Here is a 56,249-nt window from a genome sequence, read left to right as displayed (position 1 = left end):
GCACGATGATCTGCCGGTAGTCACGCACCTCGAACAGCTTCTCCGCGCCCCGGTGCATGTATCCGACGATCGGCTCGGCGGCGACCACCCGTTCCCCGTCGAGGACCAGCCTCAGCCGCAGCACCCCGTGCGTGGAGGGGTGCTGCGGGCCGATGTTGAGCACCATGTCGGTGCCGAGTTGCTCCCCGCCGGTGCCGGCCACCAGCCCGGCGCCGGTGCCGACGGTCAGCTCGCGCAGGTCGCCCGTGGTCATGCCCGACATCGTGTCACGAACTCAGCCGAGGTCCACGCCGACCGGTTGGCGTAACCACAGGTGCCCGCCGAGCCCGGCCGGGTCGGTCAGCTCGGCCACCGTCGAGGCGGCGGCGAGCGCGCGCAGGTAGCCCGCCGGGTCGGTGCCGGCCAGGCTGATCGGTGGTCGCCGGCCGTCGGCCCCGAGCGCCCGCAGCGCCTCCCGCTGCGACACCAGGGAGTACGCACACCGGGCGACCCGGGCACCGGCGGCGGCGACCGAGTCGATGGCGACGTGCGCGGTGACGTCACACGACCCGTCCGGCACCGGCGGCACCTGCCGGCCGGCCCGGTACCCGGTCAGCGTCCCGTCGACGGGCCGTGCCCCGCCCAGGTGCCCGTAGTCCACCGCCAGCGCCAGCCCCCGCGCGACCCGCCCGACGGCCTCGGCCCAGGCTTCGTCCCGGCCCCGGCCGATCTCGGCCCGTCCCGGCCAGGTGCCGGTCGGCCCGCCGGTGCCGGTTCCCGCCGCCTCGGGCGGGGCATCGTCGGCCGGCTCACCTGCCCGGCGTGGCCACCAGCGGTCGAGCCATCCGGCGTCGGCGGCGTCGACCGGATCACCGACCGACTCCGCACCGGTGGCCGGGTCGACCAACAGGTACCGCCACCCGTTCCCGGTGTGCACGGCGACGTCGAGCGGTACGTTGTCCAGCCACTCGGTGGCGATCAGCAGCCCGACGATCCCGTCGGGGATCTCGTCCACCCAGCCGATCGACCCGGGCAGGTCGTCCGGCCGGGCCGCCCGCTCGACGGCGGTGAGCCGTACCCGGGTGGCGAGCGGAACCGGGCCGGCGGGTGTCCCTTCGACGGGAGGCGACCCGGCGGCCACCCCGGCGGCGGGGACGGGGTCCAGGGCGGGCTGGAGGGCGCGCAGCAGCTCACCCCGGCCCGCCCCCACGTCGACCACGGAGAGCACCGGCGGATGGCCGAGCGCCGCGTCGACCTGGTGGAGCAGCCGGAGCAGGGCGGCGGTGAAGACCGGCGAGGCGTGCACGCTGGTCCGGAAGTGGGCGGCCGGTCCCGCCCCGGTGACGAAGAAGCCGTCCGGCCCGTAGAGGGCGAGGTCCATCGCGTCCCGCCAGCGCATCGAGTTCATCCCGCGTTCAGGGTGCGTCACCGTGCCGACCCTACGGTCAGCCGGTATGAGACGACTGTTCATCCCCGCCCTGGCCGTCGTGCCGCTGCTGGCGGCCGGGTCGGTGGCGTCCGCCGCCCCGGCCGGCGACGCGCCCCGGCCGGTCCGGGCGCTGGCCGAGACCCCGTCCCTGTTCGACGACTCCGCCGGCGGCGACGCGGACGCCGACGACCCGGCGATCTGGGTGCACCCGACCGACCGGGCGGGCAGCCTGGTCGTCGCCACCGCCAAGAACGGCGGCCTGCGGGTGTACGACCTGCGGGCCCGGGAGCGGCAGGCGATCCCCACCCCGCCCGCACCCGGACCGGACGACGAGGCGGGCCGGTTCAACAACGTGGACCTGGTGGCCGGGTTCAAGCTGGCCGGCCGCCCCGCCGATCTGGCGGTGGTCACCGACCGGGGTCGGGACCAGCTCCGCTTCTACCGGATCGACCCGGTGTCGCGGCGGCTCGTCGACGTCACCGCGCCGGACGTGCCGTTCGCGTTCAGTGGGGACCAGACCGAGGTCAACGAGCAGCGCACCGCGTACGGGCTGGGCACGTTCACCGACGCCGACGGCGGCACGTACGCGGTGGTGAGCCGGCGCAGCACCCCCGAGGTGGGGGTGTTCCGGCTGGTGGAGCGGGCCGGGAGGGTCAGCTACCGGCCGGTGGACCGGCTGGTGCTGCCGTCGACGTTCACCCTGCCGGACGGCTCCACCTGGTCGCCGTGCACGGATCCGGGGGACGGCCCGCAGGTCGAGGGGACGGTGGTCGACCCGGCGACCGGCACGGTGTACCTGGCGCAGGAGAAGGTCGGCCTGTGGCGTACCCGGCTGGCCGGTGGCCGGTTCGTGGCCGCGCCCCGGCCGGTGGAGCGGGTCCGCGAGTACGGCGTCCCGGCGGTCTTCGACCCGGCGGAGGACGACTGTGTCACCGACCACGCCGCCGACCCGGGCTTCGGCGGCCGGATCGCCCAGGACGTGGAGGGGCTGACCATCTTCCGCACCGGCCGGTACGCGGGCACCCTGGTCGTCTCCAGCCAGGGCGACGACACCTTCTACACGTACGACCGGCGCACCAACCGGCCGACCGGCCGGTTCGCGGTGGTCGACGGGCGGGTCGACGGCTCGCAGGAGTGCGACGGGGCGGCGGTGACCTCGACTCCGCTGCCGGGCTTCCCCGGTGGCCTGCTGGTGGTGCACGACGGCCGGAACACCCCGGAGACGCCCGGCGGGGACGGCGAGGCGCGTCCGGACACCGACTTCAAGTTCGTCGACGCCGGGTTCCTGCGCGACCGGCGGTGACCTGCCGCACCGGGCCGCCCGCAACGGGGGGTGGCCCGGTGCCGGCCGGTGAAGGTTTTCACACATCCTTGTTCGTGTTCCGTAACCTCGGCGCATACTTGCGGTCGACCGGTACCCCCTTTTCGAGGACTGGATCGTTGCCATGAGCGCACCGCCGCGCCCGCGTCCGGCCGCCCCGCGTGGGGCCGCCGCACCGCAGGGCCCCGCCGTTTCCGGCGTCCCGCTGGCCTTCCCCGGTAGCCTCACCGTCGGTGTCGTCGGCGCCGGCCGGGTCGGTGCCGTGCTCGGTGCGGCGCTGGTCGCGGCCGGGCACCGGGTGGTCGCCGCGTCCGGGGTCTCCGACGCCACGAAGGCCCGGATCGCGCTGCTGCTGCCGGACGCCGGCAACCGCTCGGCCATCTCGGTCGCCCGGGCCGCCACCGACCTGCTACTGCTCGCGGTCCCGGACGACCACCTCGCCGGGGTGGTCGCCGGGCTGGCCGAGACCGGCGCGTTGCGCCCAGGTCAGGTGGTCGCGCACACCTCCGGCGCGCACGGGCTGGCCGTGCTGGCCCCGGCCGCCGCCATGGGCGCCCGGCCGTTGGCCCTGCACCCGGCGATGACCTTCACCGGTACGCCGGACGACCTGGGCCGGCTCGCCGGCATCTCGTACGGGGTGACCGCCCCGGCGGAGCTGCGCCCGTTGGCCGCCCGACTCGTCGCCGACCTGGGCGGGGTGCCGGAGTGGGTGGGCGAGGCCGACCGGGTGCTCTACCACGCGGCGTTGGCGCACGGCGCGAACCACCTGGTGACCCTGGTCAACGAGGCGGCGGACCGGCTGCGCGACGCCGGGGTGGCGAGTCCGGAGAAGGTGCTCGCCCCGCTGCTGCGGGCGGCGCTGGACAACGCCCTGCGGCTCGGCGACGACGCGCTGACCGGCCCGGTGTCCCGGGGCGACGCGGGCACCGTACGGCGGCACCTGGCCCGGCTGGCGGAGACCGCGCCGGAATCGGTCGCCCCCTACCTGGCGTTGGCCCGACGGAGTGCGGACCGGGCGATCGCGGCGGGCCGGCTGCGGCCGGTGGACGCGGAGTCGCTGCTGGACGTGTTGGCGGGCATCCACCGGCAGGTGGCGGCGTGAGCGTGCGGAGCGAGTCGATCGTGCGAGCCCGGTGGGCGCGAACCGAGGTGGAGCGATGACCGAGTTGGTGCACACGCGGGCGGAGCTGGCGAAGGCCCGGGACGGGCTCACCGGCACGGTCGGCGTGGTGATGACCATGGGTGCGCTGCACACCGGCCACGAGACGCTGATCCGGGCGGCCCGGGAGCGGGCCGAGCACGTCATCGTGACGATCTTCGTGAACCCGTTGCAGTTCGGCCCGAACGAGGACTTCGACCGCTACCCGCGCACCCTCGACACCGACCTGGAGGTGTGCCGCCGGGCCGGTGCGGCCGTGGTGTTCGCCCCCTCGGTGGCCGACATGTACCCGGACGGGCAGCCGACGGTGCGGGTCAACCCCGGGCAGCTCGGCGAGGAGTTGGAGGGGCAGAGCCGGCCCGGCTTCTTCCACGGGGTGCTGACCGTGGTGCTGAAGCTGCTCCAGCTCACCCGGCCGGATCTCACCTTCTTCGGTGAGAAGGACTACCAGCAGCTCACCCTGGTCCGCCGGATGGCCCGGGACCTGGACGTGCCGGTCGAGGTGGTCGGCGTGCCGACGGTGCGCGAGCCGGACGGTCTGGCCCTGTCCAGCCGCAACCGTTACCTGTCGGCGGACGAGCGGCGGGTCGCGCTGAGCCTGTCGGCGGCGCTGCGGGCCGGCGTCGACGCCGCCGGGCGCGGGGACGACGCCGGCGACGTGCTGGCCGCCGCGCACCGAGTGTTCGGCGAGGTGCCCGGGGCGCGGTTGGACTACCTGGCGCTCACCGACCCGGACCTGGAGCCGGGGCCGGTCGCGGGTCCGGCCCGGCTGCTGGTCGCGGCCTGGGTGGGCGGCACCCGGCTGATCGACAACGTGGCGCTCCGACTCGCCCCCCTGTCCTGACCACCCACCACCTGTGGAGAGGCATCCGATGTTCCGGACCATGCTCAAGTCGAAGATCCACCGGGCCACGGTGACCCAGGCCGACCTGCACTACGTCGGCTCGGTCACCGTGGACCAGGATCTGCTCGACGCCGCCGACCTGCTCCCCGGCGAGCAGGTGGCGATCGTGGACGTGACCAACGGGGCCCGGCTGGAGACGTACGTGATCCCGGGCGAGCGGGGCAGCGGCGTGATCGGGATCAACGGCGCGGCGGCGCACCTGGTGCACCCCGGCGATCTGGTCATCCTGATTTCGTACGGTCAGATGGACGACGCCGAGGCCCGGACGTACCGGCCCCGGGTGGTCCACGTGGACGCCGGCAACAGGGTTGTTGAGCTGGGCGTCGACCCCGCCGCGGTGGCCCCCGGCACGGCCGGTGACCCGGTCCCGAGCCCGCTCGCGGTGGTCGGCTGACCGGAATTCCGGTCTGTCACCGGAAGGTCATTTTTGGTTACCCTGGACTGACCGTCGGATTGACGGTCGGCTGGGGGAGGCCGCGATGCGCCGTGCGATGACGATCCTGGTCGCCGCGTTGGCTGCGGGGGCCGTCCTGGCCGGCTGCGGTACGACGGGCGGCCTCGACGGGGACCTCACCGACGAGTGGGCCGCCCTGCCGGCGGCCGGGCCGTTCACACCCGGCGCGGGGGTGTGCCAGGTGGGTGACTTCACCGACACCGTGTCCCTGGCGGCGTACGAGCCGGTGGACTGCGCGGTGCCGCACCGGGTGGAGACGGCGCACGTGGGCGTCTTCCCGGGCGAGCGGGCCGGCGTGCCCGGCGTCGGCTCGCCGGAGCTGCGCGGCGCGTTCGCCGAGTGCGACACCAGGGCCACCGGGTACGTGGGCGACGACTGGCGGGCCGGCCGGCTGCGGCTGGCCGTGGCGGTGCCCACCGGCCCCGGCTGGGCGGCCGGTGCCCGCTGGTACCGCTGCGACCTCAGCGAGCTGAACACGGTCGAGGCGGCGGCCACCGTGGTCACCCGGACGGGCAGCCTGCGCGATGCGCTGAAGGGCCCGTCGCCGTTGCGGTTGGGCTGCCAGCGGGCGAAGACGGGCCGGGGGGCCGGGGTGCAGGTGCTGCTGCCGGTGGAGTGCGGCACCGCCCACGAGGCGGAGTTCGTGGGTGTGTGGAAGGCGCCGGACCGGCCGTACCCGACGAAGGACGTCGACTGGCTGTCGCTGTACGCCGGCTGCCGTACGCTCCTCGGCCGTTACGTCGGGGTGCCGGACGACGCCGACCTGCGGTTCCGCAGCGGTGTGGTGGTCCGCCCGCCCGGTCCGGGCCGCTGGCGGGTCGGTGACCGGGGGGTTCGCTGCTACCTGTGGCTCAGCGACCGGACGGTGACCGCCTCGCTGAAGGGGGCCGGCCCGGCCGCCCTGCCGGTGCGGACGCGGTAGCGGACGAGGTAGCCGATACCACTCGTCGCGCCCCCGCCGCCCGGGGTGAGGGTCGTTCGGGTTGACTGTGGGCATGGAACTTCCGCCGACCGTCGACCTGCCGGCCCTGCCCAGACTGCTGGCCGCTCCCGCGCCCGGTTGGGTGGAGACCACCGACGTGATCGTGGTCGGTTCCGGGGTCGCCGGGCTCACCGCCGCGCTGCACCTGCGCGAGGCCGGCCTGCACGTCACCGTGGTCACCAAGGTCAACATCGACGAGGGCTCGACCCGCTGGGCACAGGGCGGCATCGCCGCCGTGCTCGACCCGGCGGACACCCCGGCCGCGCACGCCCACGACACCGAGGTCGCCGGCGTCGGCCTCTGCGACCCGGCGGCCGTGCGGGTGCTGGTGGAGGAGGGCCCGACCCGGCTGCGGGAGTTGATGCGGATCGGCGCGGAGTTCGACCGCAACCCGGACGGCTCGCTGATGCTCACCCGGGAGGGCGGCCACCGGGCCGACCGGATCGTGCACGCCGGTGGGGACGCCACCGGCGCGGAGGTGCAGCGGGCGCTGCACGCGGCGGTCCGCCGCGACCCGTGGATCCGGCTGGTCGAGCACGCCCTGGTGCTGGACCTGTTGCGCGCTCCCGGCGACGGCCCGGACTCGCCCGGTCCGGCCTGCGGCATCACCCTGCACGTGCTCGGCGAGGGCAGCGAGGACGGCGTCGGCGCGATCCTGGCCCGGGCGGTGGTGCTGGCCACCGGCGGGATGGGGCAGGTCTTCTCGGCCACCACCAACCCGGCGGTCTCCACCGGCGACGGGGTGGCGCTGGCGATGCGGGCCGGTGCGGCGGTCACCGACGTCGAGTTCGTGCAGTTCCACCCGACCGCGCTGATCGTGCCGGAGCACGTCCGGGTGCCCGGAGCCGGCCTGGCCCAGCAGCCGCTGGTCTCGGAGGCGCTGCGCGGCGAGGGCGCCCACCTGGTCGACGCGGACGGCAAGCGGTTCATGGTCGGCCAGCACGAGCTGGCCGAGCTGGCCCCCCGGGACGTGGTCGCCAAGGGCATCCACCGGGTGCTGCTGGCCACCGGCGCCGACCACGTGTACCTCGACGCCCGGCACCTCGGCGGGGACTTCCTGGCCGGGCGCTTCCCGACCATCGTGGCGTCCTGCCTGGCCATCGGGGTGGACCCGGCGACCGACCTGATCCCGGTCGCCCCGGCCGCCCACTACGCCTCCGGCGGCGTCCGCACCGACCTGCGCGGCCGGACCTCCATCCCCGGCCTGTACGCCTGCGGCGAGGTCGCCTGCACCGGCGTGCACGGTGCGAACCGGCTGGCCAGCAACTCGCTGCTGGAGGGGCTGGTCTTCTCCCGCCGGATCGCCGAGGACATCGCCGCCGGGCTGCCCGAGCAGGCCAAGCCGGCGGAGACCGGGGCGTGGGTGGGTGGCGCGGGCTGGGTACTGCCCGCCGACGGGACGCCGGCCCTGCAACGGGCGATGACCCGGGGCGCGGGCGTGCTCCGCTCGGCGGCGACCCTGACCGCCACGGCCGCCACGCTGGGCGAGCTGGGGCAGGGCCGGGGCCGGCCGCGCACCGCGGACTGGGAGGCGACGAACCTGATCACCGTGGCGGCGACCCTGGTCGCCGCCGGGTACGCCCGCCGGGAGACCCGGGGTTGCCACTGGCGGGAGGACTTCCCGACGGCCGACGAGCGCTGGCGGGGCCATCTCGTCGCGGCGGTCGGGGCGCGGGGCCGGTTGACCGAGCGGTGGGAGGCGTCGGCCTGATGAGTGGGTCGATCGGGCCGGCCACGCAGGCGGGAACGGAGGGCTTGTGGTGAGCGCGAGGAGCGGGCGAGCCGGGCAGGCGGGAGCGGAGGGAGTTGCGGTGAGCGAGTCGACACGGCAGGCGCTGACGGCCGGTGGACTGGACCCCGAGCAGGTGCGGCGGGTGATCGTCGACGCGCTCGTCGAGGACCTGGGGCCGGACTTCCTCGACGTCACCAGCGTCGCCACCATCCCGGACACGCAGACCGACACCGCCGACCTGGTGGCCCGGGCCGACGGCGTGGTGGCCGGGCTGGCCGTGGCGGCGGCGGTGTTCGAGCTGGTCGGTGAGGTGACCGGGGCGGACCGTACGGTCGAGGTGTCGGTGGTGGCGCACGACGGCGCGCGGGTGGCCCGGGGTGCCGTGCTGGCCACGGTGACCGGCCCGACCCGGCTGCTGCTCACCGCCGAGCGGACAGCGCTCAACCTGCTCTCCCGGCTGTCCGGGGTGGCCACCCACACCCGGGCCTGGGCGGACGCGCTGGCCGGTACGAAGGCGATGGTGCTGGACACCCGCAAGACCACGCCCGGACTGCGGGCGCTGGAGAAGTACGCGGTCCGGGCCGGCGGCGGCACCAACAAGCGGATGGGCCTGTACGACGTCGCCATGATCAAGGACAACCACAAGCTGGCTGCCGGCGGGGTCGCGGCGGCCTTCGGCCGGGTCCGGCGGGCCTTCCCGGAGGTGCCGGTGCAGGTCGAGGTGGACACCCTGGCCGAGGCGGTGGAGGCGGTCGAGGCCGGCGCGGACTTCCTGCTGCTGGACAACATGTCCCCGGCGACCCTGCGCGAGGTGGTCGCGGCGGTCGGCGACCGGGCGGAGCTGGAGGCGACCGGCGGGCTGACCCTGGAGGTGGCCGCCGAGTACGGGGCGACCGGGGTGGACTTCCTCTCGGTGGGCGCGTTGACCCACTCGTCACCGATCCTGGACATCGCGCTGGACCTGCGGGAGGAGTGAGCCCGGGGCGGGCCGGCGTCTAGGCTGCGTGCGTGCTGCTCTGCATCGACATCGGAAACACCAACACCGTGCTGGCGACCTTCGACGGCGACAAGCTGGTGCACTCGTGGCGGATCAAGACCGACGCCCGTTCGACGGCGGACGAGCTGGGTCTGATGTTCCGCGGGCTGCTGGCCGGTGACGCCGTGGAGATCACCGGGGTGGCCGCCTGCTCGACGGTGCCGGCGGCGTTGCGGTCGCTGCGCACCATGCTGGCCCGCTACTACGCCGACCTGCCGAGTGTGATCGTCGAGCCGGGGGTGCGCACCGGCGTCCAGTTGGCGATCGACAACCCGAAGGAGGTCGGCGCCGACCGGGTGGTCAACACGCTCGCGGCGTACACCCTCTACGGTGGGCCGTCGATCGTGGTGGACTTCGGCACCACCACCAACTTCGACGTGATCAGCGGTCGGGGCGAGTTCCTCGGCGGGGCGTTCGCCCCGGGCATCGAGATCTCCTTCGACGCGCTCGCGGCCCGGGCCGCCCAACTCCGCAAGGTGGAGGCGAACAAGCCCCGCTCGGTGATCGGCAAGAACACCGTGGAGTGTCTCCAGTCCGGGCTCTACTTCGGTTTCGCCGGGCAGGTCGACCGGATCGTCGAGCGGATGACCGAGGAGTTGGGCGAGGTCAAGGCCGTGATCGCCACCGGCGGGCTGGCCTCGGTGGTGATCGGCGAGTGCCGGACCATCACCCACCACGAGCCGATGATCACGCTGATCGGGCTGCGGATGGTCTACGAGCGCAACACCTGACCCCGGCGTCGGACCCGGTCGGCCGACCGGGTCGGTGGCGGCCGGGCCGGACCCGGTGGCTCAGCGCCGTCGGGCCCGGAACACCAGGGTCTGGTACGCCAGCTCGACGGTGTCCCGTCCGGTCAGGTCCGGGTGGGTGGCGAAGAGTTCCCGCATGTCCCGGTCGACCCGCTGCCGCTCCTCGGACGGCGCGGTCAGCCAGTACGACCGGGTGTGGATCATCCCGACGACCTGGTCCGGGGTGACGGCCGTCCGATGGGCGAACCGGCCCAGCTCGACCGCACCGAAGGCCGGTCCGAAGTCGGTCACCTTCTCGGTCAGGTCGCCGGTGTTGTCCCCGAGGTGGGCGATCCGGCCCAGCTCGGCGACCCAGTCGGCATCGTCGTCCCGGACGTTCCAGATCGGGGCGAACGTCCCACCCGACCGGAGCACGCGGGCGATCTCGGCGTGGGCCCGGTCCGGGTCGAACCAGTGGTACGCCTGGCCGGCCAGGACGGCGTCGGCGCTCCCGTCCGGCACCGGCATCGCCTCGGCGCTGCCGGCCAGCGCGGTGACCCCCGGCGTGGCCGCGTCGAGCTGGGCCCGCATCCCCGGGTCGGGCTCCACCGGGATCACCTCGTACCCGAGGGCGCGTGCCCCACGGGTGAGGATGCCGGTCCCGGCACCCAGGTCGACCACCCGGGCGGCCGGGTCGACCCCGTCGAGGGCCCAGCGCACCGCCGGCTCGGGATAGCGCGGTCGGTGCCGGTCGTACCCGGCGGCGGCGGCCCCGAACGACAGGGCGTGAGTGGGGTCGGTCATGGCGGGCAGGTTATCCCGTAACGACCTCCCGAGGGCTTGAGTACGCTCGGGCCTGACCCCGCCCGATAACTCCTTTCCGAGGAAGCGTGCCGTGACCGAGCAGAACGCCGTGCCAGTGGACCCCGCCGACGACCTTCCCGAGCAGATGAAGGTCCGCCGGGAGAAGCGGGACCGGATGCTCGCCGAGGGCGTCGAGCCGTACCCCGTCGGTTTCTCCCGGACCAGCACCCTGGCCGAGATCCGCGCGACGTACGCCGAACTGCCCACCGACACCGCGACCGGGGACCGGGTGTCGGTCACCGGCCGGGTGATCTTCGTACGGAACACCGGCAAGCTCTGCTTCGCCACGCTGCGGGACGGCGACGGCACCGAACTCCAGGCGATGCTCTCACTGGACCGGGTCGGCGCGGAGCGGCTGGACGACTGGAAGCGCCTGGTCGACCTGGGCGATCACGTCGGGGTGACCGGCGAGGTGATCACCAGCCGCCGGGGCGAGCTGTCGGTGCTGGCCGACGAGTGGGCGGTCACCGCCAAGGCGCTGCGTCCGCTGCCGGTGGCGCACAAGCCGCTCAGCGAGGAGGCCCGGGTCCGGCAACGCTACGTGGACCTGATCGTCCGTCCGCAGGCCCGGCAGATGGTCCGGACCCGGGCGTCGGCGGTGCGCAGCCTGCGTGACTCGCTGCACGGTGAGGGATTCATCGAGGTCGAGACGCCGATGCTCCAGTTGCTGCACGGCGGCGCGGCGGCGCGGCCATTCGTGACCCACAGCAATGCGCTCAGCACTGATCTGTATCTGCGAATCGCGCCGGAACTGTTTCTCAAGCGCGCGGTGGTCGGCGGCGTGGACCGGGTCTTCGAGATCAACCGCAACTTCCGCAATGAGGGAGTCGACTCGTCGCACTCGCCGGAGTTCGCGATGCTGGAGGCGTACCAGGCGTACGGCGACTACGACACCATGGCCGAGTTGACCCGTAATCTCGTGCAGCGGGCGGCGGTCGCGGTCAGCGGCTCGACGGTGGTGACCCACGCCGACGGCCAGGAGTTCGACCTGGGTGGCGAGTGGCGCTCGGTGACCCTCTTCGGGGTGCTTTCCGAGGCCCTCGGCGAGGAGGTCACCGTCCGCACCGACCGGTCCCGCCTGGTGGAGTACGCCGACAAGGTGGGTCTCGCGGTCGACCCGAAGTGGAGCGCGGGCAAGCTGGCCGAGGAGTTGTTCGAGGAACTGGTCGTGCCGGGCCTCCAGGCGCCCACCTTCGTGCGTGACTACCCGGAGGAGACCAGCCCGCTGACCCGGGCCCACCGCAGCGAGCCGGGACTGGCCGAGAAGTGGGACCTCTACGTGCTCGGATTCGAACTGGGCACCGCGTACTCCGAGCTGGTGGACCCGGTGGTGCAGCGGGAGCGGCTGGTCGCCCAGGCGCAGCTCGCCGCCCGGGGCGACGACGAGGCCATGCGGCTGGACGAGGACTTTCTGCGGGCGATGGAGTACGGAATGCCACCGGCCGGCGGTATGGGAATGGGAATCGACCGGCTCTTGATGGCGCTGACCGGCCTGGGAATTCGGGAAACGATCCTCTTCCCGTTGGTCCGCCCCGAGTAACGGGCCGACTTCGCCGGGTCGTTTAGCGCATCCTATTGACGCGGCAAGCGTCGGACGGGTTATCGTGCTCCTATTGCAGGAGCACCCTGCTCGAAAGGAATGTGGGACGTGGCCAAGCAGATCATTCACAAGCTGGTCGATGACCTGGACGGCGGGGACGCTGACGAGACCGTCAAGTTTGCCCTCGACGGCGTTCAGTACGAGATCGACCTGTCGAACTCCAACGCCGACAAATTGCGCGACGTTTTCGCGCCGTACGTGGCGGCGGGCACCCGGGTCGGCCGGGGCGGCGTGGTGGTGGGTGGCCGGGCCGCCCGGGGTCGGGGTGGCGCCACCGCCGACCGCGAGCAGAACAAGGCGATCCGGGCCTGGGCCAAGAAGAACGGCAAGGACATCTCCGACCGGGGCCGGATCCCGCAGGAGATCGTCGACGAGTACCACGCGACCCGCTGAGCCGTTCAGCGGCGAACCGACGCCGGACCGGAGTGCCACTCCGGGCCGGCGTCGCCGTGTCCGGCCCCGTCCGCCGCTGCCCGACTGCCGGCCCCGCCCGGTATGTCCGGCTCTGTCCGGTCCGCATGGACCTGTCTGATCTGCTGGATGCTGCCTGGTCTCTGCGACCTCGCCTGGTCTGTTCGGCCCGGCTCGGTCTGTCCGGCTCGGCTCGGCTCGGTCTGTCCGGCCCGGCTCGGTCTGCCCGGCCTCCGGTGCGGGGCTCCGCCTCGGTGGCGGGCAGCGGCTCTGCGTGCGGGCTCGGTGCGGGGAAGTTTCCCGCCCCCGAGGGCGTTGTCCACAGCCGGTGGAGACTTCGTCCACAGCCTGTGGACGGCCCACGGAGCCGCCGGAGGGTGGTCCGCACCCCGGGTGAATTTCGCTCTGCGCGTACAGGCCGGGGTGCCGGAACACCTCCTGAGCGCGGATGGTTGGTCAAAACGGCGGCTGAACGGCTCATCGCGGGGAGACACGACCTCAGCGGAGTCGGTCAGCGGCGATAGAGTAAGGAGGCACGGACGCCCGTCCCGGACGTCCGCGCACCGGCCCCGCCAAGATTCTCTACATCAAGGCGCACGGCACGTGAGGAGCACGAGGGCATGTTCGAGCGGTTCACCGACCGAGCGCGACGGGTTGTCGTCCTGGCCCAAGAAGAGGCCCGGATGCTCAACCACAACTACATCGGTACGGAGCACATCCTGCTGGGCCTGATCCACGAGGGTGAGGGCGTCGCGGCGAAGGCCCTGGAGAGCCTCGGCATCTCCCTTGAGGGCGTCCGCCAGCAGGTCGAGGAGATCATCGGCCAGGGCCAGCAGGCGCCGAGCGGGCACATCCCGTTCACGCCCCGGGCCAAGAAGGTGCTGGAGCTGTCGCTGCGCGAGGCGCTGCAGCTCGGCCACAACTACATCGGCACCGAGCACATCCTGCTCGGGCTGATCCGCGAGGGCGAGGGCGTCGCCGCCCAGGTGCTGGTGAAGCTCGGCGCCGACCTCAACCGGGTCCGCCAGCAGGTGATCCAGCTCCTCTCCGGCTACCAGGGCAAGGAGCCGGCCGCCGCCGGCACCGCCCCGGGCGAGGCCGCGCCGTCGACCAGCCTCGTGCTGGACCAGTTCGGCCGCAACCTCACCCAGGCCGCCCGCGAGGGCAAGCTCGACCCGGTGATCGGGCGCGAGAAGGAGATCGAGCGGGTCATGCAGGTGCTGTCCCGCCGCACCAAGAACAACCCGGTCCTGATCGGTGAGCCCGGCGTCGGCAAGACCGCCGTGGTGGAGGGCCTGTCCCAGAAGATCATCAAGGGCGAGGTGCCCGAGACGCTGAAGGACAAGCAGCTCTACACCCTCGACCTCGGTGCCCTGGTGGCCGGTTCGCGTTACCGCGGTGACTTCGAGGAGCGCCTGAAGAAGGTGCTCAAGGAGATCCGCACCCGGGGCGACATCATCCTGTTCATCGACGAGATCCACACCCTGGTGGGTGCGGGCGCCGCCGAGGGCGCGATCGACGCGGCGAGCATTCTCAAGCCGATGCTGGCCCGTGGTGAGCTGCAGACCATCGGCGCGACCACGCTCGACGAGTACCGCAAGCACCTGGAGAAGGACGCCGCGCTGGAGCGCCGCTTCCAGCCGATCCAGGTGGGTGAGCCGTCGCTGGCCCACACCATCGAGATCCTCAAGGGCCTGCGGGACCGCTACGAGGCGCACCACCGGGTGAGCATCACCGACGCCGCCCTGGTGGCAGCCGCGACCCTGGCCGACAGGTACATCTCCGACCGCTTCCTGCCGGACAAGGCGATCGACCTGATCGACGAGGCCGGTGCCCGGATGCGCATCCGCCGGATGACCGCGCCGCCAGACCTGCGCGACTTCGACGAGCGCATCGCCCAGGTGCGTCGGGACAAGGAGTCCGCGATCGACGCGCAGGACTTCGAGCGCGCCGCCCAGCTCCGCGACAAGGAGAAGCAGCTCCTCGGCCAGAAGGCGCAGCGGGAGAAGGAGTGGAAGGCCGGTGACCTGGACGTCGTCAGCGAGGTCGACGACGAGCAGATCGCCGAGGTCCTCGGCAACTGGACGGGCATCCCGGTCTACAAGCTGACCGAGGAGGAGACCTCGCGCCTGCTGCGCATGGAGGACGAGCTGCACAAGCGCGTCATCGGCCAGGAGGACGCGGTCAAGGCGGTCTCGAAGGCGATCCGGCGTACCCGGGCCGGCCTGAAGGACCCGAAGCGCCCGTCCGGCTCGTTCATCTTCGCCGGCCCGTCCGGTGTCGGTAAGACCGAGCTGTCCAAGGCGCTGGCCGAGTTCCTCTTCGGCTCCGAGGACGCGCTGATCCAGCTTGACATGTCCGAGTTCCACGACCGGTACACCGTGTCCCGGCTCGTCGGTGCCCCTCCCGGCTACGTCGGCTACGACGAGGGCGGGCAGCTCACCGAGAAGGTGCGGCGTCGGCCGTTCTCGGTGGTCCTCTTCGACGAGATCGAGAAGGCCCACCCGGACGTGTTCAACACCCTGCTCCAGATCCTGGAGGACGGTCGGCTCACCGACGGCCAGGGCCGGATCGTGGACTTCAAGAACACGGTCATCATCCTGACCACCAACCTGGGCACCCGTGACGTCGCCAAGGCGGTGTCGCTGGGCTTCCAGGCGTCGGAGGACTCCGAGTCCAACTACGACCGGATGAAGCAGAAGGTCAACGACGAGCTGAAGCAGCACTTCCGGCCCGAGTTCCTCAACCGGATCGACGACACCATCGTCTTCCACCAGCTACGCCAGGGCGAGATCCTGTCGATCGTGGACATCATGATCCAGCGGATCGAGGGCCAGCTCCGCAACAAGGACATGGGCCTGGAGCTGACCGACAACGCCAAGAAGTACCTGGCGAAGAAGGGCTTCGACCCGGTGCTGGGCGCGCGGCCGTTGCGTCGGACGATCCAGCGTGACATCGAGGACAACCTCTCCGAGCGGATCCTGTTCAACGAGCTGACCCCGGGTCAGATCGTGGTGGTGGACTGCGACGGCGACCCCGAGGACATCGACAAGTCCAAGCTGGTCTTCCGTGGCTCGGACCGTCCGGCCGAGGTGCCGGACGCCGTCCCGGCCGACCTGGGCGGCGCTGCCACCGCAGGCGAGTAGGACCGACAGCACGCGGGCGACGGCCCGGTGGCGCGAGCCACCGGGCCGTCGCCCTTTCCGTGACCCGCCGCAGGCGGCGGCCAGGCGGGCTGAATGGCCTTTCGGGGACGTGGTGGTATCCGCGTGGTGCGGACCCCGCCACATCGCCGTGCTGGTGGGGATCCAGTGTGGCGAGGATCTGGCGGGGCGGGCGGGGCGGGCGGGTCAGCCGGGGAGGGGTTGGGTGGCGGGGGCGTCGCCGGCCAGGCGGAACGACGCCGCGCCGACCGGCTCGACCAGGCCGTCCTTGACCAGCCCGGCGAGCGCCCGGGCCCGCTGTACGTCGTCGTGCCACACCTGGTCGAGTCGCTGGTGCGGCACCGGGCCGGTGGTCTCCCGCAGCACCCCGAGCAGCAGCCCGCGTACCTGGCGGTCGGTGCCGGCGTACCGCTGGGGCCGGCGGGTCGGGCCGGTCGGCGGCTCCTGGCCGGAGGCCCGCCAGGCGCAGACCGTCGCCACCGGGCAGTCCGTGCAGCGCGGCGAGCGGGCCGTGCAGACCACCGCGCCGAGTTCCATGAACGCCGCACTGGCCAGCGCGGCGGCGGCCGGCTCGATCGGCAGCAGCTCCTCGCAGGCCACCAGGTCGGACGGCTTGGTGGCCGGGCCGGCGTCCGGCTCTCCGGCGATCGCCCGGGAGACGACCCGCCGGACGTTCGTGTCGACCACCGGGTGCCGCTGCCCGTACGCGAACGCGGCGACCGCCCGAGCGGTGTACGTCCCGATCCCGGGCAGCGCCAGCAACCGGTCCAACTGGTCCGGCACCTCGCCGCCGTGCCGTTCCACGATCGCCACCGCGCAGTCGCGCAGCCGTACCGCCCGGCGGGGGTAGCCGAGCCGGCCCCACATCCGGATCGCCTCGGCCGGGGTGTCGGCGGCGAGGGCGGCGGGGTCGGGCCAGCGGGTCAGCCAGGCGTGCCAGGCGGGCAGGACGCGTACCACCGGGGTCTGCTGGAGCATGACCTCGCTGACCAGGATCGGCCACGCCCCGACGCCGGGTACCCGCCAGGGCAGGTCGCGGGCGTTCTGCTCGTACCACCGGGTGACCCGGGTGGCGAAGTTCGGTTCAGTCATCGCGTCGACGATGATGTCACGTGCCGCCTTCCCGCAGATTGGGCGGACCGGGCGGGGCGACGCCGGGACGCGGGGCGGATCGGGCAGAATGCCCGGATGAACGAGCTCGCGATCACCGTCATCGGTCGGGACCGGCCCGGCATCGTGGCCGACGTCGCCGAGGTGCTCGCCCGGCTCGGCGCGAACCTCACCGACTCCACCATGACCCGGCTGCGCGGCCACTTCGCGATGACGCTGGTCTGTGTCGGGCCGGCCGCCGGGGAGGTCGAGGCCGCCCTCGCGCCGCTGTCCGCCGACGGCCAGCTACTGGCGACCGTACGCGCGGTCACCCCGGACGGTGCGGCGGCGCCGGCGGGTGAGCCGTACGTGATGGCGGTGCACGGCGCGGACCGGATGGGCATCGTGGCGGCGATGACCCGGGTGCTCGCCGACGTCGGCGGCAACGTGACCGACCTCAGTACCCGGCTCGCCGGCTCGCTCTACGTGGTGGTGGCCGAGGTGGACCTGCCGCCGGGCAGCGCCGACGAGCTGACCGGTCGGCTCTCCCGGGCCGCCGCCGGCCTCGGCGTCGAGGTCTCCCTGCGAGCCGTCGACCCGGATCTGCTGTGAGCGAGCAGGGGTACGCCGGCCTCGGCGGCTGGACACCGGAGACGCTCGGCGTGCCGGGGGAGGTACGCCGGGTGGTCTGCGCCCCCGATCCGGTGCTGAGCCGGCCCGGGCCGGAGGTGGACCCGACCGCCGACGAGACCGTCCGCCTCGCCGCCGACCTGGTGGCCACGATGCGGGTGTCGCCCGGCTGCGTGGGCCTCGCCGCGCCACAAATCGGGGTGGGCGCGCAGGTGTTCGTGGTGGACGTGACCGGGCACCCGAAGGCGGTGACGGTGCACGGCACCTTCGTGCTCTGCAACGCCCGGGTGGTGGAGGCGAGCCGGTGGAAGCCGGGTCGGGAGGGCTGCATGTCGGTGCCCGACCTGACCGGTGACGTGAAGCGGGCCAGCCGGCTGGTGGTCGACGGGGTACTGCCCGGCAGCGGCGCGCCGGTCCGGCTGGTCACCGACGGCTTCGAGGCCCGTGCCCTGCAACACGAGGTCGACCACTGCGCGGGCCTGCTCTTTCTCGACCGGGTCGCCGGCGCGCACGCGGTGTACCAGCGCAAGGTCTACCTGTGACGCGCTGCGCCGGGCCGGTCACCGCGATCGTGTCGAGCACCGGAGGACCGTCGTGAGTGGAGGGTCGATTCGGGCCTGGCGGACCGGCTCCGGCGCGTCGCGACCGGTCCCCGTGTGCCGCGCCGCTACGGTGGGGGCATCATGCGTCTGACGGTCGGTCCCCTGCCATCCGCCGTGTACTGGCGGCGTCGCGCCGTCGTACTCGGAGCGGGGCTTCTCTTCCTGATTGTCCTGCTCTACTCGTGCACCCGGTCGGGCGGCACCAGCACCACACCCGGTGCCGGTTCGTCGCAGTCGGCCCCGGCCGTCGACGCCTCGGCGACCGCCGTGTCGCCGACACCCGGGTCCACGGCATCGACGGCCGCGTCCGACGCCCCGGACACGTCGGACGGGTCGGTCACCGACCCGGATACGACCAGCACCCCGTCGGCCAGCCCGCCCGCCGCCCCGGCCAACCCGGCCGGGGTGGACGACGGCACCTGCACCAACAGCGAGATCACGGTGACCGCGGTGGCGCTCCCCGCCGAGGTGCGTCGGGGCGCGCCGGTCGACCTGAGCCTGAAGATCAGGAACAAGTCCCAGCGGACCTGTAGCCGGGACGTCGGGGCCGACCTCCAGGAGCTGTTCATCAAGTCCGGCGCGGAGAAGGTCTGGTCGTCGGACACCTGCGGTACCGGCAAGGGCTCGGACGTGCAGTCCTTCACCCCCGGGTTCGAGCGTTCCTACCAGCTCACCTGGAACGGAATGGACACCACCCGGTGCAGCCAGGGCGTGGCGTCCGGCCCCAATCCGGCGGCGGGCAACTACCAGGTCCTCGCCCGGGTGGGCACCAAGCTGAGCGAGCCGGTGAAGCTGGTCATCACCGGCTGACCCGGCCCGGTTCGGGCGGCGCGTCGGCCGCCCGCCGGGGGTCAGACGGAGCGTCGGCTCACCGCCGGGGTCAGACGTAGCGTTCCAGGATGGACGCCTCGGCCAGCCGGGACAGCCCCTCCCGGACGCCCCGCGCCCGCGCGTCGCCGACTCCCTCGACGGCTTGCAGATCCTCCACGGTGGCGCCGAGCAGCCGCTGGAGGCTGCCGAAGTGCACCACCAGCCGGTCGACGATCGCCACCGGCAGCCGGGGCACCTTGGCCAGCAGCCGGAACCCGCGCGGGCTGACCGCGGCGTCGAGCGCGTCGGAGGCGGCCGGATAGCCGATCGCCTTGGCGACCGCGACCAGGTCGATCAGCTCGGTCGCGCCGAGCAGGTCCAGCTCGACCAACGCCTCGTCCAGCGTCCGTGGCTTGCGGCCGACGGGGAGGTAGTCCCGGATGACCAGGGTGCGGTCGGCGTCGACCCCGGCCATCAGCTCGTCGAGTTGGAGGGCGAGCAGCCGGCCGTCGGTGCCCAACTCGACCACGTACCCGGCGATCTCGTCGGCGATCCGGCGGACCATCTCCAGCCGCTGCACCACCGCGACCGCGTCCCGTACGGTGACCAGGTCCTCGATCTCCAGCGCGGAGAGGGTGCCGGAGACCTCGTCCAGCCGGAGCTTGTAGCGCTCCAGGGTGGCCAGGGCCTGGTTGGCCCGGGAGAGGATCGCCGCCGAGTCGTCCAGCACGTGGCGCTGGCCGTTGACGTAGAGGCTGATGATCCGCATCGACTGGCTGACCGAGATGACCGGGTAGCCGGTCTGCCGGGCCACCCGCTCCGCGGTGCGGTGCCGGGTGCCGGACTCCTCGGTGGGGATCGACGGGTCGGGCATCAGGTGCACCCCGGCCTGGACGATCCGGGTGCCGTCGCTGGACAGCACCACCGCGCCGTCCATCTTGCACAGCTCGCGGACCCGGGTGGCGGAGAACTCGACGTCCATCGGGAAGCCGCCGGTGCAGATCTGGTCGACGACCTTGTCGTAGCCGAGGACGATCAGGGCGCCGGTACGGCCGCGCAGGATCCGTTCGAGCCCGTCCCGGAGCGCGGTGCCGGGTGCCATCAGGGCGAGATTGGCCCGCAGCGGATCACCGGCGCTGCCGCTGCCGGCTCCCCCGGTGACGGTCACGCTGATCGGACGGGCGGGCGAGCCCACGGCGCCGGTGCGGGCGTGGGGCGTCGCGCCGGCAGGCTTGGTGGTATCGCGGTCGATCGGCACGCGCACAGTCTACGGACTGCCCTGCGGTGGGTGCTCTCGTGGTTACTGTGATGTGTCACAGCGTCGGATTCTTCCCAGTCGTCGGACCTGAGGGTGTTGCCCGGTATAGCCCTTCCGTCCCGCGCCCGTCGCCACCGTCGGTCACTCCGCTGATGCGCGGGCGACGGCCTGGAGCGCCGACCGCACGTCCGTGACCTCGGTCACCCGCATGTTCTCGGGGGTGACGCCGGTGCTGCCGGGGCCGCAACCGGGCGGCACGAGGGCCACCCGGAAGCCGAGCCGGGCCGCCTCGGCCAGCCGCCGGGGCACCGCGCCGACCCGGCGTACCTCGCCGGTCAGCCCGACCTCGCCGATCGCCACCAGGTGCGGCGCGATGGCCAGGTTGAGCCCGCCGGAGGCGACCGCCAGGGCGACCGCGAGGTCGGCGGCCGGCTCGACCACCCGGATCCCGCCGACGGTGGCCGCGAAGACCTCCCGGTCGTGCAGGGTCATCCGCTCGGTACGCCGCTGGAGCACCGCCAGCACCATGGCCAGCCGGGCCCCGTCCAGCCCCGAGACGGTACGCCGGGGGGAGCCGGCCACGGTGGCCCCGATCAGCGCCTGCACCTCGGTCAGCAGCGCCCGCCGGCCCTCCATCGCCACCGTCACGCAGGTGCCCGGCACCGGCTCCGAGTAGCGGGTCAGGAAGAGCCCGGACGGGTCGGCGAGGCTGCTGATGCCCCCCTCGTGCATCTCGAAGCAGCCGACCTCGTCGGCCGCGCCGAACCGGTTCTTGACGCCCCGCACCATCCGCAGTGAGGAGTGCTTGTCGCCCTCGAAGTGCAGCACCACGTCGACCAGATGCTCCAGCACCCGGGGGCCGGCGACCTGGCCGTCCTTGGTGACGTGGCCGACCAGCACGGTCGCGATGCCGCGCTCCTTGGCGACGGAGACCAGGGCGGCGGTGACCGCCCGGACCTGGGTCACCCCGCCCTGCACCCCCTCGGTGCCGGTGGTGGAGATGGTCTGCACCGAGTCGAGCACCAGCAGCCCCGGCTTGACCGCGTCGAGGTGGCCCAGCACCGCGCTCAGGTCGCTCTCAGCGGCCAGCCAGAGCTGGTCGTGCAGGGCGCCCATCCGCTCGGCGCGCAGCCGGACCTGGCTGACCGACTCCTCGCCGCTGACCACCAGCGAGGGGCTGCCGGCGGTGGCCGCCCACTGCTGGGCCACGTCGAGCAGCAGGGTGGACTTGCCCACCCCCGGCTCGCCGGCGAGCAGCACCACCGCGCCGGGGACCAGGCCGCCGCCGAGGACCCGGTCGAGCTCGCTGACCCCGGTGGGGCGGGCCCGGGCCGGGGCGGCGCTGATGGTGGCGATCGGCCGGGCCGGCTCGGCCGGCAGCCGGGAGCTGACCACCCGGCCGGAGACGACCGGGCCGGTGACCGTGCACTCGATCACCGAACCCCACTCGCCGCACTCCGGGCAGCGCCCCACCCACTTGGGCGGCTGGTGGCCGCAGGCGTCGCACTCGTAGGCGGGGCGGGGCTCGCGGGCGGCCCGGCCCCGGGACGCGCCGGACGCGGCACCCCGGGCCGGGGTCGATCGGGAGGTGGTCACCCCAGGACGCTAACCCCCACCCACGACGAAAACACCGCCGGCGTGGTGGTCACCACGCCGGCGGTGTCGTCGGCAGTTCGTTTCCGGTCGGGTCAGCCGCCGTGGCCGGAGCTGCCCTCCTGGTCGCTCTCCTCGCCACCCTCGCGGTGCACGATCGGGGAGGGCGGGGCGAGCGGGGTCAGCGGGACGCCGATCGGGACCGGCGTGGTGATGGTCCGCCCGTTGCCGAAGTCGAAGGTCAGGCCGACCTGCTGGCCGCTGCGCAGCGCCTCGTTCAGCCCGACGAGCTGGAGGTGCTGGCCGTTCTGCACGTTGAGCTGGACGTAGCCGAAGGCCGGGATCTCGATCCGGGCCGGCTCGCCGGCCGGCGTGGACGGGCTCGCCGAGGCGGACGGCGACGCGCTCTCCGACGCGCTCTCCGACGGGGACGCGCTCTCCGACGGGGACGCGCTCTCCGACGGGGACGCGCTCTCCGACGGGGACGCGCTCTCCGACGGGGACGCGCTGGCCGACGGGCTCGCCGAGCCGGCGGTGCCGGTGAGCACGATCTCGCGGGCGCTGTCCGTGGTGACGGTCACGGTCACCGGGCTCTTGGTGTCGTTGTAGATCACCGTGTTGATCGCGGCGGTCCCGCCGGCCGCGAAGCCGGTGGTGCCCGGGTACTCGACGTAGAGGCCACGCACCTTGTAGGCGCTGTCCGGCGTCTGGACGTTCACGCCCTGGACCGACGGCTGCTTGTTGGCGGTCTCGGACACCTGGCCCGCCCCGCATCCCGTCGCCAGCAGGGCGGTCGCCGCCGCCATGCCGGACAGCAGCAGGGCCGCCCGCCGGGAACCCCTGATCGAGCGCGTCACGTCGGTCCTCCTCGTCACGATCCCCACCCGGCCGTACCCCGGGCGCGGGGTGGTCATACCCGCGCAGACCGCGCTCCAGGGTAGTTGGAGCTGATCGAGGGCCGCACGCGGACCCGGTGGTGCCACCCGGCTGGGTGCCGGTCAGCTCACCCGACCGTTCGCCACCAGCAGCAGCACATCGATCAGCGCCACCACCATCACCGCCCGGAAGGCGGCCACCGGCCGGCCACCGTCACGAGTGGTGGCGCGTCCGGCGTACCAGCCGACGGCCGGCACCACGACGGCCGCCACGACGGCCGACAGCCCGACCCACGACGGCGGCCCGGGTGGCCCGAGAACCAGGACGACGGTGGCGGCGAGGAGCAGCCCGGCGGCGGCCAGCCGGCTCCCGGCGGAGCCGAGCCGGTGCGGCAGCCCGCGTACCCCGGTCCGGGCGTCGTCGGCCAGGTCGGGCAGCACGTTGGCGAAGTGCGCGCCGGCGCCCAGGCAGGCCGCGGCGGCGACCAGCCAGGCCGGCGGCGACGGCGTGCCCGGCAGGGCGAACACCACGAAGGCGGGCAGCGACCCGAAGGAGACCGCGTACGGCAGCACCGAGACCGGGGTGGACTTCAGCGGCCAGTCGTAGAGCAGCGCCGACACCAGGCCGACGGTGGCGCAGAGCGCCGCGACCGGGTTGGTGGCCAGCGCCAGCAGCGGGGTGGCGGTCGCGGCCACCACGGCGGCGACGGCCACCGTCACGCGGGGCACCGCCCCGGCGGCGACCGGCTTGTCGGTACGCCCCACCGTGGCGTCCCGCCCGGCGTCCAACGCGTCGTTGGCCCAGCCCACGGCGAGCTGGCTGGCCAGCACGGTGAGCACCACGGCGACCGTCCCGGACGGACGGTGCCCGACCCCGACGGCGAGCAGCCCGGCCACCACGGTGACCGCCAGGGCCGGTTCCGGATGACTCGCCCTGACCAGCCCTAACACCGTCTTCGACATAAGGGAAGTCTGGTCGTTACCGGGCAGTCGTGCCACGCTCGGTGCCATGCGTGACGGTCCGGTGTCCACCCGCGTTCGGATACTGCCACCCAACGATCCCCGCCAGTACGACGATCTGGCCGGTGAGTGGTGGCGGCCGGACGGCGCGTTCGCGATGCTGCACTGGCTGGCCCGCGCCCGGGCGGCGCTGGTGCCGCCGGCCGCCCGGCCCGGCGCGGTCCTGGTCGACCTGGGCTGCGGCGCCGGGCTGATGGCGCCGCACCTGGCCGGCAAGGGCTACCGGCACGTCGGGGTGGACCTCACCCGGTCCGCCCTGGAGCAGGCCGCGACGCACGGGGTGACCGTGGTCGCCGGTGACGCCACCGCGGTGCCGCTCACCGACGGCTGCGCCGACGTGGTGGCGGCCGGTGAGCTGCTGGAGCACGTGCCCGACTGGCGGCGCGTGGTCGCCGAGGCGTGCCGGCTGCTACGCCCCGGCGGCCTGCTGGTGGTGGACACCCTCAACGACACCGCGCTGGCCCGGCTGGTCGCCGTGGAGGTCGGCGAGCGGCTGCCCACCGTGCCCCGGGGCATCCACGATCCACGGTTGTTCGTGGACGCCCGGGAGTTGGTCGTCGAGTGCGCCCGGTACGGCGTGGCGCTGCGGGTCCGGGGCATCCGTCCGGAGCTGTGGGGGACGCTCACCTGGCTGGCCCGCCGCACCGTCGGCGGCGCCGGCCGGCGGCCGGCCGGCCGGGAGCCCCGGATCAGGCCGACCTGGTCGACCGCCGTGCTCTACCAGGGACGTGGGGTCCGACACGGGTAGCCGTACCGGGCCGGGTAAAGGGACACCCAGGAGGGGGCCTGTATGACTGTGGACACGCTGGCGGCGGCCCGCCGATTGGCGCCGAGGTTCGCCGCGCGGGCGGCGGGGCACGACCGGGACGGTTCGTTCCCGGCGGACGACTTCGCCGACCTGCGGGAATCCGGGCTCCTCGGGCTGCTGGTGCCGGCCGGGCTGGGTGGCGCGGGCGCCTCCTTCGCCGGGTACGCGGCGGTCGCCACCGAGCTGGCCCGGGGCAACGGCGCGACCGCGCTGGTGTTCAACATGCACGCCTCGGTGACCGGCGCGCTCGGCGCGGTCACCGAGGAGTTGGCCGAGGCGCTGGGCGTACCGGACGAGGCGCTGGCCGCCCGGGACCGGCTGCTCCGGGCGGCGGCCGAGGGCTCCTGGTACGCGGTGGCGATGAGCGAGCGCGGCGCCGGGGCCCGGCTGTCCCGGCTCAGCACCGTCTACGAGCCGGCCGACGGCGGGTGGCGGATCAAGGGCAGCAAGACGTTCTGCTCCGGCGCGGGGCACGCCGACGGCTACCTGGTGGCCGCCCGCAGCGCCGCCGACCCGTCGGTGGTCTCCCAGTTCCTGGTCCCGGCGGGGGAGGGGCTGACCGTCGAACCGACCTGGGACTCGCTGGGCATGCGGGCCACCTCCTCGCACGACCTGCACCTGGACGTCACCGTCCCGGCGGACCGGCTGCTCGGTGGGGTGGAGGGGCTGGCCCTGGTGGTCGCCCAGCTCATGCCGCACTGGCTGGTGGCCAGCTACGCGGCCGTCTACGTGGGGGTGGCCCGGGCGGCGGTGGAGGCCGCCGCCGCGCACCTGAATGCCCGGGACCTCGGCGGCCTGCCGGCGGTCCGGGCCCGGCTCGGCCGGGCGGACGCGGCGGTGGCGGCGGCGGAGTTGGCGGTGGCCGAGGCGGCCCGCCGGGTCGACGACGCCCCCGGGGACGCCGAGACCAACCGCTGGGTGTGGCGGGCCAAGCTGCTCGCCGGCACCACGGCGGCGGACGTGGCGGCGTCCATGCTGGAGGCGGCGGGCACCTCGGCGACCCGACGGGGCCACCCGCTGGAACGGCTCTACCGGGACGCCCGCTGTGGCTCGCTGCACCCGGCCACCTCGGACGTCTGCGCGGACTGGCTCGGCGTGGCGGTGCTCGGCGGCGACCCGGACCGCGACGGATCGGCCCCTCGTTGGTGAGGGTGACGGGGGTCGTGACGACCACCGGACGGGCAGTGCCGGACGAGAGGTGGGACCGATGGCTGTGCCGTTGATCGCGGGGCTGGGTACGGCACAGCCGCCCGGTGCCGCCCAGGACGAACTCTGGACGGGTTTCTTCGCGAAGCATTTCTCCGGCACCACCCGGGCGCTGGCCGAGCGGATCTTCGCCAACTCCGGGGTGTCCCACCGGCAGGCCGCGGTCAACCCGCTGCTGGAGGACGTCTCCGACTGGCCGACCGAGCGGCGGATGCGCCGCTACCAGGTGGAGGCCCTGCCGCTGGGCAAGGAGGCGGTGGGCCGGGCGCTGACCGCCGCCGGGGTCGACGCCGGCGAGGTGGGTCTCTTCGTGGTCTGTTCCTGCACCGGGTACGCCACGCCGGGGCTGGACATCCTCCTCGCCCGGGACCTGGGCATGGCACCGCGCACCCAGCGGATGTTCGTCGGCCACATGGGCTGTTACGCCGCGCTGCCCGGGCTGGGCGCGGCGGGCGACTTCGTGACCGCGCGGGGCCGCCCGGCGCTGCTGCTCTGCGCCGAGCTGACCAGCCTGCACATCCAGCCGGCGACGGCCAGGGTGGACACCCAGCAGATCGTCTCGCACGCGCTCTTCTCCGACGCCGCGGTGGCCGCCGTGCTGGTCCCGGCACCGGCGGGTCCGGCCCCCACCGGCACCGGGGGGTACGCGCTGCGCGAGGTCGCCTCGGTCACCGACACCTCCACCGCCGACCACATGACCTGGGACGTCACCGACACCGGCTTCCGGATGGGCCTGTCGCCGAAGGTGCCGCAGGTGCTGTCGGCGCACGTCCGGGCGCTGGTCGACGACCTGCTGGCCCGGCACGGCACCACGATCGCCGAGGTGGACGGCTGGGCGGTGCACCCGGGCGGGCCGCGCATTCTCAACGTGGTGGAGCGGGAGCTGGCCCTGCCGGCCGACGGGCTGGCCGCCTCCCGGGCGGTCCTCGACGCGCACGGCAACTGTTCGTCGCCGACGGTGCTGCTGATCCTGGACCGACTGCTCCGGGCGGCCGTACCGCCCCGGTGGGTGGTGCTGCTCGCCTTCGGTCCCGGCCTCACCCTCTACGCCGCCCTCCTCGAACGGCATCCCTGACCGCCGTCCCGCCGACCCGCCCGTCCGGGGTGGACGCCGCGCTGACCCGCCACCGAGGGTCACCCGACCCGCCATCGGGTTCGGACCGGTCGGGGCGGATGCCCTGGTCAGGGCGGTTGGTGTCGGCGCTGCACCGAGCCCCGCCAGCCCCTTCTGGCTACGCTCGCCGGGTGGGGGTCGAGGGCGGGACGGGTGACCGGCTGCGCGGCGTGGTGCTGGCCGGGGCGGTCCTGCTCGTCCTGGCCGGGGGCGGCTGGTGGTGGTGGGCGAACGCCCCGGCGACCGGTGGCGCGGCCCGGGCCGCCCCGACGGCGTCGCCTGCCCGGTCGACCCCGCAGGACGCGGCGCGGCGGGTCGTCATCGACGTCCGTACCGGGCGGGTCGTGGGATCGACCGCGCTCTCCGGGCCGGCCGGTGACCCGGACGTCGGGTTGCCGTCGTTCACCGACACCATGTGGCGGGAGCGGATGACCCTGGTCCCGGGCCGGCCACCGGTCCGCCGGGAGTCGCCGGCCGACGGCGCGCGACACCTGCTCCAGTACCGCTGCTCCGGCGGCGGGGCGCTGCTCATCTCGATCCTTCACGACCGCCGGACGGAACACCGGCAGTCGGACTGCGACGGCGAACTGGTGGTGCTGGACCCGACCGGCGCGGACGGGCGGACCCGGTTGGAGTTCTCGGCGGTGCAGTCGGGACCGGTCGAGTTGGAGGCGCAGGTCGTCGCCCTACCCTGATCGGCGTCGGCCGGCCGGTCAGCCGGCGAGCCGGACCAGGTCGTCCCGGTAGTCGGCGGGGGCACCCAGTTCGGGCAGGACCCGGACCACCGTGCCGTCCCGGTCAACCAGCAGTGCCGGGGCGGCGCCGGGCTGGGCGGGCAGGTGCAGTGCGGCGCGCAGCTCGCCGGTGGGGTCGGCGAGGGCGCGTACCGGGCTGCCGACGGCCGGCGCGGGGGTCACCTCCCGCCCGCCGGCGACGCTGACCACCCGGACGCCGGCGGGTGCCGCGCCGGCTGCGGCGGCCACCTGCTCGGCGCAGGCACAGCCGTCCACCAGGATGATCATCGCGGGCAGCAGGCCGCGCAGCGGCACCGGCGTCTGCTCGGCGTCGACCAGGTCCAGCGCGGGCAGTGACCGCCCGACCAGCGGGACCGGCGTGGACGGGAGCGGCAGCACGGTGGGCCGTTCGCCGCCGCGCGGTGACCGGGGCCAGGTGACGGTGATCAGGCCGGCGGTGGTGGTCAGCACCGCCAGCAGGAGCACCAGCAGGGGCAGCCCGAGGGCCGGCCGGCCGTCGGCGTGGGGGGTGAGCCCGAGCCGGCGACGCCACCGGGCGGCCGACGTCCGGCGGCGCAGTTCCCGGCGGACCTGTGCGGCCTCCTCGGCCAGCGCGGACGGGTCCTCCGGTACGACCACCCGACCCCACTCCGGTGGCAGGTCGGGCAGTCCGTCGGGCGGGCCGTGTCCCTCTGCGTCAGGCATGCCCATCGGACCCCCCGGTAAGCGGTGCGGCGAGCGGTGTGCGGTACCCCTCCAGCGTCCCGCACCGGCCCTCCTCCCGCTAGACCTGGGCGGGCCGGGCGCGACCGGGCTACCATGGGAGGAGTGCGTAGCCCGAGAAATCCACGCTCCGATCACCCGTACCGGGTTGTCATCCGTTGCTCACGGAGCGTGTGCAAATCATCGGTTTGACCGCCTGTCAAGCTGAAGAAAGACCTCTCACAGGGCCCCTGAGCTGCGCCAACGGTCAGGACAGCGGTGGGACATCGGTGTCTGAGCGTGTTACCCTAGACACAGCGAAAGGGGTTTCGAACCTATGGTTTTCAGTGTCGGCGAGACCGTTGTTTACCCCCACCACGGGGCCGCACTCATCGAGGCAATCGAGACTCGGGTCATCAAGGGCGAGCCTAAGCAGTACCTCGTCCTGCGGGTCGCGCAGGGTGACCTGACGGTCCGGGTGCCCGCCGAGAACGCCGAGATCGTGGGTGTGCGCGAGGTGGTCGGCGAAGAGGGCCTGGGCAAGGTCTTCGACGTGCTCCGTGCACCGCACACCGAGGAGCCGACCAACTGGTCGCGGCGTTACAAGGCGAATCTGGAGAAGCTGGCCTCCGGTAACCCGCTGAAGGTCGCCGAGGTCGTCCGCGACCTGTGGCGCCGGGAGCGGGAGCGGGGTCTGTCCGCAGGCGAGAAGCGCATGCTCGCCAAGGCCCGCGACATTCTCGTCGGCGAGGTCGCGCTGGCCGAGAAGAGCACCAAGGACGAGGCGGAGACGCTGCTCGACAAGGTGCTTACCGAGGCCTGATCCCACCGCATCGTCGTACCCACCCCGCAGCGAAGAAATCACGAGGACCGCGACGTGACCGCGCAGCTCAATCCGCGCGGTGACGTCGCGGTCCTCGTTCCTGCGGCCGGTGCCGGGGTACGCCTCGGCCCCGGCGGCCCGAAAGCGCTCCGCCTGCTCGGCGGGGAGCCCCTGCTGGTGCACGCCGTACGCCGGATCGCCGCCGCACCGTCGGTGCACACCGTCGTGGTCGCCGCGCCGGCCACCGAGGTCGACGCGGTCCGACGGCTGCTCGCCCCGGTCGCGCCGGTCCTGGTGGTGGCGGGCGGGGTCGAACGGCAGGCGTCCGTGGCCAACGCGCTGGCCGCCGTGCCGTCCGGCCCGGAGATCGTGCTGGTGCACGACGCGGCCCGGGCGCTCACCCCACCCGAGTTGGTCGAGTCGGTGGCGGCGGCGGTCCGCGCCGGCCACGACGCGGTGATTCCGGTGCTCCCGGTGGTCGACACGATCAAGGAGGTCGGGGTCGACCACGTCGTCCTCGGCACCGTCGACCGTTCCGCCCTGCGTGCCGTGCAGACCCCGCAGGGCTTCCGCCGCGAGGTGCTGGCCGCCGCGCACGCCGCCGCCGGTGACCCGCTCACCGACGACGCCGGCCTGGTCGAGAAGCAGGGCGTCCCGGTGTTCTGCGTCGCCGGGTCCGAGTACGCGCTGAAGGTCACCCGCCCGTTCGACCTGGCCCTGGCCGAGCACCTGCTGGCCGCCGGCCGGTGACGCGTACCCTCGATCCATGATCGTTCCTCGGGTCGCCGTCGGCACCGACATCCACGCCTTCGCGGCCGGTCGACCGTGCTGGCTGGCCGGCCTGCACTGGCCGGGCCAGGACGGCCTGGCCGGGCACTCCGACGCCGACGTGGTCGCGCACGCGGCCTGCAACGCCCTGCTGTCCGCCGCCGGGCTCGGTGACCTCGGCGCGAACTTCGGGGTCGACCAGCCGGAGTGGGCCGGTGCCTCCGGGGTGGCCCTGCTCGCCGAGTCCGCCCGCCGGGTCCGCGCGGCCGGCTTCGCGGTCGGCAACGTCTCGGTGCAGGTCGTCGGCAACCGACCCAAGATCGGCCCACGCCGGGACGAGGCGCAGCAGGTGCTCTCCGAGGCGGTCGGCGCGCCGGTCACCGTCACCGCCGCCACCAGCGACGGACTCGGCTTCACCGGGCGCGGTGAGGGGCTCGCCGGGATCGCGGTGGCCCTGGTCTACGAAGCCCCGGCCGGGTAGGGCCCGATGACCGACGACGAGTCGACCCTGGACGGTTACCGGCAGCGGGCCCAACTGCTCGCCGAACTCGGCCGGTACGACGAAGCCGCCGAGGAACTGGGCTTCGCGCTCGTCCTGGCATCCACCGACCCCGCCGCCCTGACCCTGCTGGCCCGGCTGCACCTCGCCGCCGGTCGACCCGCCGAGGCGCTTGCCGCCGCCGACGCGGCAACCGCTCCACTCCGCCCTGACCCGTCAGGTCTCCCTGGTCCGACCGGCTCCTCCGGTCTGCTCGGCTCGTCGGGACTGCCGGACGGGTCCGGCCAGGTGGCGCCGCCCGGTGCGCCGGGCTCGCCAGTGCCGCCGGGTGCGCCCGTTCCGCCGGTCCCGCCGGTGGTGTCGGTCCCGCCGGAGGTGGTTCCGGCTCCGCTGGCTCCGTCCGGATCGGGCCTTCCGCCGGAGCACGGTGATCCGCCGACGTCGGCCGGGGCGTCGCCCGCAACGGTGCCGACCGCCGCGCTGGTCGTCCGGGCGATCGCCCTCGCCGACCTGGGCGAGTACGCCGAGTCGGCCCGTACCGCCGATCGGATCCTGGCGGCCGGGCCGACCGATGCGTACGCCCAGCGGAGCGCGGCGGCGATTCTGGCCGAAGCGCGCAACGGCCAGCCGGCGCTGAACGCGGCCTGGCGCGGGGTGGAGTTGGCCCCCGACGAGCCGCAGGCGCATCTGGTGCTCGCCCTGGTCGCCGGCCGGCTGGAGCTGTTCGACCTGGCCGAGCGGGCCTACCGGGAGGCGTTGCGGCTCGACCCGGGGCTGGCCGACGCCCGGCACGACCCGGGTGTGCTGCGGCTGGAACGGCGGCGCTGGGTACTGGCGTTGGAGCAGGTGGCCGCATTGGCGCCGGTGCATCCGACCCGCTCGGAGAAGCTGCCTGTCTGGACCGGGCTGCGCCGGCTCGTCCTCGTCGGCAGCGGCTGGTCGCTGGTCGCCAGCCTGCTGCTCGCCGTCCTGGCCGCCGGCGGGGCGGGCCCCAGCCGGCTGGTGGCGACCGTGGCGGCGGCCGGTGGTGGCCTGCTCGTCTGGCGGCTGTCCCGACGGGTGCCCGAACTGACCCGGGTGGTCCTGCCGGCGCTACGCCGGGAGGACCGGTCGCTGGCGTTCGCCGTGTACGCGGTCCCGGCCGGCCCGGCCCTGCTCCTGCTCTACGCGCTGGTCGGCACCCCGTGGCCGCTGGTGGCCGCCATCGCCGTCGCGGTGGCCGCCACGCTGACCGCCGCCACCCGGGCGGGCGTCTAGGGCTGCCCCGGCGGGTCGGGTGGTGGTCCGGCGGCTCGGATTCGGCGGTCGGGGGCACGGGGTTCGGCGCCTGGTCGGGTGGTGGTCGGGCGGCTCGTTGATCGGCAATGCCGTCTCGGCTGACCGAGCGGCCGGGCGAACCGGCCCGCGTCCGCTGGCGGACACCTGACCCCGGGTCCGCTGGCGGACACTTGACCCGCGTCCGGCTGGCGGACCTACTCGCGCATCCGACCGCGAGCAGGGCGTCGCATTGGCTCCTCGCCCATCGCTGTTATGCCGTAGACGAGTATGCCGATCTGGCATAAATATGCCGGAGCGGCATACTCGATTGTCGCGGATTACCTCCGCCTGGGGCGACTCGGCACAGGGGATCACCGTCGGCACCCGGGACGGCGGCAGACGGTGGTGGACACCGTCGACCGGGGCAGGTGATCGGCCTGGAGGCCGCAGCGCACCCGCATCCGCCCCGTCTGGCGTAGTGGGCGGCCAGGTCACGCACCAGACCTCCAGTGCCCCTGCCCGCTGCCGCGCCCGCCGTGCAGCGCCCGCCCGAGTTCCGTGCCCGCCAGTGCCGTGCCCGCCCGGGTGCCGTGCCCGCCAGCGCCGTGCCCGCCAGTGCCGTTCCCGCCAGCGCCGCGCCTGCCCGGGTGCCGTGCCTGCCAGTGCCGCGCCTGCCCGCTGCCGCGCCCGCCCGCCGGGCGGCGGGTCGGGCGGGTCGGGGTGGGCGGGTCAGGGGCGGCGGGCCCAGGTCCAGGCGTAGCCGGGGTCCTCGCACTCGGCGGCGGCGTCGCAGAGGTCCAGCGGGCGGAACGTGTCGACCATGACGGCCAGCTCGTCGAAGAAGTCGACGCCGATCGAGCGTTCCGCCGCCCCCGGCTGCGGGCCGTGGGTGAAACCGGACGGGTGCAGCGAGATGGATCCCTGCTCGATGCCGGAGCCGCGTCGGGCCTCGTAGTTGCCACCGGTGTAGAAGAGCATCTCGTCGGAGTCGACGTTGTGGTGGTTGTACGGCACCGGGATGGCGTCCGGGTGGTAGTCGACCTTGCGGGGCACGAACGAGCAGATGACGAAGTTGGGGCCCTGGAAGGTCTGGTGCACCGGCGGTGGCTGGTGGATCCGGCCGGTGATCGGCTCGAAGTCGTGGATGGAGAACGCCCACGGGTACTGGTGCCCGTCCCAGCCGACCACGTCGAACGGGTGGTTGGCGTAGACGTGCCGGGTCCAGGCGGTGCCGCTGCCACCCGGGCCGGTGGCCCGGGACCGGTGGCGTACCAGCACCTCGACGTCGGTGCCGTCGACCAGCAGTGGCGCGTCCGGCCCCCGGACGTCCCGCTCGCAGTAGGGCGCGTGCTCCAGGAACTGGCCGCGTACCGACAGATAGCGCTTGGGCGGGCCGATGTGCCCGGTCGCCTCGACGGCGAGCAGCCGGGTCGGGTTGTCGCCGGTGGGGACCAGCCGGTGGATGGTCGAGGTGGGGATCACGACGTAGTCGCCGGCGACCAGGTCGAGCACGCCGAAGGTGGACTCCACCCGCAGCGCACCGTCCTCGACGTACAGGCACTCGTCGCCGGTGGCGTTGCGGTAGAGCGGTGACGGCCGGTCGGCCAGCACGTACGCGATCCGGACGTCGTCGTTGGCGAGCAGGTACCGCCGGCCGAGCACCGGATCGGCCCCGGCGCCGTCGAGCTTGTGGGTACGCAGGTGGCGCGGCTTGAGCGGGAGGTTCGGCACCCGGCGGTACGCGGGCGGGGTGAACTCCTCGGCGGCGACGATCGCGGTCGGCGGGTACCGGTGGTAGAGCAGGGACGAGTCGGAGGAGAAGCCCTCCTGGCCCATCAGCTCCTCGGCGTAGAGGCTGCCGTCGGGCTGGCGGAACTGGGTGTGCCGCTTGCGGGGCACCTCGCCGACAGTGCGGTAGTACGGCATGTCGCCTCCCGTTATGTCCCGTTGTCCGGCCGGTGGCGTCCGGTAATCGGACGCTGCTGTCCGTTCCTTGACAGCGTCCCGTAGATTCTTGTCTCGTGTCAACGCAGGTCCCCCGCATCCTCGCCGGCCTCGTCGACGACGCCGCCGTCTTCCCGCCCGGCAGCGCGTCGCTGCCCGACGCGGTCGCCGCGCACCGCGAACACCGCGCCTCCTGGTACGCCGACCTGGTCGGCCCGCTGCTGGTGCCCGCCTCCGCCGTCGCCGCCGGGGCGTTGGACGCCCTGATCGACCCGGCCGAGGGTTTCGTGATCGGGCTGATCGGCGACACCGGCATCGAGCGGCTGCCCGCCACGCTGTCCCTCCTCGAACCCGCCGGGATCATCGCCCGGCAGGTCGAGGTGGCGGTCGCCCGGCGCGGCGAGGACCCGCAACCCGGCCTGGCCGAGCTGCTCAGGCTCACCGCGAAGCGGGACGGCCTCGACTGGTACGCCGAGATCCCGCTGACCTTCGGGCTGATGGGCGCGCTGGACACCCTCGCCGAGGCCCGGGGGCGGGGCATGCCGATCGCCGCGAAGTTCCGCACCGGCGGGCTGGCCGCCGAACTCTTCCCCACCCCGGTCGAGCTGGCGGCGGTGATCTGCGCCTGCCGGGACCGCGACCTGCCGGTCAAGCTGACCGCCGGGCTGCACCACGCGGTGCGCCACCTCGACCCGGAGACCGGCTTCACCCATCACGGCTTCGGCAACGTGCTCGCCGCCGCGCTCGCCGCAGCCGGGGGCGCCGAGGTGGACGAGGTGGCCGTGCTGCTCGCCGCCACCGATCCGGCGCCGCTGGCCGAGCCGGTCCGAGCCGGGCGGGACGACGACCGTCCGCTCTGGAGGGGCTTCGGCTCGTGCAGCATCCTGGAACCACTGACCGATCTGATCCGGCTGGGGCTGGTGAACGGGGGACTCGACCGATGAGCTGGGTGACGGGCGCGGACGGCTCGCCGTACGGCGTGGCCAACCTGCCGTACGGGGTGTTCCGGCACGGCGGGCGGGAACCACGGATCGGGGTACGCGTCGCCGATCTGGTGCTCGACCTGGCCGGCGCGGAGTCGGCCGGTCTGGTGCTGGCCGCCGGTGCCCTCGGCCGGCCCACCCTCAACGACTTCATGGCCCTCGGCCGCCCGCAGTGGACGACGGTCCGGCAGCGGATCGTCGAACTGCTCACCGACCCCGCGCACCGCGCCGCCGTGGAGCCGCTGCTGGTGCCGCTGGCCGAGGCGGAGCTGCTGCTGCCGTTCGAGGTCGCCGACTACGTCGACTTCTACTCCTCCGAGCACCACGCCGGCAACGTCGGGCAGATCTTCCGCCCCGGCCAGCCGCCCCTGCTGCCGAACTGGAAGCACCTGCCGATCGGCTACCACGGCCGGGCCGGCACGGTGGTGGTCTCCGGCACCCCCGTGGTCCGCCCGACCGGGCAGCGCGCCACCGGGCAGGGGCCGACCGTCGGTCCGTCGGTGCGCCTCGACATCGAGGCCGAGGTGGGCTTCGTGGTGGGTGTGCCGAGCGCCCTCGGTGACCGGGTGGCCGCCGCCGACTTCGCCGACCACGTCTTCGGGGTGGTGCTGGTCAACGACTGGTCGGCCCGGGACATCCAGGCCTGGGAGTACCAGCCCCTCGGCCCGTTCCTCGGCAAGTCCTTCGCCACCTCCGTCTCCGCCTGGGTGACCCCGCTGGACGCCCTCGCCGACGCGTTCGTGCCGGCTCCCGAGCAGGACCCGCCGGTGCAGGACTACCTGCGCGACACTCCGCATCTCGGCCTCGACCTGCGGCTGGCCGTCGAGTGGAACGGCGAGCGGGTCACCGAGCCGCCGTTCGCCAGCATGTACTGGACGCCCGCCCAGCAGTTGGCCCACCTCACCGTCAACGGCGCCGCACTGCGTACCGGCGACCTGTACGCCTCCGGCACCGTCTCCGGCCCCGAGCGCGACCAGGTCGGCTCGTTCCTGGAGCTGACCTGGGGCGGCACCGAGCCGGTCAAGATCGGCGGCGGGGAGACCCGCACCTTCCTGGCCGACGGCGACACCGTCACGCTGCGGGCCACCGCCCCCGGCCCGGACGGCACCACCGTCGCGCTCGGCGAGGTCACCGGACGGATCCTCCCCGCCCGCTGACCGTCCCGGCCCGGCCGGTCGCACCCACTGTCCGACCGGCCCGCCCTCCTGCCGCGTTTGATCCACCGGATCCCGTCGGCACGCCCCGCCTCCCGCCCCTGTCGGCGGCGTGGGCCGGGTCGGCGCGGCACGTCCCAGTGGACAGGAGGTTATGAGCATGAACGATCTTGTGGGCGCGGTATGGCGCACCAGTAGCCGCTCGAACGACCAGGGGCTCTGCGTGGAGGTGGCGGACAACCTCGCGCGCACCCATGCGGTGGTCGGGGTACGCGACTCCAAGGACCCGGCGGGCCCGGCCCTCGTCGTCGGCCCGCCGGGCTGGACGGCGTTCGTCGACGCCGTCCGCGAGGGGTGGTTCCGGCCCTGAACCACACCGCACCGGTGCCCCGATCGGGGCACCGGTGACGGAAATTTCACCGCCCGGCCCCCCGTGGTCCGCTCACCCGCCGTACGGTGGACGACACGGGAGGTGTCATGTCGACGGTTGCGGTCACCGCTTTCATCGAGGTGCCGGCTGCCGAGCTGTGGGCACTCCTGACCGACCTGCCGATCCGCGCCGGCTGGCTCTCCACGGTCGGCGCCGTCGAGCTGCTCACCTCGGGGCAGTTCGGGCCGGGCACCGCCTGGCGGGAGACCCGCACCCGGCCCGACGGTGGCGACCAGGCGGAGGAGTTCGTCGTCCTGGCGGCCGAGCCGCCGTACCGGCTGGAGCTCAGCTCCCCCGGCACCGGGGTGGACTACCGGATCACCTGGTCGCTGCGGCCGGCCCAGCGCCGCCGCCGGGGCTGCACCGCCGTCACCGTCGAGCACCAGGCGGTGCCGACCGCCCCGTACGGCCGGGTGCTGGCGCTGCTCTTCGGCGGGCTGGCCGCCCGGGCGGTGGACGGGGCGATCCGCCGTGACCTGGCCGACCTGGCCGTCGCCGCCGGCAGCGCCGGGCGGGCCACGGCCGCCTGAGCCGGGCCACGCCGCGCCCTGACCTGACCGGGTCTGCCGGCGGATGCCTGGGTAGGGTGCCGGGCGGAGGTGGGCATGGGTTTCCCGAAGGGGCGGCGACGGCTCGTGGTCGCGGTCACGGTGCTGCTCGCCCTCGGGGCGGTCGCCGGCATCGGCTACCGGGTGCTCGCACCCGCCGAGGTGAGCACCCCCGCCCAGGCCGCGCTCCCGCCGGTGGGCACCCCGGCGATCGGGGTGGTGGGCCGGCTGCCGGTCGCGCCGCTGGTCGTCGCGGGCCGGCTCCGGGTCTACGCCGCCGAGCGTCAGCTCTACGCCGACCAACCCGCCGACAGCCGCAACCGGGTCACCCCGTTCTGGTCGTACCGGCGGTGGCCGGCCCAGCTCAACGGGGTGCTGGCGGCCGGCACGACGGTGCTGAGCCGCTGGTCGGACGGGCGGCTGGTGGCGTTGGACGCGCTCACCGGGCGGGTCGCCTGGCGGGCCGACGGTCCCGAGCCCGGTGCCGGCTCCACCGCCCGACGCACCGGCGCGGCCACCGTCTGGAACCCGGCTGGGATCTCCGTGACGCCCGGCCCGGACGGCGGGTCGGTGCTGGTGGTCTCCGGACAGGGGCGGCTGCACGGCTACCACCTCACCGACGGGCGGGAGCTGTGGCGGGTCGACGGCGACCCGGACTGCCGTACCGACCTGGGCACCACCGGGGCGGGCCAGGCCGTCTCGGTCGACTCCTGCGCCGGGCCGACGACGGTCGAGTTCCGGGACGTGGCCACCGGCACGGTGGGCACCCGCTGGCGACCGCCGGACGCCGGTGACCGGTTCGTGGTGACCCCCGTCGGCTGCCTGACCCCCCGGTCCCAGTGCCGGGGACTGCGTACCGCCGCCGCCGACGGGTCCGGTGGCCGGGGCTGGCTGGTCGGGCCGGGTGACCCGGTGGCCGCCCCCGCGCTGGACGCCGCCGACAGCACGCTCGCCGGTGAGCTGGCCGTCGGCGACGACGGTGGGGTGCTCAAGGGCCGGGAGGCCCGGACGGGCAAGGAACGTTGGCAGCGGGGCGACCTCGGTCCGGTGCGGATCCTCGCCACCGAGGCCGGCCGGTTGTACGTCCTGACCGAGCAGCGGGAACTGGTCACCCTCGACCCGGTCACCGGCGCCCAACGGTCCCGGTTCCCGATGACCGTGGGCCGGGACGGGATCGGCTGGAAACCCGGCCTGGCGTACGCGTCCGGCGGTTACGTCGCGCTGGAGCGGCTGCGGGAGGCCGCCGGCCCGGACGACGACGACCAGGGGTACTTCCTGATGGCCGAGCCGGTGGTGCTCGCCGCGACCTGAGCCGGCCGCGGCGAGCCCTCGGAGTGACGGCTCAGGACAGCGCGGACTCCGCGGCGGCCAGGAACGCGTCGTTCTCGGCCGGGGTGCCGATGGTGACCCGCACCCCGTCCCCGGCGAACGGCCGGACGATCACGCCGCGCGTCTCGCAGGCCCGGCCGAACTCCACCGCCCGGTCGCCCAGCGGCAGCCAGACGAAGTTGGCCTGGCTGGCCGGCACGTCGGGGACGAACTTGCGCAGCGCCTCGGTGACCCGGTCCCGCTCGGCGACGATCAGGGCGCAGCGCCGCTCCATCTCGTCGGCCTGGGCCAGCGCGGCCAGCGCGCCGGCCTGGGCGGCCAGGCCGGTGGAGAAGGGGGTGACCACCTTGCGGACGGCGGCGGCCACCTCGGGCGCGCCGACCAGCCAGCCGATCCGCAGGCCGGCCAGCCCCCACGCCTTGGAGAGGGTGCGCAGCACCACCACGTTCGGCCGGTCGAGGTAGGTCAGCCCGTCCGGCACCTCCGGGTCGGTGACGAACTCCCGGTACGCCTCGTCGATGACGACCAGCACGTCGTCGCCGACGGCGTCGAGGAACCGGTCCAGTTCCGGCTTGCGGACGGCCGTACCGGTCGGGTTGTTCGGGTTGCAGACCAGCACCATCCGGGTCCGGTCGGTCACCGCCGCGGCCATCGCCGCCAGGTCGTGGCCGTGGCCCGCGTCGTTGGGCACCCGTACGCTGGTCGCGCCGCTGGTCGCCGCGATGATCGGGTACGCCTCGAACGACCGCCACGAGTAGAGCAGCTCGTCGCCGGGCAGGCAGGTGGCCCGGACCAGGTGTTCGGCCAGCGCCACCGAGCCGCAGCCGGTGGCGATCCGGTCGGGGTCCACGCCGTACCGGTCGGCCAGCGCGGCGCGCAGCGCCACCACGCCCATGTCCGGGTAGCGGTGCGATCCGGTGACCGCCTCGGTGACCGCCTCGACCACGCCGGGCAGCGGGCCGTACGGCACCTCGTTGCTGGCCAGCTTGATCGCCTCGGCCAGGCCCAGCTCGCGGGCCAGGTCGGCGGGGCTGCGACCGGGCACGTAGTGGGGCAGCGCGTCGAGGTCGGCGCGGGTCAGCCGCAGCGGGGGCTGGTGGCGTCCGGTGTCGGTCATGGGGTGTCTCCCGGGGGGTCGGCACGGTCGGTCGGGGTGTCGGGACCGTCGGAGCTGTCGGGGTGGGGAAGCCGCACCACGACGGTCTGGGCGCGCTTGTCGTGCAGCGCCTGGCGCAGCGGGTGGTCGAAGAGCGCGGAGACCGCGTCGACGAACTGGAGCAGCAGGCCGAAGCCGCAGCAGAACCAGAGCAGGGTGGGCATGCCGAGGGTGCTCCACCGCCGGGTGGCCCGCCCGAAGCCGAGCGGCTGGTCGGCCTCCACCGGCACCGCCCGGATACGCAGCAGCCGCTTGCCGAGGGTCTGCCCCCCGGACGCCATCGACGGCACCTCGTAGGCGAACCAGAGCGCGGTGGCGATGACCAGGATGGCGATCCGGAGCCCGTTGACCTGCTCGCCGATCTCAGGCAACCCCTCCCGGGAGGAGTCGCCGGCCAGCGCCCGGCGTCCCGCCTCGCGCAGGTACGGCGCGGTCTCCTCGACGTACCGCCAGACGAACCAGCCGTTGACCACCGCGTTGAGCAGGAAGACCGCACCGAAGTCGATCAGGCGGGCGAGCAGCCGCGCGCCGTACCCGGCCAGCGGCAGCCCGTGCGGGCGCGGCTCGGGCGGACGACCCGGCCAGGTGGGGTAGGGCCAGCCGGGCGGCGGACCCTGCGGGTGTCCGGCCTCGGGTGTTCCCGGTGCTCCCGGGGGCGCGGACGTGGCCCACGAGGGCGGGGACGGCCGCCCGGCGACCGGGCCGGCGGGGGAGGCCGGCGCGGGGGGTTCCGGGGTGGGCGGTTCCGGGGTGGGCTCCGGCTCGGGCGGCGGGGGGCCGTCGGGCGGGGTGACGTCGACCGGGATCGGGGCACCGAGCCAGCCCTCCCCGTCCCACCACCGGCGGGTCGTCGGTTCGGCCGGGTCGACGTACCAGCCTGGTTGCACGCTCACGGCCTCGCCCCGCTCCACCCGGCTCCGGGCGGTCCGGCCGCGCCGAGCTGTCCGGTTCGCTCGCTTTGCTCACTCACGGAGCAACCTTAACGACGACCGTGCCGGCGAACTTGTCGTGGAGGCACTGCTGCCAGGGCTTGTCCCAGAGCTGCCAGAGCCCGTCGAGGTAGCTGAAGCCGGGGACGACCGTACCGGCGACCTGGCTGGCGGCCCAGCGCTTGGCCGCCATCGTCCGGTTCAGCGCGCCGGCCGGGTCGAGCGGCACCACCCGCAGCTTCAGCACCCGCTTGCCGACGGTCTGCCCGGTCCGGAACATCATCTCGACCTGGTAGACGTAGCTCAGGGCGAACGCCAGCAGGAAGATGGCGGCGTCCAGCGCCAGCAGCGGCAGCAGGAGGTCGAGGAACGGGTCGGACTCCGGGGTGCCGTCCGGCGCGGTGGCGGTCAGGTCCGGCACCACCAGCGCGAAGAACGCGATGACGGCCGGGACCATCAGGACCAGGCTGGCCGCGCCGAGCACCAGCCCGTCGAGGAGCACCGCCAGCAGCCGGTCGCCGAAGCTGGCCAGCGGCTGGCCGCCCGGTGACAGCGGCGGGAAGCCGGGCCGGGGCGGGGCACCGGGAGCCGGCGGCGGGTAGGCCGGCAGCCCCGCGTACGGGCCGGGCTGCGCCGGCACCGGGTACGGGCCGGGCTGCTGCGGCACGGCGTACCCCTGGGGGGTGGGGCCGGCGGGCGGCGCGAAGCCGCCGCCGGCGGCGGGCGGGGGCCCACCGGCCGGCGGCGTCGGGTGCGTCGGAGGCTGCGTCACGCTCGACAGTGTTACAGGTTGCCGCGTGCTTCCTGCTCCCGCTCGATCGCCTCGAAGAGCGCCTTGAAGTTGCCCTTGCCGAAGCCGAGCGAGCCGTGCCGCTCGATCAGCTCGAAGAAGACCGTCGGGCGGTCCTGCACGGGCTTGGTGAAGATCTGGAGGAGGTAGCCGTCCTCGTCCCGGTCGACCAGGATCTTGCGGGACTTCAGCTCGCCGATCGGCACCCGGACGTTGCCGATCCGGGCCCGCAGCTCCGGGTCGTCGTAGTACGAGTCGGGGGTGTCCAGGAACTCGACGCCGGCCGCCCGCATCGCGTCGACGCTGGCCAGGATGTCGTTGGTGGCCACCGCGATGTGCTGCGCGCCGGGGCCCTGGTAGAACTCCAGGTACTCGTCGATCTGCGACTTCTTGCGGGCCACCGCCGGCTCGTTGAGCGGGAACTTGACCTTGCGGGTGCCGTTGGCGACGACCTTGCTCATCAGCGCCGAGTAGTCGGTGGCGATGTCGTCACCGATGAACTCGGCCATGTTGGAGAAGCCCATCACCCGCTTGTAGAACTCCACCCACTCGTCCATCCGGCCCAGTTCCACGTTGCCGACCACGTGGTCGACGGCCTGGAAGAAGCGCTTCGGCTGGAGGCCGGCGTCGATCATCGGCCGGCGGTCCACGATCGGGCCGCGGGCCACGAAGCCGGGCAGGAACGGGCCGGTGTAGCGGGACCGGTCGACCAGGGTGTGCCGGGTGTCGCCGTACGCGGCGATGGCCGCCAGCCGGACGGTGCCGTGGGAGTCGGTCACGTCGTGCGGCTCGACCAGGCCGGTCGCGCCCTGCGCGGTGGCGTGCGCGTACGCGGCGTCGACGTCCGGCACCTCCAGCGCGATGTCGGAGACGCCGTCGCTGTGCGTCGCCACGTGGTCGGCCCCGGCGGCGTCCGGGCGGACCGCCCCGGTCAGCACGAACCGGGCCGAGCCGCTGGTGAGCACGTACTCGGCGTGGTCCCGGTAGCCCTGCTCCGGCCCCCGGTACGCCACGCAGGTCATGCCGAACGCGGTGGAGTAGTAGTGGGCGGCCTGCTTGGCGTTGCCGACCAGGAAGTGCACGTGGTCGAGGCCCTTGACCGGGAACGGGTCGCGGGTGATGTCGTGGTCGACGGCGCCGACGAGCGCGTCGACGTCGACCTCCTCGGTCGACTGGGGTCGGTCGATCGCCTGGGTCATGGTGGCCTCCCTTGCGTACCGGCCGGCCTGGTGGGCCGCCGCGGTGGTTCGGTTGCTTCTTCCAGGCAGGATCGCGGTGACCCGGTTGACTGGGCAACTGTCGGCTCTTTCCCTGGTCAGCTTGCGCAACAAGTAGGGTGTCAACCCATGAATGCTGGACAGGATGTACAGCTCGACGAGCTGGATGCGCGGCTCGTCCAACTCCTCGCCGACGAACCCCGGATCGGGGTGCTGGAGTGCTCCCGCCGGCTCGGGGTGGCCCGGGGCACCGTCCAGGCCCGGCTCGACAAGCTGGTCGACCGGGGGGTGATCGGCGGGTTCGGGCCGGACATCTCGCCGTCGGCGATCGGCTTCACGGTGACCAGTTTCGTCACCCTGGAGATCAGCCAGCGGCACGGCCACGACACGGTCACCGCCCACCTGGCGGCCATCCCCGAGGTGCTGGAGGCGCACACCATCACCGGCGCCAGCGATCTGCTCTGCCGGATCGTCGCCCGCTCCAACGCCGACCTCCAGCGGGTGATCGACCAGATCGTCTCGTCCGAGGCCATCCGCCGCGCCTCCACGATCATCGCGCTGGCCGAGCAGATCCCCTACCGCACCCTGCCCCTCCTGCACTCCGCCGCGACCCCCTGACCGTGCCCCCACCTTCCCGACTCCGCTGCTGATCGTGACGGGGCGCGGCAGGTCGGGCAGGTCGCGCGGAATGCCAGGTTTGTCGCCGTCCGCCTCGTGATCACGCGGTGCCGGCGGCGGGAGAAAGGGAGGCGACACTCCGGGGCAGGGGCGGGAGCGGGGGGTGATCGTCGCTACCGTGTGCGGTGTGAAGGGCCTTGGGACGCGGGGGTGGTTGCTGCTCGGGCTCATCACCGTGGTCGTGCTCGCGGCCACCGGCGTGTGGAACCCCTTCCCGGGGCTGTGGGACTGGGTCGACCGCAGCGAGCCGATCTCCGAGCCGGACGTCGCCTGGCAGCAGCGGGTGGGCGGCACCCCGAAGAGCGTGACCATCGCCGGTGACACCGTCGTCGTCGAGCAGCGGACCCGGATCGAGGTGCGCAGCCTCGCCACCGGCGCCCAGCTCTGGGAGCGCAAGGCGGACTGGTCGGCGGTCGCCGGCGGGGACCGCGACCCGGTCGTCGCCGTGGGCAAGCTGCTGGTCAAGGGGTACGAACTGCTCGACCCCACCACCGGGGCGGTACGCCGACGCGACGGTGACGCGGTGGCCGTCTGGACGTACCGGAACATGCTGCTCGACGCGCGTTGCGTGCAGGCCACCGACTGCACGTTGACCGCCTGGGACCCGCGCGGCACCAGCCCACTGTGGACGGCGTTCCTTCCCGGCGTCAGCACCGGGCTCTTCGCCGACAACCCGGACCTGCTCGGCACCCGCCGGCTGACCGCCCAGCGGATCGACGACGGCCTGGCCGGGCCGGAGGCCGTGCCACCGCTGCTCGGCTTCCCGGTGGACGGCCGGGTGCACGTGGTGGACACCGCCACCGGCCGGGTGGTGCAGAACGTCGAACCGGGCCGGGACGAGCGGCTGTCGGTGGTCGGCGGCCGGATGCTGCGGATCAACGCGGTCTCCGCCGACGGCTCCTGCCAGTACGCCGCCTCCGGCCGGGACCCGGCCAACGGGCAGGAGGTGTGGCGGCGGGCCGGGTTCAACCTGCGCACCGCGGACAGTGCCGGTTGCGCCCAGCGGGAGGATCCGCAGGGCGCCCGGAACGTGCTGATCGGGGTCGGCCCCGACGGCCGGGAGGTCGTCCTCGACGGCTACGACGGCCGGCTCCTCCTGGTCAACGCCGAGGGCGAGCGGCTGCTCGCCGTCGACGACCGGTACGCCCTGGTCCGCACCGCCGACAAGCAGTCGGTCGTGGCCCGGGAGCTGGGCACCGGCCGGCTGCGCTGGACCCGGCCGGCCGGCACGAAGGCGGGGGCGGCGCTCACCCCGTACGCGGCGGTGCTGACCGGGGAGAAGCCGAACCGGCTGGTCGCCCTGGACCCGCGTACCGGTCGTGAGCTGGTGGTCCTGCGGACCAGCGCCAACGCGCTGGCGGTCGGACCGAACGGCATGGTGGTCGGCGAGGGCCGGGAGATCGGCTACGTCCGCTTCGGCACCGGTGCCGGCGGGCCACCGCCCCCGGCGCGGGACGGCGCCGGCGTCCCCGGTCCGGGCAGCAGTGGCGGCGGCGCGCCGGACGCCGAGGACAGTTGCGGACCGAAGCGGGAGCTCTGCGACACCGGCACCCGATGAGAGCGGCGTCCCACGACCGACCCGGCGGGTGTCACCGATCGCCCGGTCTGCCCTAGGCTTTTCCGTCATGAGCAGTGCCGCCGCGTTCTCGTACGCCCCCTTGCTGCCGACCGGTCCGGACCAGACGGAATATCGCCTGGTCACCGACGAGGGCGTCGACGTAGTCCACGGTCCGGGGGGCCGCCGTTTCCTGACCGTGGAGCCGGCCGCGCTGACCGCGCTGACCGCCGAGGCGATGCACGACATCGCCCACTTCCTGCGGCCGGCGCACCTGGCCCAGCTCCGGTCGATCATCGACGACCCGGCGGCCTCGCCGAACGACCGGTTCGTCGCGCTGGACCTGCTGCGCAACGCCAACATCGCCGCCGGTGGCGTGCTGCCGATGTGCCAGGACACCGGCACCGCCATCGTGATGGGCAAGCGGGGCCGGCACGTGCTCACCGACGGCGGCGACGCCGAGGCGATCTCGCGGGGCGTCTACCAGGCGTACACGAAGCTCAACCTGCGATACTCGCAGCTCGCCCCGCTGACCATGTGGGAGGAGCGGAACACCGGCAGCAACCTGCCCGCCCAGGTCGACCTGTACGCCGAGGACCCGGACGGCCACCCGGACGCGTACAAGTTCCTCTTCATGGCCAAGGGCGGCGGGTCGGCCAACAAGTCCTACCTCTACCAGGAGACCAAGGCGCTGCTGAACCCGACGCGGATGATGCAGTTCCTGGAGGAGAAGCTGCGGCTGATCGGCACCGCGGCCTGCCCGCCGTACCACCTGGCGGTGGTCATCGGCGGCACCTCCGCCGAGTACGCCCTGAAGACCGCCAAGTACGCCTCCGCCAAGTACCTGGACGCGCTGCCCACCGAGGGCTCGATGACCGCGCACGGCTTCCGTGACCTGGAGTTGGAGGCCGAGGTGCTGGAGCTGACCCGCAACTTCGGCATCGGCGCGCAGTTCGGTGGCCGGTACTTCTGCCACGACGTGCGGGTGGTCCGGCTGCCCCGGCACGGGGCCTCCTGCCCGGTGGCGATCGCGGTGTCCTGCTCGGCGGACCGGCAGGCGGTCGCCAAGATCACCCCGTCGGGCGTGTGGCTGGAGCGGCTGGAGACCGACCCGGCCCGCTACCTGCCCGACGTCACCGACGAGGCGCTGGACACCGAGGAGGTCGTCCGGGTCGACCTCAACCGGCCGATGGACGAGATCCGGGCCGAGCTGTCGAAGTATCCGGTGAAGACCCGGCTCTCGCTGACCGGCCCGCTGGTGGTCGCCCGGGACATCGCCCACGCCAAGATCGCCGAGCGGCTGGACGCGGGCGAGCCGATGCCGCAGTACCTGCGCGACCACGCCGTCTACTACGCCGGCCCGGCCAAGACCCCCGAGGGGTACGCCTCCGGCTCGTTCGGCCCGACCACCGCCGGCCGGATGGACGCGTACGTGGAGAAGTTCCAGGCGGCCGGCGGCTCCCAGGTGATGCTGGCCAAGGGCAACCGGTCTGCCCAGGTGACCCGCTCCTGCCAGCAGCACGGCGGCTTCTACCTCGGCTCGATCGGCGGCCCGGCGGCCCGGCTGGCCCAGGACTGCATCCGGCACGTCGAGGTGCTCGAATACCCCGAGCTGGGCATGGAGGCGGTCTGGAAGATCGAGGTGGAGGACTTCCCGGCCTTCATCGTGGTGGACGACAAGGGCAACGACTTCTTCGCCGAGGTGACCAAGCCGGTGCTGACCGTGGGCCGCCGCGGCGCGTAGGCGTCGACGTCGGGCGTCGGGTGCCGGCCCGGCGCCCTTCGCCGGCCGGTGCCCGTCGACATGCGACCCGTACCGCCGGGTGTCCGCCGGGCCGGCCTGAGCGATCATCTGCGGGCCGGCGGCGGGCGCGGCAGGATGGTACGGGTGACGACTCCAGAGGCAGCGGGCTACCGGATCGAACGCGACTCGATGGGCGAGGTGGAGGTGCCCGCCGAGGCGCTGTGGCGGGCGCAGACCCAGCGCGCGGTGCAGAACTTCCCGATCTCCGGCCGGGGCATCGAGCCGGCCCAGATCAAGGCCCTGGCCCAGATCAAGGGTGCGGCCGCACAGGTCAACGGTGAGCTGGGAGTGATCGGCGCGGACGTGGCGGCGGCGATCGCCACCGCCGCCGCGCACGTGGCCGACGGCGGGTACGACGACCAGTTCCCGATCGACGTGTTCCAGACCGGTTCGGGCACCTCGTCCAACATGAACACCAACGAGGTGATCGCCACCCTGGCCGGCCGCGAGCTGGGGCGGGACGTGCACCCGAACGACGACGTGAACGCCTCGCAGTCCAGCAACGACGTCTTCCCGTCCTCGATCCACCTGGCCGCCACCCAGTTCGTGGTGGAGGATCTGCTGCCGGCGTTGAAGCACCTGGCCGGGGCGTTGGAGGAGAAGGCGGCCGAGTGGGAGACGGTGGTGAAGGCGGGCCGTACCCACCTGATGGACGCCACCCCGGTAACCCTCGGCCAGGAGTTCGGCGGGTACGCCGCGCAGGTCCGCTACGGGGTGGAACGGCTGGAGGGGGCGCTGCCCCGGCTGGCCGAGCTGCCGTTGGGCGGCACCGCCGTCGGTACCGGCATCAACACCCCGCTCGGCTTCGCCGGCCGGGTGATCGAGAAGCTGCGCGCCTCGACCGGGTTGCCGCTGACCGAGGCGCGCAACCACTTCGAGGCGCAGGGTGCCCGGGACGCGTTGGTGGAGACGTCCGGCCAGCTCCGTACCGTCGCGGTCGGGCTGTACAAGCTGGCCAACGACGTCCGGTGGATGGGCTCCGGTCCCCGGGCGGGCCTGCGGGAGCTGCGCATCCCGGACCTCCAGCCCGGCTCGTCGATCATGCCGGGCAAGGTGAACCCGGTGGTCGCCGAGGCGATGCGGCAGGTCTGCGCGCAGGTGATCGGCAACGACGCGACGGTCGCGTTCGCCGGCAGCCAGGGCGACTTCGAGCTGAACGTGATGCTCCCGGTGATGGGTCGCAACCTGCTGGAGTCGATCAAGCTGCTCTCCGCGTCCAGCCGGCTCTTCGCCGACCGCCTGGTGGCCGGCCTGGTCGCGGACGACGAGGTCTGCCTGGCGTACGCGGCGGGGTCGCCGTCGATCGTCACCCCGCTCAACCGCCACCTCGGGTACGACGAGGCCGCCTCGATCGCCAAGGAGGCGCTGGCGAAGCAGGTCCCGATCCGGGAGGTGGTGATCTCCCGGGGCCACCTGGACTCGGGCAAGCTCACCGAGACCCAGCTCGACGAGGCCCTGGACCTGCTCCGGATGACCCATCCGTGACCGTCGTCCGGGCCGGGGGTGATCGCCTCCGTTACGGCGATCTGGCGGTATCGAGGGCAGGGTGACACCGGCACCTCGCCGATCTGGAGTGGATCATCCGCGCTGCGGGCGCGGACCCGCTCGCCCGGCTGGAGCGGACGCCGGATAACCCGTCGACCGGGGGCACGGCGGCCGGCATGATCTGGGCGTGCGCGGAGGTGACGGGGTGCTGCTGGAGACGGAACGGCTGCGGCTGCGCCGGTTCACCATGGCCGACGTGGCGCAACTGGTCGACCTGGACGCCGACCCGGAGGTGATGCGCTTCCTGACCGGCGGTCGGCCCACCCCGGTCGCCACGGTCAGGGACGAGCAGCTTCCGCGGATCCTCGCCGGGTACGACCGGCATCCCGGGCTGGGCCGCTGGGCGGCGGAGGAGCGGGCCGGCGGCGGCTTCCTGGGCTGGTTCGCGCTCGACCCCTCCGACGACGGCACCGAGGCGGAGCTGGGCTACCGGCTGCGCCGGTCGGCGTGGGGGCGGGGGCTGGCCACCGAGGGTTCCCGGGCGCTGGTCCGGCACGCCTTCGACCGGGTGGGGGTACGCCGGGTGTGGGCGGAGACGATGGCGGTCAACGTCCGGTCCCGGGCCGTGCTGACGAAGGCCGGCCTGCGCCACGTCCGCACCTTCCACCTCGACTGGGACGACCCGATCGCCGGCTTCGAGCAGGGCGAGGTCGAGTACGAGCTGGTCAGGGCTGACCGGCCGCCCGCCGAGCCCGGTAGGCGCTGACCGCGACCCGGTTGCCGCAGCCGGATTCGCAGAACCGTCGGGACCGGTTCTTCGACAGGTCCACCAGCACGTTGGCGCACCCCGGGCGCGCGCAGCGCCGCAGCCGGCCCAGCTCGTCGCCACGGACCAGGTCGGCGACGGCCATCGCCGCTTCGACGGCCATCCGGGTGGCCAACGGGGCGTCCCGGGGCACCGCGTGCAGGTGGTACGGCTCGTCGTCGTGCCGGATGAGCTGCGGCAGCGCCCGGGACTCGCGGAGCAGTTCGTTGACCACGGTGACGACGACGTCGGGGTCGTCGTCCCAGAGGGGACGCAGCCGGGGGCGCAGCGCGTGGACCTCGCGCAGCTCCGCCTCGGTGTGCTCGTGCCGGCCGGTCCACCCGTTCGCGGCGACGAACCGGTCCAACGCGGGCACGTCGGGCAGCCCCTCGAGGTCCTGGCCGCCGCTGTTGACCAGAGCGGCGGCGGCGGTCAGACCACACTCGGTGTCATGGGCAAAAAGCAACTTGACTCCTGTCTTCGCCGGCCGCTAGCGTCACGGTCGTAATGCTACTTTGCTGATGACGTGTCGAGGAGTCCCCGATGCCGCACCGACCCACCGCCGGCACCGGGCTGGCCCTCGCCCTGCTGTCGGCCGTCACCTTCGCCACCTCCGGCACGTTCGCCCGGTCACTGATCGAGGCCGGCTGGTCCGCCGAGGCCGTCGTGGTGGCCCGGGTCGGCCTCGCCGCGCTGGTGCTGGCCGTCCCCGCCGTGCTCGCGTTGCGCGGCCGGGCGGCGGTGCTGCGCCGCAACCTCGGCCCGGTCGCCGTCTTCGGCCTGCTCGGCGTCGCCACCGCCCAGGCCTGCTTCTTCAACGCCGTCCGCTACCTGCCGGTCGGGGTGGCCCTGCTGCTGGAATACCTCGGCATCGTCCTCGTGGTGGGCTGGATGTGGCTGGTGCACGGGCAGCGGCCCCAGCGGCTCACCGTGGCCGGCTCGCTGGCCGCGCTGGCCGGGCTCGGGCTGGTGCTCGACCTGACCGGCACCGGCCGGCTCGACCCGGTCGGCGTGCTCTGGGGGCTCGGCGCGGCCGTCGGGCTGGCCGGCTACTTCGTGCTCGCCGCCCGGGTCGACGCCGACCTGCCCTCGGTCACCATGGCCAGCGGCGGGATGGCCGTCGGCGCGGCCGTGCTGGCCCTGCTCGGGCTGGTCGGGGTGCTGCCGCTGCGGGCCACCTTCGGCGCGGTCGACTTCGCCGGGCAGCGTACGAGCTGGCTGGTGCCGATCGCCGGGCTGTCGCTGGTCGCCGCCGTGGTGGCGTACCTGACGGGAATCGCCGCCACCCGGATCCTCGGTGCCCGGCTGTCGTCGTTCGTCGGACTGACCGAGGTGATGTTCGCGGTGCTCATCGCCTGGCTGGTGCTGGGCGAGCTGCCCGGCCCGGTGCAGCTCGCCGGCGGCGCGCTGATCGTCGCCGGAGTGGCACTTGTCCGCCTCGACGAGCTGCGCGACGGCCGCGCCGACCGGGCACCGGAGCGGACGGACGAGCCGGCGTTGACGTGAGAAGGCGGACGGCCCGCTCAGCGTGGTGGTATTCGACGAAGCGGGCCTGCCGAAGAAGCCCGACCCCGTGTTCCACGCCGCGATCGTCGAGGCCGCCGGGGTGCCGGCCGACCGGATCGCGTACGTCGGCGACTCGCCCGCCCATGACGTGCTCGGCCCGCAGCGCGCCGGGCTGCGCGTCATCTGGCTCAACCGGCCCGGACTCCCGCGCCGGGACTCCTGCGCCGGGACTCCCGTGCCCGGACTCCTGCGCCCGGACTCCTGCGCCCGGACTCCTGCGCCCGGACTCCTGCGCCCGGACTCCCGCGGCCGGACTCCCGCGGCCGGCCGGACTGCGGCCGGACGTTGAGGGCGGATGGTCAGGGTCCAGGTCAGGAAGGCGACGGTGGTCAGGGCGGTGCCGACGCCGAGCTTGACGGCGAGGTGCCGGCGCGGTGGCGGATGTCGCCGGTGGTTTTGTCAGGTCGCTGGCCGAGCTGCCGGCGGCGCTCCGCGCGTGGCAACCGGCGAATGCCTGATGCGGGCGTAATTCGGATTTGTATCTGGCGGAATTCGCGCCGGTGCTATGGGATTGCTGCCACGTCCCTCAACGAGAGGATCTGATGTGGTGAGCAAGCGCTTCACCGTCGGGGCCGTCGCGACCGCGGCAGCCCTGGCACTCACGGTGACCGGTCTGACGGCTCCGGCGAATGCCGGGTCGACCACCAGCCGTACGTTCACCGTGGTGGCCGAGGACGGCGTTTCGGCGGACGCGGCCATCGCCGCGATCCGGGCGGCGGGCGGCACCGTGGTGTCCCGCACCGACGACGTCGGCCTGTTTCAGGTCACCAGCGACCGGGCCGACTTCGCCAGCCGGGCCACCGCCGCCAACGCGCTGGTCGGTGCCGCTGAGCAGAGGGCAATCGGTCGTAAGCCCAAGCTGGACCGGGTCGAGCAGGAACACCTGCTGGCCGAGGCCAAGGGCAAGAACAACGGCAAGAACAACGGCAAGAAGCTGGACCCGCTGGACGACAAGCTCTGGGGTCTCGACATGATCCGGGCCGACCAGGCCCGTAAGGTGGAGCCGGGTGACAAGCGGGTCACCGTCGGCGTCCTGGACACCGGCCTCGACGCCAGCCAGCCCGACCTCGCGCCGAACTTCAACTGGGCGCTGTCGCGCAACTTCGCCCCCGACATCGTCGAGGTCGACGGCCCGTGCGAGGTGGCGAGCTGCCTCGACCCGGTCGGCACCGACGACGGTGGGCACGGCACCCACGTGGCCGGCACCATCGGTGCCGCCGCCAACGGTTTCGGCCTCTCCGGGGTCGCCCCGAACGTCTCCCTGGTGGAGCTCAAGGGCGGTCAGGACTCGGGCTACTTCTTCCTCGACCCGGTGGTCAACGCCCTGGTGCACGCGGGCAAGTCCGGCCTGGACGTGGTCAACATGTCCTTCTACGTCGACCCGTGGCTCTACAACTGCACCGCCAACCCGGCCGACTCGCCCGCGTCGCAGGCCGAGCAGCGGGCCGTCATCACGGCGATGAAGCGGGCCCTGAACTTCGCCCACAACAAGGGTGTCACCCTGGTCGGCTCGCTCGGCAACAACCACGAGGACCTCGGCGCGCCCCGCACCGACTTCTCCAGCCCGGACTACGGCGCCGACCCGTACCCGCGGCCGATCGACAACGCGAGCTGCTGGGACTTCCCGGTGGAGGGCCCGCACGTGATCGGCGTGTCCGCCGTCGGCCCGTCCGGCAAGAAGGCCGACTACTCCAACTACGGCACCGAGCAGATCTCGGTCGCCGCGCCGGGTGGCTGGTTCCGTGACGGCTACGGCACCGACACCTACCGCACCGACGGCAACATGATCCTCTCCACGTACCCCAAGAAGGTGCTCCAGGAGGAGGGCTCGGTCGATGAGGCCGGCAACGTTGTCGCCGGCTTCGAGAACTCGGTGTTCAAGCAGTGCACCACCTCGGGTGAGTGCGGGTACTACACGTACCTGCAGGGCACCTCGATGGCCTCGCCGCACGTCAGCGGCGTCGCCGCCCTGATCGTCAGCAAGTGGGGCAAGAAGGAGGGCCGCAACGGCTACGGCCTGGCGCCGGACCTGGTGGAGCAGCACCTCTACCGCACCGCCGCCGAGCACGCCTGCCCGGAGCCGCGCCTGCAGAGCTACACCAACGAGGGCCGGTCGGCCGAGTTCGACGCGTACTGCGCCGGCTCGCTGAACTTCAACGGCTTCTACGGCTACGGCGTCGTGGACGCGTACAGCGCGGTGAAGAGCCCGCTCAAGCCGCACGTCCAGCCGTAACACCTTCGCACCGCACGAAGGGCCCGGTCGACCACGGTCGCCCGGGCCCTTCCGCGTACGCCCCGGACCGCCCCGGCGGTGTGGTCCGGGCCGGTCCCGCGCGATCCGGGCCGGTTCCGCGCGGTCCGGGGGCGGTCGTGGGCGGTCCGGGGGGCCCGCGGGGTCCGGGCCGGTCCCGGGGGGTCCGGGGGTCTCGCGGGGTCCGGGCCGGTCCCGCGCGATCCGGGGGTCTCGCGGGGTCCTGGGCGGTCCCGGGGTCCTGGGCGGTCCCGGGGCCGGGCCGGTCTCGGGGCGGTCCGGGGTCCCGCGGGGCGCGGGGTCCAGGGGGCCGGATCGGGGAGATGGTGGTGTCGGCGGCACTGGGCACCGCCACTTCGCCGAGATGTCGTGGATCACCGGCGCCAACCCCGTTCTGCTAGGGCAGCCCGAACCTCGCGGAGGACGGCGGGGAAGTCGTCGCGCAGGCGGCGGCTGGTCACGTGCAGCACGACCCAGCCGGCGGCGACGAGTTGGTTGAGCCGCCGGCGATCCCGGTGCAGTTGGTCCGGGTCGGCGTGCCAGTGGCCGTCGTACTCCACCGCCACCCGGAACTGTGGCCAGGCCAGATCGGGATGCAGCAGCAGACCGGATGACAGCCGTACGGGATGCTGCGCCACCGGCCGGGGCAGTCCCGCCAGCACGAGACGGACCCGCAGGTGCGACTCGGGCGGCGACTGTGCGGCCGGGTCGGCCAGGTCGAAGACGCGTCGGGCCCGTCGACCACCCGGCCGGTCGGCGTGGCGCTCCGCGACCTCGGCGAGCGCGGCGCGGCTGGTCAGGCCACTGCCGAGCAGCGAGTCGACGATGCCGACGGCGCGAACCTGATCCAGCCAGGCCGCCGTCTCCCACGCGGCGAGCGCGGGGGACGACCGGGGTGGCGTGCGTACCGCCAAGGCTGGAATCGACATCGGTGGGCCGGGTGCTGGGGGTCTGCCGTCCCTGCCGTCTCTGCCCTGCCTTCCGTCCGTGCCCTCCCGGTTCGTCGTGCCGTCCCTGCCCGTCGTGCCGTCTTTGCCGTCCCTGCCCGTGGTGCGGTCCCTGCCCTTCGTGCCGTCTTTGCCGTCCCTGCCCTTCGTGCCGTAACTGCCGTCTAATCGCTCTGCTGGCTGACCGGTCGCCCCGGTGGAGTGCACCCGGATGCCGCGCTGGGAATCGATGCGTACCGCCGGGGGTGTGAGCACGTGCACCTCGTCGCCGAAGCCGGCGGCGTGCTCGACCCCGTGCAGGTACGCCGCCGACGGGCCGGCGATCACCGCCCCGGGCGGCAACCGCAGTGCCGCGCCCCGGCAGGCGAGGGCATGGTCCCGGTCGAGGCGGGCGTCCGCGTAGACGTCATGGCAGAGGCGGACCCAGGACGCTCCGCGAAGCTGGTGGCGGGTGAGCAGGCCGCGACGGATCGCGTCCGAGCCGCGGAACACCTGCCAGGCGAGGGCGGAGGGTCGGTGCGGTCGTGGGGGCATGACGCCCAGCCTCAGGGCTGCGGACCGCCCCGCGACACCCCTGTGGACAACCGGAGTCGCCCGCCGTACGGCGACCTGTGGACAGCGCCCGCCAGGCCCACCCGCTGTGGTATGGCCGGCCCTGCCGCGAGGCGGCCAGCCCGCTCAGTGCACCGGGAGCCGGCACCCGGCGGATGAACCATCCGGGGGTGCCGTTGCCGGTCAGCGTGGCGTCGTCGCGCTGACCGCCCGTCCGGTCGTCGAAGGGTCGACCGGTCACGCAATGTCCGACCCGTCCCCTAGTGTGATCCACTCCGTTTCGCCGGAGTGGCGGTGTTCTGGTAGGTGCGATACCGCCACATCGCCGAACTGGAGTGGATCATCCGCGATGCTCGGGCCGAGCGGCCGAGCGGCCGAGCGGCCGGGCAAAGCGCGGTCCGTGGTCCGTGGTCCGTGGTCCGTGGTCCGTGGTCCGTGGTCCGGGTCCGTGGTCCGGGTTCGTGGTCCGGGTTCGTGGTCCGTGGTTCCGGTCCGGTCCGTGTTCGGTCCATCGGCCATCGGCCATCGGCCATCGGCCGTCGGCCGTCGGTCCGTGGTTCGGGGCCGGGCTGGGCCGGGGCGGTGGCCGGGCCGAGGCTGTGGCCAGGGCCAGGACTGTGGCCGGCCGGGGCCGGGGCCGGGGTCGGGGTCGGGCCAGGGCTGGGGCTGGGGCTGGGTCAGGGCTGGGCTGGGGTCAGGGCGGGGTCGGGGCCAGCGCCGGGGCTGGGGCTGGGGTCAGGGCTGGGGCGGGGGGCGGAAGGTGGGGCGGGTCCGTGGTCTGCGTGGTGTCGGCCGGGCGAGCAAGGTGGCGCGGCTGCGGGCGGTCAGGACAGGGCGGTGGCGATCGCGGCAGCGGCGGCGGCGACCTGGCGGCCGACCGGGTCGACGGCCAGCGGGGCCAGGGAGATCACGCCGACGCTCGCCTCCAGTCCCGGTACCCCGAGCACCGGCGCGGCCACGCCGTACGCCCCGGCCTGGAGTTCCCCCGCCGTGCTCACCGGGCCGGCGAGGCCCGCCCGGCCGGCGAGGATGGCCCGGCCGGCCGCGCCCAGCTCCAGCGGATGCCGGGCCCCGGTCCGGTACGCCACGTGGAACGACGTCCAGCTCGGCTCAACGACGGCCAGGGCCACCCCCTCGCCGGCCTCGACAACGGTCAGGTGCGCGGTCGCGCCGGCCTGCTCGGCGAGCCGGCGCAGCGCGGGCAGCGCTCCCTCGGCGAGCAGTGGCTGGGCCCGCCGGGCCAGGTGCAGCACGCCGACGCCGAGCCGCAGCCGGCCGTCCCCGTCCCGGCGGAGCATCCCGTGCCCGCTCAGCGCGCCGACCAGCCGGTAGACGGCTGCCCGGCCGATGCCCAGGCGCTGTGCGGCCTCGGTGACGGTCAACCCGGCCGGCGCGTCGGCCACCAGGTGCAGCAGGCGCAGGCCCCGGTCCAGGGTCCGCGAGGTCTCGCCACCCCGGGGAGGCGCGGCATCCACCCGAGCGGCGTCCCGGGTTGGTACGGCTTCCACCCGAGCCGCGTCCCGGGGTGGCACGGCATTCACCCGAGCCGCGTCCCGGGGCGGTACGGCATCCACCCGAGCGGCGTCCCGGGGTGGCACGGCTTCCACCCGAGCCGCGCCCCGGCCCGCCTCGTTCCCGGCGGCGGGCGTCGCGCTTCCCACCGGGCCCGCCGTCTCCCCGGGCCCGCCGGGCCGTGCCGTCGTCTCCACAGCACGCAGCGTACGACCCGGCACCGGCCGACCCCGGAAAGCATGGACGGCTACCCTTGTACGGTGACGCTACGCCTGTATGACACCGCCACCCGATCGGTGCGGGACTTCGTCCCGCGGGAAGCCGGCAAGGTGGAGGTCTACCTGTGTGGTCTCACCCTCCAGGCGCCGCCCCACATCGGCCATCTTCGCTCCGGCGTCAACTACGACGTGCTGCGTCGCTGGCTGCTGGCGGCCGGCTTCGAGGTCACCTTCATCCGCAACGTGACCGACATCGACGACAAGATCCTGGTCAAGGCGCAGGAGCAGGGCCGCCCGTTCTGGTCGATCGCGTACGCCAACGAGCTGATCCTGGCGCAGGCGTACCGGTCGCTGAACGTGCTGCCGCCGACGTACGAGCCGCGCGCCACCGGGCACATCCCGGAGATGCACGAGCTGATCGCCCGCTTGGTCGAGACGGGGCACGCCTACCCGGCCACCGACGGCTCCGGCGACGTCTACTTCGACGTGGCCTCCTGGCCGGCGTACGGGGCGTTGTCCGGGCAGTCGCCGGACGACATGCAGTCCGCCGGGGACGCCCCGGAGCGGGGCAAGCGGGACCTGCGGGACTTCGCGCTCTGGAAGGGCGCCAAGCCGGACGAGCCGGCCGACGCCTACTGGCCCTCCCCGTGGGGGCGGGGCCGGCCCGGCTGGCACATCGAGTGCTCGGCGATGTGCCTCCGCTACCTCGGCGCGGAGTTCGACATCCACGGCGGCGGGCTGGACCTGACCTTCCCGCACCACGAGAACGAGATCGCCCAGTCGCAGGCCGCCGGGCTGCCCTTCGCCCGCTGGTGGGTGCACCACGGGCTGCTCAGCATCGGCGG

Annotated in this window: 53 protein-coding genes (2 of these 53 cut by a window edge); 36 read left to right on the top strand and 17 right to left on the bottom strand. The window is 73.9% G+C overall.

All coding sequences use genetic code 11. The features are described 5' to 3' along the window. Positions 1 to 262 carry the 5' portion of an NADH-quinone oxidoreductase subunit D gene (locus ACIQG9_RS08140; RefSeq protein ID WP_400399178.1) on the bottom strand. It extends 920 nt beyond the left edge of the window, so only the first 262 of its 1,182 coding nucleotides appear in the window; it begins with the start codon at positions 260 to 262; its stop codon lies beyond the left edge, outside the window. A 12-nt stretch (positions 263 to 274) separates the two neighbouring features. Then, positions 275 to 1,387 carry an SAM-dependent methyltransferase gene (locus tag ACIQG9_RS08135; RefSeq protein ID WP_400399300.1) on the bottom strand — a complete coding sequence of 371 codons (1,113 nt, stop codon included), beginning with the start codon at positions 1,385 to 1,387 and terminating at the stop codon, positions 275 to 277. Between the two features lie 46 nt (positions 1,388 to 1,433). Between ACIQG9_RS08135 and ACIQG9_RS08130 the strand changes: the two genes are divergently transcribed. The 8 genes from ACIQG9_RS08130 (at position 1,434) to ACIQG9_RS08095 (ending at position 9,727) form a co-directional block, all read left to right on the top strand. Further along, positions 1,434 to 2,711, top strand: coding sequence for a phytase (locus tag ACIQG9_RS08130; protein WP_400399177.1), 1,278 nt, complete (start codon positions 1,434 to 1,436; stop codon positions 2,709 to 2,711). Positions 2,712 to 2,853: 142 nt separating this feature from the next. After that, the gene (locus tag ACIQG9_RS08125) at positions 2,854 to 3,831 is read left to right on the top strand and encodes a Rossmann-like and DUF2520 domain-containing protein (protein WP_400399176.1); all 978 of its coding nucleotides are present in this window, start codon (positions 2,854 to 2,856) and stop codon (positions 3,829 to 3,831) included. 55 nt (positions 3,832 to 3,886) lie between these two features. Then, the gene (gene panC / locus ACIQG9_RS08120) at positions 3,887 to 4,732 is read left to right on the top strand and encodes a pantoate--beta-alanine ligase (RefSeq protein WP_400399175.1); all 846 of its coding nucleotides are present in this window, start codon (positions 3,887 to 3,889) and stop codon (positions 4,730 to 4,732) included. Positions 4,733 to 4,760: 28 nt separating this feature from the next. Continuing rightward, complete coding sequence (gene panD / locus ACIQG9_RS08115) at positions 4,761 to 5,186, top strand: aspartate 1-decarboxylase (protein ID WP_400399298.1); 426 nt, start codon at positions 4,761 to 4,763, stop codon at positions 5,184 to 5,186. An 85-nt stretch (positions 5,187 to 5,271) separates the two neighbouring features. Next, on the top strand, positions 5,272 to 6,168 hold the full coding sequence (locus tag ACIQG9_RS08110) for a septum formation family protein (protein ID WP_400399174.1): 897 nt from the start codon (positions 5,272 to 5,274) through the stop codon (positions 6,166 to 6,168). Between the two features lie 73 nt (positions 6,169 to 6,241). Next, positions 6,242 to 7,939, top strand: a complete 1,698-nt coding sequence (locus tag ACIQG9_RS08105) for an L-aspartate oxidase (protein ID WP_400399173.1) — start codon at positions 6,242 to 6,244, stop codon at positions 7,937 to 7,939. Positions 7,940 to 8,039: 100 nt separating this feature from the next. After that, positions 8,040 to 8,936, top strand: a complete 897-nt coding sequence (nadC, locus tag ACIQG9_RS08100) for a carboxylating nicotinate-nucleotide diphosphorylase (protein ID WP_400399172.1) — start codon at positions 8,040 to 8,042, stop codon at positions 8,934 to 8,936. A 32-nt stretch (positions 8,937 to 8,968) separates the two neighbouring features. Next, a complete protein-coding gene (locus ACIQG9_RS08095; RefSeq protein WP_400399171.1) occupies positions 8,969 to 9,727 on the top strand; it encodes a type III pantothenate kinase in 759 nt (252 codons plus the stop codon). Positions 9,728 to 9,787: 60 nt separating this feature from the next. Here the strand turns inward: ACIQG9_RS08095 and ACIQG9_RS08090 are convergent, their stop codons facing one another. Continuing rightward, on the bottom strand, positions 9,788 to 10,528 hold the full coding sequence (locus ACIQG9_RS08090; RefSeq protein WP_400399170.1) for a class I SAM-dependent methyltransferase: 741 nt from the start codon (positions 10,526 to 10,528) through the stop codon (positions 9,788 to 9,790). A 91-nt stretch (positions 10,529 to 10,619) separates the two neighbouring features. Between ACIQG9_RS08090 and lysS the strand changes: the two genes are divergently transcribed. The 3 genes from lysS (at position 10,620) to ACIQG9_RS08075 (ending at position 15,745) form a co-directional block, all read left to right on the top strand. Then, positions 10,620 to 12,128, top strand: coding sequence for a lysine--tRNA ligase (gene lysS / locus ACIQG9_RS08085; protein ID WP_400399169.1), 1,509 nt, complete (start codon positions 10,620 to 10,622; stop codon positions 12,126 to 12,128). Positions 12,129 to 12,236: 108 nt separating this feature from the next. Continuing rightward, positions 12,237 to 12,581, top strand: coding sequence for an Lsr2 family protein (locus tag ACIQG9_RS08080; RefSeq protein ID WP_400399168.1), 345 nt, complete (start codon positions 12,237 to 12,239; stop codon positions 12,579 to 12,581). Positions 12,582 to 13,219: 638 nt separating this feature from the next. Then, positions 13,220 to 15,745: an ATP-dependent Clp protease ATP-binding subunit gene (locus tag ACIQG9_RS08075; protein WP_400399167.1), complete on the top strand. Its 2,526-nt coding sequence runs from the start codon at positions 13,220 to 13,222 to the stop codon at positions 15,743 to 15,745. Between the two features lie 204 nt (positions 15,746 to 15,949). Here ACIQG9_RS08075 and ACIQG9_RS08070 read toward each other — a convergent pair whose 3' ends face one another. Next, a complete protein-coding gene (locus ACIQG9_RS08070; protein ID WP_400399166.1) occupies positions 15,950 to 16,855 on the bottom strand; it encodes an A/G-specific adenine glycosylase in 906 nt (301 codons plus the stop codon). A 96-nt stretch (positions 16,856 to 16,951) separates the two neighbouring features. Between ACIQG9_RS08070 and ACIQG9_RS08065 the strand changes: the two genes are divergently transcribed. The 3 genes from ACIQG9_RS08065 to ACIQG9_RS08055 all read left to right on the top strand — a co-directional run bounded on the left by ACIQG9_RS08065 (position 16,952) and on the right by ACIQG9_RS08055 (position 18,894). Next, entirely contained in the window at positions 16,952 to 17,464 is a 513-nt protein-coding gene (locus ACIQG9_RS08065) for a glycine cleavage system protein R (RefSeq protein WP_400399165.1), read from the top strand. Continuing rightward, positions 17,461 to 18,024, top strand: a complete 564-nt coding sequence (locus ACIQG9_RS08060) for a peptide deformylase (protein ID WP_400399164.1) — start codon at positions 17,461 to 17,463, stop codon at positions 18,022 to 18,024. The genes ACIQG9_RS08065 and ACIQG9_RS08060 overlap by 4 nt, the downstream gene beginning before the upstream one ends. Before the next feature lie 141 nt (positions 18,025 to 18,165). Next, positions 18,166 to 18,894 (top strand): hypothetical protein, encoded by a 729-nt coding sequence (locus ACIQG9_RS08055; RefSeq protein ID WP_400399163.1) that lies wholly within the window; start codon positions 18,166 to 18,168, stop codon positions 18,892 to 18,894. Positions 18,895 to 18,964: 70 nt separating this feature from the next. Here the strand turns inward: ACIQG9_RS08055 and disA are convergent, their stop codons facing one another. The 4 genes from disA to ACIQG9_RS08035 all read right to left on the bottom strand — a co-directional run bounded on the left by disA (position 18,965) and on the right by ACIQG9_RS08035 (position 23,583). Beyond that, positions 18,965 to 20,152, bottom strand: coding sequence for a DNA integrity scanning diadenylate cyclase DisA (gene disA, locus ACIQG9_RS08050; protein ID WP_400399162.1), 1,188 nt, complete (start codon positions 20,150 to 20,152; stop codon positions 18,965 to 18,967). 141 nt (positions 20,153 to 20,293) lie between these two features. After that, the gene (gene radA / locus ACIQG9_RS08045) at positions 20,294 to 21,748 is read right to left on the bottom strand and encodes a DNA repair protein RadA (protein WP_400399161.1); all 1,455 of its coding nucleotides are present in this window, start codon (positions 21,746 to 21,748) and stop codon (positions 20,294 to 20,296) included. Between the two features lie 92 nt (positions 21,749 to 21,840). Beyond that, entirely contained in the window at positions 21,841 to 22,602 is a 762-nt protein-coding gene (locus tag ACIQG9_RS08040; protein ID WP_400399160.1) for a hypothetical protein, read from the bottom strand. 141 nt (positions 22,603 to 22,743) lie between these two features. Beyond that, the gene (locus ACIQG9_RS08035) at positions 22,744 to 23,583 is read right to left on the bottom strand and encodes a UbiA family prenyltransferase (protein WP_400399159.1); all 840 of its coding nucleotides are present in this window, start codon (positions 23,581 to 23,583) and stop codon (positions 22,744 to 22,746) included. A gap of 46 nt (positions 23,584 to 23,629) precedes the next feature. On the opposite strand from ACIQG9_RS08035, the gene ACIQG9_RS08030 reads away from it, so the two are divergent. The 4 genes from ACIQG9_RS08030 to ACIQG9_RS08015 all read left to right on the top strand — a co-directional run bounded on the left by ACIQG9_RS08030 (position 23,630) and on the right by ACIQG9_RS08015 (position 27,463). After that, positions 23,630 to 24,388 carry a methyltransferase domain-containing protein gene (locus ACIQG9_RS08030; RefSeq protein WP_400399158.1) on the top strand — a complete coding sequence of 253 codons (759 nt, stop codon included), beginning with the start codon at positions 23,630 to 23,632 and terminating at the stop codon, positions 24,386 to 24,388. Between the two features lie 42 nt (positions 24,389 to 24,430). Next, entirely contained in the window at positions 24,431 to 25,597 is a 1,167-nt protein-coding gene (locus ACIQG9_RS08025) for an acyl-CoA dehydrogenase family protein (protein WP_400399157.1), read from the top strand. 58 nt (positions 25,598 to 25,655) lie between these two features. Beyond that, entirely contained in the window at positions 25,656 to 26,729 is a 1,074-nt protein-coding gene (locus ACIQG9_RS08020; RefSeq protein WP_400399156.1) for a type III polyketide synthase, read from the top strand. 170 nt (positions 26,730 to 26,899) lie between these two features. Further along, entirely contained in the window at positions 26,900 to 27,463 is a 564-nt protein-coding gene (locus ACIQG9_RS08015; protein WP_400399155.1) for a hypothetical protein, read from the top strand. 18 nt (positions 27,464 to 27,481) lie between these two features. On the opposite strand, the gene ACIQG9_RS08010 is transcribed toward ACIQG9_RS08015, so the two are convergent. Next, positions 27,482 to 28,213 (bottom strand): hypothetical protein, encoded by a 732-nt coding sequence (locus tag ACIQG9_RS08010; RefSeq protein ID WP_400399154.1) that lies wholly within the window; start codon positions 28,211 to 28,213, stop codon positions 27,482 to 27,484. Between the two features lie 328 nt (positions 28,214 to 28,541). Between ACIQG9_RS08010 and ACIQG9_RS08005 the strand changes: the two genes are divergently transcribed. Genes ACIQG9_RS08005 through ACIQG9_RS07990 form a run of 4 tightly spaced genes read left to right on the top strand, consistent with a single transcriptional unit; the run spans position 28,542 to position 31,551 of the window. Further along, positions 28,542 to 29,027: a CarD family transcriptional regulator gene (locus tag ACIQG9_RS08005; protein WP_007073334.1), complete on the top strand. Its 486-nt coding sequence runs from the start codon at positions 28,542 to 28,544 to the stop codon at positions 29,025 to 29,027. Between the two features lie 54 nt (positions 29,028 to 29,081). Next, positions 29,082 to 29,777, top strand: coding sequence for a 2-C-methyl-D-erythritol 4-phosphate cytidylyltransferase (ispD, locus tag ACIQG9_RS08000; protein ID WP_400399153.1), 696 nt, complete (start codon positions 29,082 to 29,084; stop codon positions 29,775 to 29,777). Positions 29,778 to 29,793: 16 nt separating this feature from the next. Beyond that, entirely contained in the window at positions 29,794 to 30,276 is a 483-nt protein-coding gene (gene ispF / locus ACIQG9_RS07995; protein WP_400399152.1) for a 2-C-methyl-D-erythritol 2,4-cyclodiphosphate synthase, read from the top strand. 6 nt (positions 30,277 to 30,282) lie between these two features. After that, complete coding sequence (locus ACIQG9_RS07990; RefSeq protein ID WP_400399151.1) at positions 30,283 to 31,551, top strand: tetratricopeptide repeat protein; 1,269 nt, start codon at positions 30,283 to 30,285, stop codon at positions 31,549 to 31,551. Positions 31,552 to 32,280: 729 nt separating this feature from the next. Here ACIQG9_RS07990 and ACIQG9_RS07985 read toward each other — a convergent pair. After that, positions 32,281 to 33,477 (bottom strand): homogentisate 1,2-dioxygenase, encoded by a 1,197-nt coding sequence (locus tag ACIQG9_RS07985; RefSeq protein WP_400399150.1) that lies wholly within the window; start codon positions 33,475 to 33,477, stop codon positions 32,281 to 32,283. A gap of 95 nt (positions 33,478 to 33,572) precedes the next feature. Between ACIQG9_RS07985 and ACIQG9_RS07980 the strand changes: the two genes are divergently transcribed. The 5 genes from ACIQG9_RS07980 (at position 33,573) to ACIQG9_RS07960 (ending at position 37,921) form a co-directional block, all read left to right on the top strand. Next, positions 33,573 to 34,439, top strand: a complete 867-nt coding sequence (locus ACIQG9_RS07980) for a hypothetical protein (protein WP_400399149.1) — start codon at positions 33,573 to 33,575, stop codon at positions 34,437 to 34,439. Then, positions 34,436 to 35,635 carry a fumarylacetoacetase gene (gene fahA, locus ACIQG9_RS07975; RefSeq protein ID WP_400399148.1) on the top strand — a complete coding sequence of 400 codons (1,200 nt, stop codon included), beginning with the start codon at positions 34,436 to 34,438 and terminating at the stop codon, positions 35,633 to 35,635. The genes ACIQG9_RS07980 and fahA overlap by 4 nt, the downstream gene beginning before the upstream one ends. A gap of 157 nt (positions 35,636 to 35,792) precedes the next feature. Further along, a complete protein-coding gene (locus ACIQG9_RS07970; protein WP_400399147.1) occupies positions 35,793 to 36,002 on the top strand; it encodes a DUF397 domain-containing protein in 210 nt (69 codons plus the stop codon). A 107-nt stretch (positions 36,003 to 36,109) separates the two neighbouring features. After that, complete coding sequence (locus ACIQG9_RS07965; RefSeq protein WP_400399146.1) at positions 36,110 to 36,592, top strand: SRPBCC family protein; 483 nt, start codon at positions 36,110 to 36,112, stop codon at positions 36,590 to 36,592. Between the two features lie 75 nt (positions 36,593 to 36,667). Beyond that, positions 36,668 to 37,921 (top strand): PQQ-binding-like beta-propeller repeat protein, encoded by a 1,254-nt coding sequence (locus ACIQG9_RS07960; protein ID WP_400399145.1) that lies wholly within the window; start codon positions 36,668 to 36,670, stop codon positions 37,919 to 37,921. 31 nt (positions 37,922 to 37,952) lie between these two features. Here ACIQG9_RS07960 and hisC read toward each other — a convergent pair whose 3' ends face one another. The 4 genes from hisC to hppD form a co-directional block, all read right to left on the bottom strand. Continuing rightward, a complete protein-coding gene (gene hisC / locus ACIQG9_RS07955; RefSeq protein ID WP_400399144.1) occupies positions 37,953 to 39,056 on the bottom strand; it encodes a histidinol-phosphate transaminase in 1,104 nt (367 codons plus the stop codon). Then, positions 39,053 to 39,988, bottom strand: a complete 936-nt coding sequence (locus ACIQG9_RS07950; protein WP_400399143.1) for an RDD family protein — start codon at positions 39,986 to 39,988, stop codon at positions 39,053 to 39,055. Before ACIQG9_RS07950 ends, hisC begins: the two co-directional genes overlap by 4 nt. 73 nt (positions 39,989 to 40,061) lie before the next feature. Further along, positions 40,062 to 40,796, bottom strand: coding sequence for an RDD family protein (locus tag ACIQG9_RS07945; protein WP_400399142.1), 735 nt, complete (start codon positions 40,794 to 40,796; stop codon positions 40,062 to 40,064). An 11-nt stretch (positions 40,797 to 40,807) separates the two neighbouring features. Next, on the bottom strand, positions 40,808 to 42,013 hold the full coding sequence (hppD, locus tag ACIQG9_RS07940) for a 4-hydroxyphenylpyruvate dioxygenase (RefSeq protein ID WP_400399141.1): 1,206 nt from the start codon (positions 42,011 to 42,013) through the stop codon (positions 40,808 to 40,810). Positions 42,014 to 42,160: 147 nt separating this feature from the next. Between hppD and ACIQG9_RS07935 the strand changes: the two genes are divergently transcribed. The 5 genes from ACIQG9_RS07935 (at position 42,161) to ACIQG9_RS07915 (ending at position 48,319) form a co-directional block, all read left to right on the top strand. Next, a complete protein-coding gene (locus ACIQG9_RS07935) occupies positions 42,161 to 42,649 on the top strand; it encodes an Lrp/AsnC family transcriptional regulator (protein ID WP_400399140.1) in 489 nt (162 codons plus the stop codon). Positions 42,650 to 42,827: 178 nt separating this feature from the next. Then, a complete protein-coding gene (locus ACIQG9_RS07930) occupies positions 42,828 to 44,267 on the top strand; it encodes a PQQ-binding-like beta-propeller repeat protein (RefSeq protein WP_400399296.1) in 1,440 nt (479 codons plus the stop codon). Positions 44,268 to 44,334: 67 nt separating this feature from the next. Beyond that, a complete protein-coding gene (locus ACIQG9_RS07925) occupies positions 44,335 to 46,008 on the top strand; it encodes a fumarate hydratase (protein WP_400399139.1) in 1,674 nt (557 codons plus the stop codon). Positions 46,009 to 46,143: 135 nt separating this feature from the next. After that, entirely contained in the window at positions 46,144 to 47,553 is a 1,410-nt protein-coding gene (locus tag ACIQG9_RS07920; protein ID WP_400399138.1) for a class II fumarate hydratase, read from the top strand. Between the two features lie 187 nt (positions 47,554 to 47,740). After that, positions 47,741 to 48,319, top strand: a complete 579-nt coding sequence (locus ACIQG9_RS07915; RefSeq protein ID WP_400399137.1) for a GNAT family N-acetyltransferase — start codon at positions 47,741 to 47,743, stop codon at positions 48,317 to 48,319. On the opposite strand, the gene ACIQG9_RS07910 is transcribed toward ACIQG9_RS07915, so the two are convergent. After that, a complete protein-coding gene (locus ACIQG9_RS07910) occupies positions 48,279 to 48,824 on the bottom strand; it encodes a CGNR zinc finger domain-containing protein (protein WP_400399136.1) in 546 nt (181 codons plus the stop codon). The two genes, ACIQG9_RS07915 and ACIQG9_RS07910, sit on opposite strands and share 41 nt — an antisense overlap. 77 nt (positions 48,825 to 48,901) lie before the next feature. Between ACIQG9_RS07910 and ACIQG9_RS07905 the strand changes: the two genes are divergently transcribed. From ACIQG9_RS07905 to ACIQG9_RS07895, 3 genes are all read left to right on the top strand, one after another. Next, positions 48,902 to 49,864: an EamA family transporter gene (locus ACIQG9_RS07905; protein ID WP_400399135.1), complete on the top strand. Its 963-nt coding sequence runs from the start codon at positions 48,902 to 48,904 to the stop codon at positions 49,862 to 49,864. Between the two features lie 22 nt (positions 49,865 to 49,886). Beyond that, complete coding sequence (locus tag ACIQG9_RS07900) at positions 49,887 to 50,213, top strand: HAD family hydrolase (protein WP_400399134.1); 327 nt, start codon at positions 49,887 to 49,889, stop codon at positions 50,211 to 50,213. 258 nt (positions 50,214 to 50,471) lie between these two features. Then, positions 50,472 to 52,157, top strand: coding sequence for a S8 family serine peptidase (locus tag ACIQG9_RS07895; RefSeq protein WP_400399133.1), 1,686 nt, complete (start codon positions 50,472 to 50,474; stop codon positions 52,155 to 52,157). Positions 52,158 to 52,549: 392 nt separating this feature from the next. Here ACIQG9_RS07895 and ACIQG9_RS07890 read toward each other — a convergent pair whose 3' ends face one another. Further along, positions 52,550 to 53,656, bottom strand: coding sequence for a hypothetical protein (locus tag ACIQG9_RS07890; protein WP_400399132.1), 1,107 nt, complete (start codon positions 53,654 to 53,656; stop codon positions 52,550 to 52,552). Positions 53,657 to 54,498: 842 nt separating this feature from the next. After that, positions 54,499 to 55,182, bottom strand: a complete 684-nt coding sequence (locus ACIQG9_RS07885) for an IclR family transcriptional regulator (RefSeq protein WP_400399131.1) — start codon at positions 55,180 to 55,182, stop codon at positions 54,499 to 54,501. A 264-nt stretch (positions 55,183 to 55,446) separates the two neighbouring features. Between ACIQG9_RS07885 and cysS the strand changes: the two genes are divergently transcribed. After that, a protein-coding gene (gene cysS, locus ACIQG9_RS07880) for a cysteine--tRNA ligase (RefSeq protein ID WP_400399130.1) crosses the window boundary here: on the top strand, positions 55,447 to 56,249 show its 5' portion. Its footprint extends 613 nt past the window's final position; only the first 803 of its 1,416 coding nucleotides appear in the window; it begins with the start codon at positions 55,447 to 55,449; its stop codon lies beyond the right edge, outside the window.

Source organism: Micromonospora sp. NPDC092111, assembly GCF_044755745.1.
In the GTDB taxonomy this organism is placed as follows: Bacteria; Actinomycetota; Actinomycetes; order Mycobacteriales; family Micromonosporaceae; genus Micromonospora.
This window is presented reverse-complemented; position numbering and strand designations above follow the sequence as displayed.

What these genes read in the sequence shown, in the direction of transcription:
- ACIQG9_RS08135 (WP_400399300.1), bottom strand. Translation starts at nt 1,387, where the DNA reads ATGAACTCGATGCGCTGGCGGGACGCGATGGACCTCGCCCTCTACGGG.
- ACIQG9_RS08130 (WP_400399177.1), top strand. Translation starts at nt 1,434, where the DNA reads ATGAGACGACTGTTCATCCCCGCCCTGGCCGTCGTGCCGCTGCTGGCG.
- ACIQG9_RS08125 (WP_400399176.1), top strand. Translation starts at nt 2,854, where the DNA reads ATGAGCGCACCGCCGCGCCCGCGTCCGGCCGCCCCGCGTGGGGCCGCC.
- panC (WP_400399175.1), top strand. Translation starts at nt 3,887, where the DNA reads ATGACCGAGTTGGTGCACACGCGGGCGGAGCTGGCGAAGGCCCGGGAC.
- panD (WP_400399298.1), top strand. Translation starts at nt 4,761, where the DNA reads ATGTTCCGGACCATGCTCAAGTCGAAGATCCACCGGGCCACGGTGACC.
- ACIQG9_RS08110 (WP_400399174.1), top strand. Translation starts at nt 5,272, where the DNA reads ATGCGCCGTGCGATGACGATCCTGGTCGCCGCGTTGGCTGCGGGGGCC.
- ACIQG9_RS08105 (WP_400399173.1), top strand. Translation starts at nt 6,242, where the DNA reads ATGGAACTTCCGCCGACCGTCGACCTGCCGGCCCTGCCCAGACTGCTG.
- ACIQG9_RS08090 (WP_400399170.1), bottom strand. Translation starts at nt 10,528, where the DNA reads ATGACCGACCCCACTCACGCCCTGTCGTTCGGGGCCGCCGCCGCCGGG.
- ACIQG9_RS08075 (WP_400399167.1), top strand. Translation starts at nt 13,220, where the DNA reads ATGTTCGAGCGGTTCACCGACCGAGCGCGACGGGTTGTCGTCCTGGCC.
- ACIQG9_RS08070 (WP_400399166.1), bottom strand. Translation starts at nt 16,855, where the DNA reads ATGACTGAACCGAACTTCGCCACCCGGGTCACCCGGTGGTACGAGCAG.
- ACIQG9_RS08065 (WP_400399165.1), top strand. Translation starts at nt 16,952, where the DNA reads ATGAACGAGCTCGCGATCACCGTCATCGGTCGGGACCGGCCCGGCATC.
- ACIQG9_RS08055 (WP_400399163.1), top strand. Translation starts at nt 18,166, where the DNA reads ATGCGTCTGACGGTCGGTCCCCTGCCATCCGCCGTGTACTGGCGGCGT.
- ACIQG9_RS08035 (WP_400399159.1), bottom strand. Translation starts at nt 23,583, where the DNA reads ATGTCGAAGACGGTGTTAGGGCTGGTCAGGGCGAGTCATCCGGAACCG.
- ACIQG9_RS08030 (WP_400399158.1), top strand. Translation starts at nt 23,630, where the DNA reads ATGCGTGACGGTCCGGTGTCCACCCGCGTTCGGATACTGCCACCCAAC.
- ACIQG9_RS08025 (WP_400399157.1), top strand. Translation starts at nt 24,431, where the DNA reads ATGACTGTGGACACGCTGGCGGCGGCCCGCCGATTGGCGCCGAGGTTC.
- ACIQG9_RS08020 (WP_400399156.1), top strand. Translation starts at nt 25,656, where the DNA reads ATGGCTGTGCCGTTGATCGCGGGGCTGGGTACGGCACAGCCGCCCGGT.
- ACIQG9_RS08010 (WP_400399154.1), bottom strand. Translation starts at nt 28,213, where the DNA reads ATGGGCATGCCTGACGCAGAGGGACACGGCCCGCCCGACGGACTGCCC.
- ACIQG9_RS08005 (WP_007073334.1), top strand. Translation starts at nt 28,542, where the DNA reads ATGGTTTTCAGTGTCGGCGAGACCGTTGTTTACCCCCACCACGGGGCC.
- ispF (WP_400399152.1), top strand. Translation starts at nt 29,794, where the DNA reads ATGATCGTTCCTCGGGTCGCCGTCGGCACCGACATCCACGCCTTCGCG.
- ACIQG9_RS07990 (WP_400399151.1), top strand. Translation starts at nt 30,283, where the DNA reads ATGACCGACGACGAGTCGACCCTGGACGGTTACCGGCAGCGGGCCCAA.
- ACIQG9_RS07985 (WP_400399150.1), bottom strand. Translation starts at nt 33,477, where the DNA reads ATGCCGTACTACCGCACTGTCGGCGAGGTGCCCCGCAAGCGGCACACC.
- fahA (WP_400399148.1), top strand. Translation starts at nt 34,436, where the DNA reads ATGAGCTGGGTGACGGGCGCGGACGGCTCGCCGTACGGCGTGGCCAAC.
- ACIQG9_RS07970 (WP_400399147.1), top strand. Translation starts at nt 35,793, where the DNA reads ATGAACGATCTTGTGGGCGCGGTATGGCGCACCAGTAGCCGCTCGAAC.
- ACIQG9_RS07965 (WP_400399146.1), top strand. Translation starts at nt 36,110, where the DNA reads ATGTCGACGGTTGCGGTCACCGCTTTCATCGAGGTGCCGGCTGCCGAG.
- ACIQG9_RS07960 (WP_400399145.1), top strand. Translation starts at nt 36,668, where the DNA reads ATGGGTTTCCCGAAGGGGCGGCGACGGCTCGTGGTCGCGGTCACGGTG.
- hisC (WP_400399144.1), bottom strand. Translation starts at nt 39,056, where the DNA reads ATGACCGACACCGGACGCCACCAGCCCCCGCTGCGGCTGACCCGCGCC.
- hppD (WP_400399141.1), bottom strand. Translation starts at nt 42,013, where the DNA reads ATGACCCAGGCGATCGACCGACCCCAGTCGACCGAGGAGGTCGACGTC.
- ACIQG9_RS07935 (WP_400399140.1), top strand. Translation starts at nt 42,161, where the DNA reads ATGAATGCTGGACAGGATGTACAGCTCGACGAGCTGGATGCGCGGCTC.
- ACIQG9_RS07925 (WP_400399139.1), top strand. Translation starts at nt 44,335, where the DNA reads ATGAGCAGTGCCGCCGCGTTCTCGTACGCCCCCTTGCTGCCGACCGGT.
- ACIQG9_RS07920 (WP_400399138.1), top strand. Translation starts at nt 46,144, where the DNA reads ATGGTACGGGTGACGACTCCAGAGGCAGCGGGCTACCGGATCGAACGC.
- ACIQG9_RS07905 (WP_400399135.1), top strand. Translation starts at nt 48,902, where the DNA reads ATGCCGCACCGACCCACCGCCGGCACCGGGCTGGCCCTCGCCCTGCTG.
- ACIQG9_RS07890 (WP_400399132.1), bottom strand. Translation starts at nt 53,656, where the DNA reads ATGCCCCCACGACCGCACCGACCCTCCGCCCTCGCCTGGCAGGTGTTC.